This window comes from Pseudocitrobacter cyperus (genome assembly GCF_039889165.1).
Taxonomy (GTDB): domain Bacteria; phylum Pseudomonadota; class Gammaproteobacteria; order Enterobacterales; family Enterobacteriaceae; genus Pseudocitrobacter; species Pseudocitrobacter cyperus.
In genome coordinates, this window is sequence record NZ_JAYMYY010000010.1 from 1 (window position 1) to 57,671 (window position 57,671).

The following is a 57,671-nucleotide window of genomic DNA, read 5'->3' on the forward strand; positions in this document are numbered from 1 at the left end:
AATTGAGATCTCGCAAGCATAAAATACAAAAAACTTTTCGTTCGCTCATTTTCCAGGCAATGCGCTACATTCGCACGCTATTTGCGTGGTATTTGAGCGATTTCACGGGCAAATCGCGTCACCTGCTGCCAGTCCGTATAAACCACTTCTTTACTGGTATCCGTTTCGCCGCCAGTCATCTTCATAATCAGGCGGATCATAAAGCGGTCATACCAGCGATAACGTGGGTAACGCAGCGCCCCGGCAAAAACGGCGCAGGCATCCGGCTGCCACGGCGAGGCCAACAGAAACTTACGCGTGTAGCTGTTAGTTTGCGGTGAGCGTTTATCTGGCTTACGCGCCACCAGGTTCACGGAGAAGAATGCGCTCGGCAATGCCTGCATCTGCGCGGCATGCTTTTTCACAAAACGATCGACTGCAGAATGGAAATGTCCATAGCGAATCGACGCCCCCACCACGACGCGGTCATACTGTTCCCACGCAACGCCCTGTGTACGATTCAGATCCATTAGTTCCGAATCGATACCCAGTTCTTTGAGTTCTGACGAGAGGTACGCGGCAATTTCACGCGTCTGACCATCACGGGTAGAGAAGAGAATTAATGTTTTCAACGCAAGCTCCACTTATTCGCGCCAGAAGGTTGGGGTAAACAACACCAGCAGCGTAAAGACTTCCAGACGACCAAACAGCATATTCGCGATCAGGATCCACTTCGCCACCGGGTTCATACTGGCAAAGTTATCCGCCACCACGCCAAGCCCTGGCCCAAGGTTATTCAGCGTTGCCACTACCGAGGCAAAGGCGGAGAAGTCATCCACACCCGTCGCGATAATCGCCAACATACTGATAATGAACACCAGCGCATACGCAGAGAAGAATCCCCATACCGCTTCAAGAATACGTTCCGGCAGTGCACGGTTGCCCAGCTTGATGCTATACACCGCATTCGGATGCACCAGACGTTTTAGTTCGCGGTTCCCCTGCTTGAACAGCAGCAGGATACGAATCACCTTCAGCCCCCCGCCCGTCGACCCGGCGCAGCCGCCGATAAACGCGGAGCAGAGTAACAGCACCGGCAGGAAGAGCGGCCAGCGAGCGATGCTGTCCGTTGTAAAGCCTGCTGTCGTCGCCATTGACACCACCTGGAAGAAGGCCTGGTTTAGCGTCGTCAATGCCGAGCTGTATACATTATGGAAGTAAAGCACCAGTGTACAGACGAATACCAGCGTCAGTTGAACGCCAATAAACATCCGAAATTCCGGATCGCGCCAGTAAACCTTCAGGCTCCGCCCACTCAGTAACGAGAAGTGCAGACCGTAGTTACACCCGGAGATCAGTAAGAAGATAGCAATAATGGTGTTAATCGTTGGACTGTCGAAATAACCCACGCTGGCATCATGCGTCGAGAAGCCGCCAATCGCGATAGTCGCGAAGCTATGCCCGATAGCGTCGAACGCCGGCATCCCCGCAAACCACAGCGCCAGCGCACAGGCGACGGTCAGCAATACATAGATGAGCCACAGGGTTTTTGCCGTTTCCGCAATACGCGGGCGCATCTTGTTATCCTTCAGCGGCCCCGGCATTTCAGCACGATAGAGCTGCATCCCCCCGACGCCGAGGATAGGCAGAATCGCCACGGCTAACACAATGATCCCCATACCGCCGAACCATTGCAGCATCTGGCGATAAAAGAGAATCGCATGTGGTAGCGAATCGAGCCCGACAAGCGTGGTAGCGCCTGTTGTCGTTAGCCCGGAAAAGGATTCAAAAAAAGCATCGGTTATCGTGAGGTTTGGCTGCTCAGAGAAGATAAAGGGAAGCGCACCCACGCTGCCCAGTACGGTCCAGAACAGCACCACAATCAAAAACCCTTCGCGTGATTTCAGTTCGCCCTTCTCGCGGCGGTTCGGCCACCACAGTAACGAGCCAATCACCAGCGCGACAAAAAAGGTTTGGGTAAATGCCCGCCCGGCACCATCGCGGTAAATCAATGCCACCAGGCCGGGAAGGATCATGGTTCCCGAAAACAAGATGACCAGAAGTCCGACAATTCGGGTTATGGCACGAAAATGCATCTCTGGCGCTTCCTTTGGTATAAAAGTAAGGAGGGGGATTATTCTTCAATCGCTAACAATTGCAATGAACCACGACTAAAATCAGCCAGTTTTGCTGTAAAAGCATCCACTTTCGCTTGCGGAAGCGCCACGCGTAGCTGTACCGATGCCTGGTAGTCACTGGCCACAATCACGCCAGAGAATTGCCCTAACAGCGTTTCTATCCCCGACAACTGACCGTATTCACACAACAGAGTATATTCGGTTAATGGCGTTTTGATTTGGGTTGTGAGCTGATTTAGCGCCTGCTGGACACCGCCGCCATAAGCTTTCACCAGGCCACCTGTCCCCAACAGCACGCCGCCGTAGTAGCGAACCACCACGGCGGTAATTTCGCCGACGCCGCTTCCCATAAGCTGCGCCAGCATCGGCTTACCCGCCGTTCCCGCCGGTTCACCATCGTCTGAAAAGCCAAGCTGCTGTGAGTCATCTGGCCGCCCGGCAACCCAGGCGACACAGTGGTGACGGGCATCAGGATGTTCCGCCCTTACCGACTCAACAAACGCTTTCGCCGCCTCCACCCCGTCGGTATGCGCCAGCAGGGTGATGAAACGGCTCTTTTTAATCTCTTCAGTAAACGTGACCGGCGACGCCGGTATCGGCCAACTTTCCATTACGCCAGTTTCAGATCGCGCGTCATGTTCTCAACATTATTTTCGTGGATCACGACGTTATCTTCGATGCGAATCCCGCCGAACGGTTTCAGCGCTTCAATTTTCTGCCAGTTGAAGTGCTTACTGAACTGCCCTTCACGCCATGGCGCCAGCAGGGATTCAATAAAGTAAATGCCCGGCTCGATGGTCAACACCATGCGCGGTTGCAACACGCGGGTGCAGCGCAGGTACGGATATTTCGACGGCGCGGCCAGGTGTGTGCCGGTATCATCCTGCATAAAGCCCGCAACATCATGCACCTGTAAGCCCAGCGGATGGCCTATACCATGCGGCATAAACGGCCCGGTCAGGTCGTTTTCGACCATCGCTTCTTCGCTCATATCCGTGAGGATCTGGTGTTTACGCAGGATCTTCGCGATACGCTGATGGAACTGGACGTGATAATCAACATAGCTCACGCCCGCTTTCATCGTCGCGATCAGCGCCTGTTGTTCATCGTTCACGTCTTTAATTAAATGGGCGAAATCATTGTCGCTGCTGACAGCCCAGGTACGGGTGAGGTCGGCCGCATAGCCGTTATATTCCGCGCCAGCATCCAGCAGGAAGCTGCGCACTTCAGATGGCACACGGTGATCCAATTTGGTGTAGTGCAGCACAGAGGCGTGTTCATTGAGCGCGACGATGTTGCTGTAAGGCACGTCGGTATCGCGATGACCGGTCGCCGTCAGGTACGCCTGATTAATGTCGAACTCGCTCATCCCGGAACGGAAAGCTTCCTCCGCTGCGCGATGGCCGTTGACCGCCGTTTTCTGCGCTTCACGCATGCAGGCCAGTTCGTAATCGGTTTTATAAGAGCGATAGTAGTGCAGGTAATCAATCACTCCTTTCGGGTTGATCTTATCGGCTGCGATACCCAGCCCAAGCGCGCGCTCCGGAACCGGACCGATATAACCCATATTCCCGCGTGCGGCTGGTAACTGGCTGCCAATGCCGTCAGCTTTCGGCAGCGCAATCACCTCAACTTCCTCTGTCCAGAAGGAGGTCGGCAACGGCTCAACGTTGTGCCAGTAATCAACTGGCAGGTAGAACCACAGCTTCGGTTTGTTGACGCCATCCACCAGCAGCCAGCAGTTCGGCACCTGGGTTACCGGCACCCAGGCTTTGAACTGCGGGTTAACCTTGAACGGATACGGGTGGTCATCGAGGAACACATTCATCAGTTCGCCGGAGTGAATTAACAGCGCATCCAGCTTAAAGCGCTCCAGCGCATTACGCGCCCGCTCCTGCAAGGTAACAATATGATTTTTGTAGAGTGCAGCCAGTGATTCCATTTTTAGTCCTTGTACATTTTTGCCCTCAAGTTTTCGCATCTTAGCACACCTCGCCGAACCTGCGTGATCTCCACCAGTCGTGATCTCCCCAGCAAATATTTAAAGAGTAATTTGCATTTTGTTAACATAAAAACCACACTCAGCCTCATCTGGTACGACCAGATTACACTGCTGGATTCAGGAGACTGACATGCTCTACAAAGGCGATACCCTGTACCTCAACTGGCTGGAAGATGGCATTGCCGAACTGGTGTTCGATGCCCCCGGCTCGGTGAACAAATTAGATACGGCGACCGTAGCCAGCCTCGGTCACGCGCTCGATGTCCTCGAAAAACAAAAAGAGCTGAAAGGGCTGCTGCTGCGCTCTGAAAAAGCGGCGTTTATCGTCGGCGCTGATATTACCGAATTTCTCTCCCTCTTCCTGGTGCCGGAAGAGCAACTCAGCGAATGGCTGCATTTCGCCAACAGCGTCTTCAACCGTCTGGAAGATTTACCGGTTCCGACCATCGCCGCCGTGAACGGCTACGCGCTGGGCGGCGGCTGCGAATGTGTGCTGGCGACCGACTACCGATTAGCGACACCAGATCTGCGTATTGGCCTGCCGGAAACCAAACTGGGGATCATGCCTGGTTTTGGCGGTTCCGTGCGTATGCCGCGCCTGCTGGGTGCCGACAGCGCGCTGGAGATCATCGCCGCCGGGAAAGATGTCGGCGCTGAGCAGGCGCTGAAAATCGGCCTGGTGGATGGCGTTGTTAAACAAGAGAAACTGATCGACGGCGCGCTGGCCGTATTACGCCAGGCGATAAACGGCGATCTCGACTGGCGCGCGAAACGCCGCCCGAAACTGGAGCCACTGAAGCTCAGTAAAGTGGAAGCCGCCATGAGCTTCACCATCGCCAAAGGCATGGTGATGCAGACGGCGGGTAAACACTATCAAGCGCCAATTACAGCGGTGAAAACCATTGAAGCCGCTGCCCGCCTGGGGCGCGACGACGCGCTGAAGCTGGAAAACCAAAGCTTTGTCCCACTGGCGCATACTAACGAAGCCCGCGCGCTGGTTGGCATCTTCCTTAACGATCAGTACGTCAAAGGGCTGGCGAAAAAACTCACTAAAACCACCGATGCACCGAAACACGCGGCCGTTCTGGGCGCAGGCATTATGGGCGGCGGCATAGCCTATCAGTCGGCCTGGAAAGGCGTGCCGGTCATCATGAAAGATATCAACGAGAAATCGCTGACGCTTGGTATGACGGAAGCCAGTAAGCTGCTGAACAAACAACTGGAACGCGGCAAAATTGATGGTCTGAAGCTGGCGGGCGTCATTTCAACGATTCAACCGACGCTGGACTATGCTGGATTCGACCGTGTGGACGTGGTTGTGGAAGCCGTTGTTGAAAATCCGAAGGTGAAAAAAGCGGTACTGGCGGAAACCGAGCAAAAAGTTCGCCCGGACACCGTGCTGGCTTCCAACACCTCCACTATTCCTATCAGCGAACTGGCCGACGCGCTGGCGCGCCCGGAAAACTTCTGCGGCATGCACTTCTTTAACCCGGTGCACCGCATGCCGCTGGTTGAAATCATTCGCGGCAAAAAAACCAGCGAAGAGACCATCGCCAAAGTCGTCTCCTGGGCCAGCCAGATGGGCAAAACGCCTATCGTGGTCAATGACTGCCCCGGCTTCTTCGTCAACCGCGTACTCTTCCCCTACTTCGCCGGTTTCAGCCAGTTGCTGCGCGACGGCGCGGATTTCCGCAAAGTCGACAAAGTAATGGAGAAACAGTTCGGCTGGCCAATGGGCCCGGCTTACCTGCTGGATGTTGTCGGCATTGATACTGCGCATCACGCGCAGGCAGTGATGGCGGCGGGTTTCCCGCAGCGGATGCAGAAAGATTACCGCGATGCGATCGATGCGCTGTTCGACGCCAGCCGCTTCGGGCAGAAAAATGGCCTTGGCTTCTGGCGTTATAAAGAAGACAGCAAAGGCAAGCCGAAGAAAGAAGAAGATGCGACCGTCGATAGCCTGTTGGCAGAAGTAAGCCAGCCGAAGCGCGATTTCAGCGACGAAGAGATCATCGCCCGCATGATGATCCCGATGGTCAACGAAGTGGTGCGCTGCCTGGAAGCAGGCATCATTGCCAGCCCGGCAGAAGCCGATATGGCGCTGGTCTACGGTCTGGGCTTCCCTCCGTTCCACGGCGGCGCGTTCCGCTGGCTCGATACGCTCGGCAGCGCGAAATATCTCGATATGGCGCAGCAATATCAGCACCTCGGCCCGTTGTATGACGTGCCGGAAGGTCTGCGCAATAAAGCGCGTCATAACGAACCGTATTATCCCGCAGTGGAGCCCGCCCGTCCGGTTGGCGCACTGAAAACGGCTTAAGGAGTCACAATGGAACAGGTTGTCATTGTCGATGCAATTCGTACCCCGATGGGCCGTTCGAAAGGCGGCGCCTTCCGTCACGTGCGCGCAGAAGATCTTTCAGCGCACCTGATGCGTAGCCTGCTGGCGCGCAACCCGGCACTGGAAGCGGCTGCGCTGGACGACATTTACTGGGGTTGCGTGCAGCAAACGCTGGAGCAGGGTTTTAACATTGCGCGTAACGCCGCCCTGCTGGCGGAAGTGCCGCATTCGGTGCCCGCAAATACCGTTAACCGCCTCTGCGGATCATCCATGCAGGCGCTGCACGATGCCGCGCGCATGCTCATGACCGGCGATGCGCACGCCTGCCTTATCGGCGGTGTGGAGCATATGGGTCATGTGCCAATGAGCCACGGCGTCGATTTCCACCCGGGCTTAAGCCGTAACGTCGCCAAAGCGGCGGGCATGATGGGCTTAACCGCCGAAATGCTGGCGCGTATGCACGGCATCAGCCGTGAGATGCAGGACGCTTTTGCCGCCCGCTCTCACGCCCGCGCCTGGGCCGCAACCCAGTCCGGCGCGTTCAAAAATGAAATCGTCCCAACTGGCGGTCACGATGCCGACGGCGTTCTGAAGCAGTTTAACTACGATGAGGTGATTCGACCGGAAACCACCGTTGAAGCGCTCTCCACGCTGAAACCGGCGTTTGACCCGGTCACCGGTACGGTAACGGCAGGCTCCTCTTCCGCCCTTTCCGATGGCGCATCCGCCATGCTGGTGATGAGTGAAAGCCGCGCCCGCGAGTTAGGTTTCACGCCACGCGCGCGCATTCGCTCAATGGCGGTTGTCGGCTGCGACCCATCTATCATGGGTTATGGCCCGGTTCCGGCTTCTAAGCTGGCGCTGAAAAAAGCAGGCCTGTCGGTAAGCGATATCGACCTGTTCGAAATGAACGAAGCGTTTGCCGCACAGATCCTGCCATGCATTAAAGATCTGGGGCTGATGGAGCAGATCGACGAGAAGATCAACCTCAACGGCGGCGCGATCGCGCTGGGTCATCCGTTGGGATGTTCAGGTGCGCGTATCAGTACCACGCTGCTGAACCTGATGGAACGCAAAGACGCCCAGTTCGGCCTGGCGACAATGTGTATTGGGTTAGGTCAGGGAATTGCGACCGTATTTGAACGCGTATAAGTACAAGTCGGCCGGGTAAGCGCAGCGCCCCCGGCCGATAAATTAAAAGATTAGTTGCCGTTCTTCCCGCCTGTCAGGGGCGGGTTTTTTGTTTCTCGCGACACGTTAATCAGTAAACGCTTTTTGCAGGCTAAACGGCATGGCCTGATACCCTCGCGTACCGTGTAACTGCATCTCTACCGCAGGCTCTTTCTCACCCCATTTGAACTCTTCCAGATACGGATTCGGCAAACTGGTGAATGCCCCAACAGTCAGATCAAACTGGCCACCGGCCGTTGCGGAATAGACAAACACCGAGTTCTTATCCGTCTGATATTCGGTTATCGACGTCACCGGGCTAAACCATTCGTTCCCGCGCTCTTTGCCATACTCCCAAACCTGCTCTACGGTCTTTTTCTTCTGATCGATTTTGTAGATAACCGAACGGCTGTACTTCATGCTTTGCATTGCCGGTTGTTCAAGGCCGCGCCCATCGCCGTTATCAAAAGCCGAGAGGTAAAGAATGTCGCCTTTGCTCTTACTGTCAATTTTAAAGGCGGTATGTTGTGTCCACGTCCAGTCGAAATCACCTTCACAGGTGTTGTTCTCACAGACAATTTTTTTGCCTGTACTGTCCACGGGCGTCAGCACCACGGCATCAAACGGCGCTTTCCAGCCCGTTGGCGTACCCATAATCCATTTCACTTTTTTATCGCGGCCAATCTTGATGATCGCGCTTTGGTGGCGGGAACTGATAATGATGGAGTCGTCTTCACTGTCATAATCGACGCTATTAACATGCGCCCAGTTACGCCCCGGCCCGCTACCCACGATATCGCCGAATTTATCGGATGAGTCCAGCGCCGCCAGGTCTTCCGCGCTCAATGTATGCCCCGACTGGCTGGCATCGATATTCAGACATACCGCGCCCTGATCGAGCGTTTTCATTACCACATCACGGTACGGATCGAGAATATCAAACAGGCGCCATTCATCGACCACCACACCGTTCTGATCGACTTCGGCAATCACATCACGCACGGTGCGCACATTTTTCCCATCGGCGCGTTTGAGGTTTGAGCTCGCCACACGCAGGAAGTAATGCCCATTGGCTGCGTTATCCATTGAGTGTGAGAAGTCGTTGTAATTATCCGGCAGGCGGCGATTAAAGATTTCGCGCCCCATGATGTCATATTTCACATAGCGTTGGCCGTAGCCCCAGGTCAGCGCACCATCCTGATTCTGTTTGAAGCCCATCATCACGCCGGCCTTATAGATGGATTTCAAATCATAGATAGGACTGGCTTTCATAAACCAGCGAATATCGCCGGAGGAGTCAATCACCGCGTTGACTGGATAGAAGTTCCACTCCAGCGCTCCGCCAACCGGGTTATTCCAGACGGTACGCGTTCCATTACCTGATTTATCCTGCAAGTTATTCAATAAATACAAACGATCTTTAAATTCTGGCGCAACTTTTTTGACATCAACGGTAAAATACGCAGCGGTTTCTTCTTTTGATCCGGCGGCTTCGTTATAAGCTGGCGGCGCATACATTTTATAACTTTCTTTTATTTTTTCCGTCTTATTACCATAGATTCTCGTATATTCAACTTCGACGGTATTGACGTAATCAGGGTAAAGACCAAATACCGGGATCCCACCGTAGGTCAGCAGATATTTATTGTTAACTTTATACGCAATTTCCTGGCCATCCTTCTTCGGTACGATTCTGACCTGTGCATCGCGTAACTGATAGCCGCCATTACGGATCACCGCCGTCAGCGGTGCAATGTCATAGGGGTTCATTACCACTTCGCCGATCTTGCCCTGAACCTGGTAATCGATTTTTGCGCCACTGGCGCCGCCAATAGCGAATGCGGTGGAAGGTAATGTTGATAAAACGGCAACAGATAACGCCAGAGAAGTTAAAGCATATTTAAATTTCATAGTACTCTCCATATTATAATGAGAAAGAGCAACTCCGTTTATATTTCTGCAATAACGATAGACAATAATTATTTAATGAGACAGGTAATGCGTGAAGTAAAATATCATTTATTGAATCAATGATATAAAAATAACTTACCTGTGTTGAATAACACAGAGACGGGGACTTTACGATTAAGAAAAAATGAAAATAATATTCAGCAGGGCTAAATATGTATCAGGGCGCTGAATACGCCCTGATAGCTCCCTTTAAATAAAGGCAAACGCATCGCCAAACAGTCGGTCTTCGCGCGCCTGACGTTCGTTGCAGAACAGGTCGCGGGCAATTTTTGCCATCTCAAAGCGTCCGGCGATATAGATATCATGCTCCGCCAGCGTGCCGTAATCCTGCAATACCGCCGTCAGCACGGTACCAGTGCGGCCACGCCACTCTTCATCCGGCTGTTCAACAACCGGAACCACATTCAGCTTAGGATGATTCACCGTTAACGCTTCCAGCTCGGCCAGATCATAAAGGTGTTTCTCTTCACGTCCGCCCCAGTAGATGGTGATATCACGGTTCGGATTACGCTTCAGCGCGGTTAGCAGAATCGAACGCACATAGGAAAAACCGGTGCCGCCAGCAATCAGAATCAGCGGACGCTCTTCATCATCGCGCAGCCAGGCTTCGCCATGGGGAATATCAACAACAATCTCGCGATCCTTCAGAATGCGATCCATTACCGCCATCGCGTAAAGATTCAGCTCCGACGCGCCGATATGCAGCTCAATGTATTCCTGCTGATCTGGCGTGGAGGCCATGGAGAATGGGCGTTTATCACGCTCGTCCATCACCACCATCAGATACTGACCCGCCTGGAAAGAGAATGGGGCTTCGGATACTAAACGGACGCGATATACCGTGTCGGTAATGGCATCTACCGAGGTCACTTTACAGCTTAAGATTGTCATGCGCTCCCTCTGTCGGGTCTATACTCGTCATTTCCGGGGCGCAAAACCGCCCCGGTCGTCAGTGTCTGAACAGCTACGTTAGTCTCGTTTGCTGTCGCTAAAAATGGCCAGTTCATCCCAGATAGCGTCAATGCGCGCTGTAACCGCCGGGTCTTTTTTGATCGGGCGTCCCCATTCACGTTGGGTTTCTCCCGGCCATTTGTTGGTGGCGTCCAGCCCCATTTTTGACCCCAGACCGGAGACCGGCGAGGCAAAATCCAGATAATCAATCGGCGTGTTTTCCACCAGAACCGTATCCCGCGCGGGATCCATACGGGTGGTAATCGCCCAGATCACATCATTCCAGTCACGCGCATTGACATCGTCATCGCAGACGATAACAAACTTGGTGTACATAAACTGGCGTAAAAACGACCATACGCCCATCATGACTCGTTTAGCGTGTCCGGCGTACTGTTTTTTCATTGTGACAACCGCCAGGCGGTATGAACACCCTTCTGGTGGTAAATAGAAATCAACAATTTCCGGGAACTGCTTTTGCAGAATCGGCACGAAAACTTCGTTTAGCGCGACGCCCAGCACGGCCGGTTCATCTGGCGGACGGCCAGTATAAGTGGAGTGATAAATGGCATCATCACGCTGGGTAATATGCGTGACGGTAAACACCGGGAAGCTATCCACTTCGTTATAGTAACCAGTGTGGTCGCCATACGGCCCTTCCGGCGCCATCTCTCCGATTTCGATATAACCTTCAAGCACGATCTCCGCACTGGCAGGCACTTCCAGGTCGTTGGAAACGCACTTCACCACTTCGGTTTTAGTGCCACGCAGCAAACCGGCGAACGCGTATTCCGACAGCGTATCCGGCACCGGTGTTACCGCACCGAGAATCGTTGCAGGATCGGCGCCCAGTGCCACGGATACCGGGAATCGCTCGCCCGGATGCGCCGCGCACCACTCCTGAAAATCGAGCGCGCCGCCACGATGGGACAACCAGCGCATAATCAGTTTGTTTTTACCGATCACCTGCTGGCGATAAATACCGAGGTTCTGCCGCTCTTTATGCGGGCCGCGCGTCACCGTCAATCCCCAGGTGATCAGCGGGGCCGCATCTTCCGGCCAGCAGGTCATCACCGGAATGCGGGATAAATCCACATCATCACCGGAGATAATCTTTTGCTGGCAGGGCGCGCCACGCAGACGTTTAGTCGGCATGTTAAGAACTTGTTTGAAATGAGGGAGCTTATCAAAGAGATCGCGGAACCCTTTTGGCGGTTCAGGCTCTTTCAGGAAGGCCAGCAGTTTTCCCACTTCACGCAGCGCGCTGACATCCTCCTGCCCCATCCCCATCGCCACGCGCTTAGGCGTACCGAACAAATTGCACAGCACTGGCATGTCATAACCCGTGGGATTTTCGAATAACAGAGCCGGGCCGCCAGCACGCAGGGTGCGATCGGCAATTTCGGTGATTTCCAGATGAGGATCAACAGGCAGCGTTATGCGTTTCAGCTCGCCCTGTTGCTCCAGCAATGTCAGAAAGTCGCGTAGGTCGTGGTATTTCATGGGGAAAGTGATGGCCTCCTGGTCAGCGTATCATTATACGGCGAATGGCGTTGTGATGCTGTATTTTTGTTAAATTCGCGTAAACCAATACATCAAAGTTATCAATATCAGTTATCATCGCGATCGCATCACTCTTTTGATATGCTTGCACTCTACATTGTGAGAACGAGTCATTATGCAAGCCTGGTATTTACTGTACTGCAAACGCGGGCAACTTCAGCGCGCTCAGGAACATCTTGAACGGCAGGCAGTTAATTGCCTGACGCCGATGATCACCCTTGAGAAAATGGTACGTGGTAAGCGTACGTCAGTCAGTGAGCCGCTCTTCCCTAACTATCTGTTCGTCGAGTTCGACCCGGAAGTGATTCATACCACCACAATCAACGCGACCCGCGGCGTCAGCCACTTTGTACGCTTTGGTATGCATCCGGCCACCGTCCCTTCCAGCGTTATTCATCAGCTTTCAGTTTATAAACCGGAAGACATTACCGACCCCAGCACGCCCTTCCCCGGCGACAATGTGGTTATCACCGAAGGCGCATTTGAGGGTCTGCAGGCGATCTTCTCTGAGCCCGACGGACAAGCCCGCTCAATGTTACTGCTCAACTTGCTAAACAAGCAGGTTCTACAGAGCGTAAAAAACACCGATTTTCGCAAAACAGACACTGCCTAAAACGTAATATTAAACAGCGTTTTGACGTTGTTGTCAGTGACCGACCCGAGCCACGGCGCCTCTACGCTACGCCAGTGGGCGATTTGCGCCAAAATGTGGCCGACGAACGCAGGCTCATTCCTGCGCGATTTCGGTTTTGGCGTCATGTCTCGCGGCAGCAGATAAGGCGCGTCGGTCTCAATCATCAGGCGTTCCGCCGGAATATACGGCAGCAATTCACGTAATTCCAGCCCGCGACGTTCGTCGCAAACCCAACCGGTAATGCCAATATAGAGACCGCGGTCTACGCAGGCCTGCATCTCTTCACGCGTTCCGGTAAAGCAGTGCAGCACACCGCCAGGCAACTTATCAAGCCACGGGTCGAGCAGTTCCAGAAACCGCGAGTGAGCGTCACGGCAATGCATAAATACCGGCATCGACAGCTCTGCCGCCAGAGCCAGTTGGGCATTAAATGCCGCTTCCTGTTCCGCTGGCGTAGAGAAATTACGATTAAAGTCGAGCCCGCATTCACCAATCGCCACCACTTCCGGCTGCCGCGCCAGCTTGTGAATGCGCTCCTCCACGTCCTGACCCCAGCTACTGCTATCATGCGGATGAACACCCGCAGTCGACCAGCATCCTGTCAATCGCTGTGCTAACTGCCAGGCTTCTTCGCTTTCATGGCTGTTAGTGCCGGTCAACAACAGGCCATTGACGCCAGCCTCATGAGCCCTGGCGACGACCTCATCACGGTCTCGGGAAAACTGCGAACTTGTAAGATTCACGCCAATATCAAACATCTGCGCTCCATACGAAAACCGCCCTGACGGGCGGTTAAATTATTCTTCGTGTTTCTCAGCTTCGGCTTCTGCTTCTGCATCTTCATCGCGTGTCGCTCGCTTCCCGGTATAGAAGCGGGCGAAGAAGACGCCAACCTCAAACAGGCAGTACATCGGTATTGCCAGCAGCGTTTGCGAGAAGACATCCGGCGGCGTCAGCAACATGCCGATGACAAACGCGCCGACCAGCACATAAGGACGCTTTTTGCGCAGGTCTTCCGGCGTAGTCACGCCAACCCAGCAGAGCAGTACAATCGCGACGGGCACTTCGAAAGAGACCCCAAAGGCGATGAACAGCGACATCACAAAATCGAGATAGCTCTTAATATCGGTCGAGACCAGCACGCCCGCAGGAGCCGCATGCGTCAGGAATCCGAACGCCAGCGGGAACACCACAAAATAGGCGAAGGCCATACCGGTATAGAACAGCACCGTACTGGAAACCAGCAGCGGCACCACCAGTCGACGCTCATGCTTATAGAGCGCAGGCGCGACAAACGCCCAAACCTGATAGAGGATGACAGGAGCCGACAGGATAATCGACACCATAAAGGTCAGTTTGATCGGCGTAAAGAACGGTGATGCCACATCGGTAGCAATCATTGTCGCCCCTACCGGCATCTGCCTGATCAATGGTGCGGAGACCAACTGATAAATATCATTGGCGAAATAAACTAACGCCAGAAAAATAATGAGTACCGCCATGATGCTGTTCAGCAGACGCTTACGCAGCTCAATCAGATGCGAAACCAGCGGTTGAGTATCTTCTACGCCCATGTTTACGCTTTATCACTTGATGCAGGGGATGGTTCAGAAACGGTAGTGGCTTTCTTCTCTTGTTCAGAGTCGCTCGCCACCGCCGCTTCCGGCGCTTGGGTTTCAGCAGGAGATGGAACCTGTTCGTCGGTACTGGCCTGATGCTCTGCCGTCGACGGCGTCACTCCGGCGCGCTGCTCTTCGCTATCCTTAACTATCGGGTTATGGATAGTGTTCGCTTCATCACTTGCCTTCTCGGGGTCGTGAATAGAGTAAGAGCGCTTCATGGACTCCGCCGCTTCACGCAGCTCATTCATCGACTCTTTAAGCTCGGGCGTTAAGGTATCCAGGCTCGCTTTCTCCACTTTTTTCAGGCTGTCCTGAAATTCCTGAAGTTTAAGCTCCTGGGTAAGCTCGTTTTGTACCGTTGTTGCCAGCGATCGCAGCGCACGAATCCAGCCAACAACTGTTTTAACCGCTACTGGCAAACGTTTTGGCCCCAAAACAACGAGGCCAATAACGAACACCAGTAGCAGTTCACTGAAACCAATATCAAACACGAATTACACCTGCTCGTTGTCGTGGCGTTTCGCTTCGTCTTTCTTTGCGTCTTCCTGCTTGTCAGTAATTGATTTTGCAGTGAAATCCGCATCCTGGGTCGATTTGTCTTTCTTGTCGTCTTCATCACCCATGGCTTTTTTAAAACCTTTGATGGACGCGCCTAAATCTGACCCCAGCGAGCTCAGCTTTTTAGTCCCAAAAAGCAGAACCACGATAACGACGATAATCAGCAACTGCCAAATACTAATACCACCCATACATCTTCCTCTGTGATAGATGATGAAATAACCATTGGCGCATTATACGTTATGCGCCATCGTGATAGCGATGCAAAATTCAGCGCGTTTTACGCCAGCCAGCGAACCATACCACCAGCCCCGCGCCCATCAGCCATGCGGGCATGAAGCCCCAATCCGGGCGATTTATCAGCAACAGAGTACCGCTCAATAATAAAACGGCACCTATACCAAAGAGATACCGTGACTGCCCCTGACGGGTACGATGAACGGTAATGTCGCCCGCAAGCTTATCCAAACTGCTCTGTAAATGTTTGCTCTGGCGCAAACTGTCGTACACCAGTTCAGGTAATTCGGGCATTTTTTCGATCCAGAAGGGTGCTTTCTCTTTCAGCGCACGAACCAGCGCCGGAATACCCACCTGATCTTTGAGCCAGGATTCGAGGAACGGCTTAGCCGTTTGCCACAAATCGAGTTGAGGATAAAGCTGTCGCCCCACCCCCTCAACATAGAGCAGCGTTTTTTGCAGCAACACCAGTTGCGGCTGCACTTCCATGTTGAAACGGCGCGCCGTGTTAAATAAGTTTAGCAACACATGGCCAAAGGAGATTTCTGCCAGCGGTTTTTCAAAGATAGGCTCGCAAACGGTGCGAATGGCAAACTCAAAATCTTCGACGTTGGTATCCGGCGGTACCCAGCCAGAATCAACGTGCAGCTCCGCCACTTTGCGATAATCGCGGTTAAAGAAGGCGATGAAGTTCTCCGCCAGATAGCGCTTATCTTCTTTGTTCAGCGAGCCAACAATACCGCAGTCGATACCGATATATTGCGGATCTTCCGGGTGCTCGTAGCTGACAAAAATATTGCCGGGGTGCATGTCTGCATGGAAGAAACTGTCGCGGAATACCTGGGTGAAGAAGACCTGCACACCACGTTCCGCTAACAGTTTCATGTTGGTGTTTTGCTTCAGCAACGCTTCAGTATCCGACACGGGAATACCGTAAATACGCTCCATTACCATCATGTTTTCGCTGCAATAATCGGAGTAGACCTCTGGCACATATAGCATCGGGCTCTCTTCGAAGTTGCGGCGTAGCTGGATAGCATTCGCGGCTTCGCGCAGCAGATTCAGTTCGTCGATCAGCGTTTTTTCATAGTCGCGCACCACTTCAACCGGGCGCAGGCGACGACCATCTGGCAGCAGGCGAGGAACCCAACGCGCCAGGCGGTAGATAAGTTTCATATCCGCTTTGATAACCGGCAGGATATCCGGGCGAATAACCTTGATAACCACCTCTTTGCCGTTCTCTTTCAGACGCGCGGTATGCACCTGAGCAATAGACGCAGATGCCAACGGATGGATATCGAAATCATCAAACCAGCTTTCGATAGGGATATCCCCCATCGCCTTTTCCATCAGTTTTTGCGCCTGCACACCATCGAAAGGCGCAACGCGATCCTGCAACATGCTGAGCTGGTCGGCGATGTGCGGCGGGAAGAGGTCACGGCGCGTTGAAAGCATCTGCCCAAGTTTAATCCAGACCGGGCCGAGCTCCTGTAATGCCAGGCGCATGCGCTCGCCCAGCGGACGGTCTTTGTGGCGATTAGGCATCCAGAACAGCATCCGACGCCAGATCCGCAGCGGCAGGGTGATGCGCATTTTGGGAATGAGCTCATCAAGCCCGTAACTCAAAAAGGTATGGATGATAAAATACAGGCGCCGTAATTCTCCTGGCGTCATTTCCCCTCCAGTTTTTCCAGCCGCTTCGTCAGCGCATCAACGGCGCGTTCCACGGCCATTGTCTCTTCCGCAAACCAGGCCAGCTCCAGCGCGCCGGGCGCCAGGCGCCACTCTTCAGTGACTGCTTCCGCCACATAATGCTGCTGACGTTCCAGGCCATGCTTCAGGAATTTCGCCCCACCGCGCAGCATTTTACTGACTCCTTCTGCAGCGATATCGCCCGTATAGGGAGCCAGGAGTTCCGCCGCGTCAAATTCCGCAAGGTCGGCCAGGGCGACCACATTCTGCACAACCTGAATATCACCCTGCACTTCCAGATCGCCGGAGCGGATTAAGGCAGTCAATTGCTGACGATTACGCAGTTGCGGCAAAACACCGATTCGGGTGATGACTGTACAGTCAGCCTCGCCTTCCCAGGCCCCCAGAACATCGACCTGCCGTTCGCTAAATACCAGCACCAGCGGCGATGTGAACTCTTTAAGCTCTACGCGCAGCACTTTACCCACCAGACGCTGGCGGGCTGGTTTCAACGCCCGCTCACGCCACAGGAAAGCGTTGAGTACCGTTTCAATTCCGGCAGTCACTAAGGGTTTTACAGGCATCAGGCCCTCCTGTCAGAACTTATAACCGCGGTGCAGCGCGACAATTCCCGCCGTCAGGTTGAAGTACTCAACGCTCTCCATTCCGGCCTCTTGCATCATCGCCTTCAGGGTTTCCTGATCGGGGTGCATACGGATGGATTCCGCCAGATAGCGATAACTGTCAGCATCGTTAGCGACCATTTCGCCAATACGCGGCAAAATGTGGAAGGAGTAAGCATCGTAAGCTTTGCTCAGCGGTTCGATAATGGGTTTGGAGAACTCGAGCACCAGCAGACGGCCGCCCGGCTTCAGTACGCGATACATTGAACGCAGCGCTTTTTCTTTATCGGTGACGTTACGCAGCCCAAAAGAGATGGTGATGCAGTCGAAGGTGTTATCCGGGAACGGCAGCGCTTCCGCGTTTGCCTGCACATACTCCACATTACCGATAACGCCATGGTTGCGCAGCTTTTCGCGCCCCATTTTCAGCATAGAGTCGTTGATATCAGCCAGCACGACGCGACCGGTTTCCCCCACCATGCGGGAGAATTTTGCGGTCAAATCTCCCGTACCGCCCGCCAGATCGAGGACAGTTTGCCCACGACGAACGCCGCTACAATCGATGGTAAAACGCTTCCAGATACGATGAATGCCAAACGACATTAAATCGTTCATCACATCATATTTTGCGGCCACAGAGTGGAAAACGTGGGCGACCATGTCTTCCTTCTGGGATTTGGCGATTGTCTTAAAGCCAAAGTGCGTTGTGTCTTGTGATTCCTCAACCATCTCTATGCCTGCTTATAAAGAAAATGTTCATGGAGTGTAACAGATTGGGCGCAATTGCCCTACGATTCAACCCCGCTACACTCCCTCAAACAGGGTCAACCGTTTTCCACCGCTAAAGGATCATCATCGTTAGAATCCCCCCCTTGCCGCAGCCGAAACTCATCATCCTGCGCCGTGGCCTGCTCGACTAAATCCGGATTAATCTCGCGTTTTACCTCTACCCCCAGGTGGCGGAAGGCCTCTGTTTGCGCCAACAAATTCCCCCGTCCTGAGGAGAGTTTTTTCATCGCCTGACGATAGTTATCCTGCGCTTTATCGAGGCTCTGCCCAATGGCAGACATATCATCAATAAACAGGCGCATTTTGTCATACAGACGGCTCGCCCGTTCCGCGATTTGCTGTGCATTACGGCTCTGGTGTTCATAGCGCCAGAGGTTCGCAATGGTACGTAGCGCTACCAACAACGTAGTAGGACTTACCAGCATAATGTTATTTTTTAAAGCTTCATTGATCAGTTCGGGCTGTCTGTCTAATGCCAGTAAAAAGGCGGGTTCAACGGGGATAAACATCAGGACGTAATCCAGGCTTCGTAGCCCCGGAAGTTGTTGGTAGTCTTTGCGCCCCAGCAGACGGATATGGTTGCGAACTGCGGCGATGTGCTCCTGCAGTGCCAGCTCGCGGGTATAGTCATCTTCCGCGTTGAAGTAACGTTCATACGCCACCAGCGTCATTTTGGCATCGACAACGACATCTTTGCCCTGAGGCAGGCGAACAATGACGTCCGGCTGCATGCGGGCGCGAGTATCGGTTTCGATACTGACCTGAGTTTCGTATTCGTAACCTTCACGCAAGCCAGATGCTTCCAGCACGCGCGTCAGCACCACTTCTCCCCAGTTGCCCTGCGTTTTATTGTCGCCTTTTAACGCGCGCGTCAGGTTGACGGCTTCACGCGTCATCTGTTCATTCAGTTGTTGCAGGTTACGAATCTCATGGGCGAGCGTATGACGTTCTTTCGCTTCCTGGCCAAAACTGTCCTGCACCTGGCGACGAAAACCATCAAGCTGCTCGCGCAGCGGCGTCAGTAAACTATTCAGGCTCTGGCGGTTTTGTTCATCAACGCGACGATTGCTGTGTTCAAAGATACGGTTAGCCAGGTTTTCGAACTGCTCGCTCAGGCGCTGCTCGCTGTTGATCATCTGGCGAATTTTGTCTTCCGCGTGATGCTGCGTTGCTTCCAGCCGCGTTGTCACCTCGCGAAGGTCTGCTTCCAGCGAGGTGTTGATTTCACGCAGGCTGCGCAACTCGTTATTCAGCAAGTCGCACTCATCACGCCAGTGGGTGTTCTGTGCAAGCGCCTGCTTCGCAGCGCTCAGTTCGCCATAGATATCACGTTCCTCAGCAAACTGCTCCGCTCGCTGTTGTGCTACGCGATAGCTGGCGGCCAGCCAACCCAGCGCAATACCCGCCAGTGCGACCAATACATAAATAAGAATGGCGATATCCACAATGCCCCCTGCATGAACAACTTATGGCAAAAGTAGAATTGTGCTGTATAGATGTCCAGTTGGAAAGGCATTTCCTGCGAGGATGTACGCAAATATCTCAACAAATTCCCACATATCGGGATGCCATCTTATTTGTTGGGATTTTGTGCGCTGTATCACCGTCACCTCTAATGGCATGAAACAAAATCGCCACAAATCAAAGGGGTTAAACAGATGGTTAGCGCAATTAAACACTCGGCGGGAACCCAAACACTGCTCCGTGGACTGGCGGTCATTAATGCGGTCGAAGCAGGGTGCAAAGACCTTAAATCTATCAGTGAATTTACCGCCACACCGCGAAGCACAACGCACCGGCTGCTTTCCGCCCTGGTGGAATTACGTTATATGCGTTATGCACCCGGAGCGGGTTATAGCCTGGGCGCAAAACTCATCGAACTTGGCGCGAAGGCGCTTGATAGCATCTCGCTACCTGCACTGGCGCGTCCATGGCTGCATGAGTTAGCACAGGCGACCAAAGACACGGTTCATCTGGGCATTCGTGATGGCGATGAAGTGCTTTATCTGGAGAAAATAAACAGCCAGCGCGGGCTGGAAATGCGCTCGCGTCCAGGGCACAGAATGCCGCTGGCGCTGACGGGCATCGGTAAAGCATTACTGCTTAACGATGACCAGGAGACACTGCAAACACTATTTCTACGCCAGGGCGATGAGCAGTTTCTGGATCGCTTCCTTGCCAGCATGTATCGCTATGCGAAATCCGGCTATGCTTTTGATTTAGAAGAAAATGAACCCACTATTCGCTGCGTTGCAGCACCGGTATTTGATGCCAGTAACCGCCTGATTGCCGCCATCTCCGTTGCCAGCACGGCGACTTATATGTCCCGCGATCGCATGGATCAGCTCATTCCGCTGGTGCAGTCCTGTGCACGACAGATATCCGCAGAAGTCGGTTGGGCAGAGTAACGACACATCAGGGAGGAAAAAACATCACCTATGGACAAACAAACCCGTTTACTGGCGCTGGACTGGGGCACAACATCCCTTCGCGCCTATCGGCTCGGCGACCAGGCGCAACCGCTTGAATGCCGGGAGCTCCCCTGGGGCATTATGAAGTTGCCCACCGGCAACGGCGGGCGCGAGGAGGCATTCCGGCAAGCGTTTTTCGCCGCCTGCGAAGGCTGGCTGTCAACCACGACGCGCCATGAGATCATCGCCTGCGGCATGATCGGCAGCGCGCAGGGCTGGAAAGAAGCCGCCTATCTGCACTGCCCGACCAGCCTGACGGAGCTTGCCGGCCAGCTATGCCAGGTGGCGATTTCGCCCACGGTACGGCTGTCGATTATTCCCGGACTGGCGATTTATGGCAGCGATCCCGAAGTGATGCGCGGCGAAGAGACGCAGATTTTCGGCATCCTCAGCGAGGATCCAAACGCGACAGGCGAACACATTATCGGCATGCCGGGCACCCATTCCAAATGGGCGCTCACGCAGCGCGATAGCGTCAGCGAATTTCACACCTTTATGACCGGCGAAGTCTACGAGGCGCTGCGCAGCCACACCATTCTGGGCGTCACCATGCAACCCGCACAGGAGACTGACTGGCAGGCGTTTGACGACGGCGTGGCAACCGCAATGCGCCAGGCCGACACAGGGCTGCTCTCCACCCTGTTTTCCACCCGCACCCGGCTGCTGGCCGGGCAACTCTCCGCGCAGCAGCAGCCGGACTACCTCTCCGGCCTGCTCATCGGTCACGAATTTATCGGCCTGCGCCGGACGCTGCTGGCGAAACGGCAAACACCTATCACGCTGACAGGCAACCCCCTGCTGTGCGCGCGTTATCAACGCGCTTTTCAGCAGGTGGGGGGCACGCAGCCCATCAGCTACAGCGCTCAGGCGACCGTGACGGGGCTCTGGCAGATAGCCCTGCGCGCTGGCCTTCTCTAACGGAGAAAGTGTAATGGATTTAAACGCTTGCATTAAAGAACATGGACTTATCGCCATTCTGCGCGGGATACACCCCCGCGAGGCGGAGGAGATCGGCCTTACGCTCTATGAAGAGGGTTTTCGGATTATCGAAGTACCGCTTAACTCCCCCTCTCCCTGCGACAGCATCCGGGCGTTGCGCCAGGCGCTGCCGCAGGATTGCCTCATCGGCGCAGGCACAGTGCTCACGGCCCAGCAGGCCGCGGCAGTGAAACAGGCGGGCGGGCAGCTCATCGTGATGCCGCACAGCGATCCCGCCGTTATCGACGCCGCCAAAGCCGCCGGGCTCTTCTGCGCGCCCGGCGTCGCGACATTAACCGAGGCGTTTGCCGCCGTCGCTCGCGGTGCGGACGCGATAAAAATATTCCCTGCGGAACAGATTACCCCGGCGATCGTCAGGGCCTGGCGAGCCGTATTCCCACGACATATCCCGCTGCTTCCGGTCGGCGGGATAACTCCGGAAGGCATGGCGGATTACCTCGCCGTCGGCGCAAATGGCTTCGGCCTTGGCGGGGCGCTGTATAAACCCGGAAACAGTGCATCGGATGTTCGCCAGGCCGCCAGGCAGTTTATGCAGGCGTGGCGGCAGTGCCAACCTTAAGCGCACCACCACTTCTTACAACAAAAAAAGGGACGACCATGTTGAAGCATCTCTCTTACCCAGTAAAAATGTTATCCGCAACGCTGTTTGCCGGCGCGTTATTAACGACGCCGCCGGTAACGGCAGCAGCCTACCCCACTAAACAGATCGACCTCATCGTACCCTACGCCGCAGGCGGCGGGACTGACCTGGTCGCTCGCGCCTTCGCCGACGCAGCAAAACCGCATCTGCCGGTGAGCATTGGCGTCATTAATAAACCCGGCGGCGGGGGAGCCATTGGTTTTAGCGAAATCGCCACCGCCCGGCCAAATGGTTATAAAGTCGGGCTGGGAACCGTGGAGCTGACCACGCTGCCAAGCCTCGGGATGGTCAGCTTCAAAACCGATAGCTTTAAACCCATCGCCCGTCTTAACGCCGATCCTGCTGCCATTACCGTGCGGGCCGACGCGCCGTGGAACACCATCGACGAGTTCCTGCAATGGGCGAAAGAGAACCCCGGCAAAGTTCGTATCGGCAACTCCGGAACCGGCGCCATCTGGCATCTGGCGGCCGCGGCGCTGGAAGATAAAGCCAGCGTTAAGTTCAGTCATGTTCCTTACGACGGCGCCGCGCCAGCGGTGACTGGCCTGCTGGGCGGCCATATTGAAGCCGTCGCCGTCAGCCCTGGCGAGGTCATCAACCAGGTCAGCGCTGGCAAGCTGAAAACACTGGTGGTGATGGCGGATGAGCGGGTGAAAAGCATGCCGAGCGTGCCGACGCTGAAAGAGAAAGGTATCGACCTGTCGATTGGCACCTGGCGCGGTTTGATCGTGCCTAAAAATACGCCGCAGGATGTCGTCGATGTTCTGGCCGCCGCAGCGAAAGCGACCGCCGACGAGCCCGCGTTTCAGGATGCGCTGAACAAGCTGAATCTGAACTACGCCTGGCTCGATAGCGCAGCGTTCCAGCAGCAGATTAACGAACAGCAGCTCTATTTTGCCGAATTACTGACCAGACTCGGTCTGAAAAAATAACGGGCAGGTGCGGTTATGTCGACGAAAGCGGAAATCGTACCGCATCGCCGGGTCTCCCCTGCTGTGGCAAGCGTGGGCGTTCTGCTTTGCGTAATTGCGTGCGCGGTTATCGTTACCGCGCGCCAGTTCCCGGCAACGGCGATCGAAACGGATATTGGCGCGGGCGCCTTTCCCCGTTTTTATGCTGGCTTGCTGGTGGCGCTGGCTGCTGCGCTGGTCGCCAGCAACTATCTGACGAGCGGCATAACGCCCCACGCTCATGAGCCGCTGCGCTACGGACGCGTGGCGGCGGGGGTTGGGATCACCGCCGGATACATTGTGTTATTAAGCTTTGCGGGCTACCTCATCAGCACGCCCCTTTTCTTAATCGCGCTGATGGGCGTGATGAACCGTCAGCGCCTCTGGTTAAAGCCGGCGATCGCCCTCGTCATCACGTTCGCGTTATGGCTGCTTTTTTCCGTGGCGCTACAGGTTCCGTTGCCTGTGGGTTCCCTCTTCGAGTAAATGGAGCCGGATATGTTTAGTAGTGATTTGTTATTACAGGGTGTCGATCATTTACTCGCCAACCCAATGGCGCTCCTGCTGGCCTCTTTCGGCGTACTCCTGGGGATCATGATTGGCGCCCTGCCCGGCCTGACCGCAACCATGGGGGTGGCGATTTTGCTGCCCTTTACCTACGGGATGGATCCCATCTCCGGGCTGTTGATGATTTGCGGGGTATTTTTCGGCGGCGTCTATGGCGGCTCCATCACCGCCATCTTGTTAAAGATCCCCGGAACGCCCGCCGCCGCCGCGACGGCGATCGACGGCTACGAGCTAACGCTACAGGGGAAAGCCGGTATGGCGCTCAGCGCCGCCACCTTTTCCTCTTTTAGCGGCGGCATACTGAGCATCATCGTACTGATGTTTCTCGCCCCGGTGCTGGCCGGCTGGGCGCTGGAGTTCAGCGCCTCGGAGTCCTTTGCGCTGGCGATCTTCGGCCTGAGCATCATTGCCAGCATTTCCGGCGCATCGCTGATCAAGGGGCTGATTTCCGGCGTCGGCGGCCTGCTCATCGCCACCATCGGGCTGGATCCGATGGGCGGTTTTCCCCGCTTTACCGGCGGTTTCGTCGAACTGATGAATGTACCGTTTATTCCGGTGATGATCGGCCTGTTCGCCGCCTCGGAAGCGTTCAAATCGATGGAAAAGGATCATACGCTTGAGCAAAATATGAAGGCCGTTATCGGCAGTATCCTGCTGCCGTGGCATATCATCCGCCGCCTTTTGGTGACTATTCTCCGTTCTGCCGGGCTGGGTATGTTTATCGGCATGATCCCCGGCGCGGGTTCGGATATTGCGGCGTTCGTCGCCTATAACGAAACCAAACGCTTTAGCAAGACGCCGGAAAACTTCGGCAAAGGGGAAATCACCGCCGTTTCGTCCTGCGAGGCCGGAGCGAACGGCTGTACCGGCGGCGCATTACTGCCGATGCTGACGCTGGGCATTCCCGGCGATGCGGTGACCGCCATTATGCTCGGCGCGCTGACGCTTCAGGGCATGCAGCCCGGCCCGCTGATGTTTACCGAACACGGCGACATGGTGTACACGCTGTTTATCGGGATGATCTTTTGCTACTTCATGCTGCTGATTCTGGGGCTGTTATCGCTGAAAGTGGTGAGCAATGTGGTGAAAATTCCCGGCCATATTCTCACGCCGCTGATCCTCGCTCTGTGCGTCGTTGGCACCTATGCGCTTAATAACAGTGTGTTTGATGTGGGGATTATGCTGATTGCGGGTATTGTGGGTTATTTCATGCAGAAAGGTGGTTACCCTGCCTCGCCAGTCGTGCTGGCGTTGATTATGGGGCCGATGGCGGAAAGTAACCTGCGCCGGGCGCTGTCGCTCTCTGCCGGAAGCTGGGATTTTCTCTACACCCGCCCCATCACGCTGGCGCTGTTAAGCCTGGCGCTCGTTACGCTGGCTACGCCTATTGCGCGTGGGTTATGGAAATTTCGCCACGCATAAAAATCGCGCCCCCCAGGCACACAACCCGAGGGGCGTTTTTTTTACAGCAGGCGACGCGCCGCTTCCACCACGATTTTCACCGCGTGGCTTTCGGTCTGTTTCATCGTCTCAGCGTTCGGGATCTCCTGCTGAGTACGGTTCACAATCACGCCTGCAACCATCCCTGCGCGCAGCCCCTGGCTGGAACACATGGTCAGCAGCGTTGCCGATTCCATCTCATAGTTCATCACGCCCATCGACTGCCACTCTTCCATGGAACCTTTGAAGCGGCTGACCACGCGGCCGGAGAAGGTGTCGTAACGCTCCTGGCCTGGGTAAAAGGTGTCGGAAGAGGCGGTTACGCCAACGTGGGTGGTCGCGCCAATCTCTTTGGCCGCCGCCACCAGCGCGGTGGTGCACTCGAAATCAGCCACCGCCGGGTATTCCATCGGCGCAAAGTGCAGGCTCGCACCATCGAGGCGAACGGATGCAGTAGTCACCAGCACATCGCCAACGTTGATATTCGGTTGAATTGCGCCGGTGGTGCCAACGCGCAGGAATGTGCGAATGCCCAGTTGCGCCAGCTCTTCTACCGCGATAGACGTAGACGGGCCGCCGATACCGGTGGAGCACACAATCACCGGCTTGCCATCAAGCTCGGCACGCCAGGAGGTAAATTCTCGGTGGGATGCCAGTTTGACCGGCTTATCCATCAGCGCGGCGATCTTTTCCACACGCTCCGGGTCGCCAGGGACGATCGCGAGCGTAGCCCCTTGTAAATCGTTTTTGGTGAGGCCGAGATGAAAAACATCAGACTTAGACATAGAAAACTCCTCTGTGGATCGGGTTTGTCAGAAGAAGCAAAAAGCCACTTTACAGAAGACAATGACAACATTTCGTGACCTCCGTCACCAGGAATTAAAAATATTGCAGCAAATTCCATTCAAAAAGTGATTCACATCACATTAACAAGTTATATCTTCCGTTGTTGCACAAAAATCGCCCGTATTCAGGCACTGTGATTTGTCTATATTAAAGAAGCGCTAAAAGCTCATTTTAAGGTACGGAGAATGCCATGACCAACAACCAACCTGGGTTCGCACCTGCCGCATCGCCTCACGCCTCTACTACTGTTCACACATCAGACGAGGCGATTGTCGCGGGCGAAACATCCATTCCTTCTCAGGGCGACCTTCTGCCTGCTTACCATGCCCGCCCGAAACAGAGCGATGGCCCGCTTCCGGTGGTAATCGTAGTGCAGGAGATTTTTGGCGTCCATGAACACATCCGCGATATCTGTCGTCGCCTGGCGCTGGAAGGTTATCTGGCTGTTGCACCAGAGCTTTATTTTCGACAGGGCGATCCTAACGATTACGCCGACATCCCCACCCTTTTCAATAACCTGGTCAGCAAAGTCCCCGATGCGCAGGTACTGGCCGACCTCGATCACGTCGCTAACTGGGCTTCGCGCAATGGCGGCGATGCCAGCCGTTTGCTGATCACCGGCTTCTGCTGGGGCGGACGCATCGCGTGGCTGTACGCCGCGCATAACCCGCAATTAAAAGCCGCCGTGGCATGGTACGGCAAGCTGGTTGGCGATAAATCGCTGAACTCGCCAAAGCAACCGGTAGATATCGCCGTTGACCTCAATGCACCGGTGCTAGGTCTGTATGGCGGGCAGGACACGGGGATCCCGGTTGATAGCGTAGAGACAATGCGCCAGGCGCTGCGGGCGGCCAATGCCAGAGCCGAAATCATTGTCTACCCGGATGCCGGGCATGCGTTTAATGCTGATTATCGCCCGAGCTATCACGAAGAATCTGCAAAAGATGGCTGGCAGCGCATGCTGGAATGGTTTGCGCAGTATGGCGGGAAGAAATAAGCGTATTGCCCGGTAACGCTTTCGCTTACCGGGCCTGTTCATTTTACCCCTGGCGCAGGTTCTGCGCCGCCTGCACCATGTTCGCCAGCGCGGCGCGGGTTTCTGGCCAGCCGCGGGTTTTCAGACCGCAGTCCGGGTTGACCCACAAACGTTCGGCCGGAATACGTTGCGCGGCTTTCTTCAACAGGGCTTCAATCCACTCCACGCTCGGGACGTTTGGCGAGTGAATATCATACACACCCGGGCCGATTTCATTTGGATAATCAAACTCTTCGAACGACTCCAGCAGCTCCATGTCGGAACGTGAAGTTTCGATAGTAATAACATCCGCATCCAAAGCAGCAATCGAATCCATGATGTCGTTGAACTCGCAGTAACACATGTGAGTGTGGATTTGCGTGTCGTCCTTCGCCACAGCGGCGTTGATACGGAAAGCCTCCACGCCCCATGCCAGATAGGCGTCCCAATCACTACGGCGCAACGGTAAGCCTTCGCGCAGCGCCGGTTCGTCGATCTGAATAATGCCAATGCCCGCCGCTTCCAGATCCGCCACTTCATCGCGCAGCGCCAGAGCAATCTGTTTGGCGATGGTTTCGCGGCTAACATCTTCGCGCGGGAAAGACCAGCAGAGAATAGTGACCGGGCCAGTCAACATGCCTTTTACCGGTTTGTCGGTCAGAGACTGCGCATATTTCGCCCATTCTACGGTAATCGCTTCCGGGCGACTCACGTCACCAATCACCACAGGCGGTTTTACACAGCGCGAACCATAGCTCTGTACCCAGCCGTTCTGCGTGAAAACAAAGCCATCAAGATGCTCGCCAAAATATTCCACCATATCGTTACGTTCGGCTTCGCCGTGCACCAAAACATCCAGTCCTAAACGTTCCTGCTCCACAATCGCCTGCTTGATGTGCCCGGCGATACCGGTGCGGTAGTTGTTGGCATCAAGATTGCCCTTTTTGAAGTCCAGACGCAGGCCGCGGATTTCCGTAGTTTGCGGGAAAGAACCAATGGTCGTGGTCGGCCAGGCAGGCAGCTTAAAGCGGGCACGCTGCGCTTCGGCGCGCACTTCGTAAGCGTTTGTGCGCTGGCTATCGTGAGCGGTAATCGCTGCCAGACGTTTTTCCACCGCCGAATTATGTACGCGTGTTGAGTGGCGGCGTGCCTGAATCGGCGCACTCCACTCAATCAGTTTCGCGGTGTCGCCACTGTTCAGCGCATCGCGCAGCAACGCCAGTTCACCGCATTTTTGCAGGGCGAAGGCAAACCAGCTCTTCACTTCCGCGTCCAGCCGCGTTTCAACGCTGAGATCGATTGGACTGTGCAATAGCGAGCAGGACGACGCAACCCACAGATCACGTTTACCGACGATCCCCTTAATTTGCGCATATTTTTCGGTGAGATCGGCACGCCAGACGTTACGGCCGTTTACCAGACCCGCCGAGAGCAGCCAGTTGGACGGCAAACGGTTGTGCAACGCTTCTACATCATCTTTACCGTGAACCAGATCAACGTGCAGACCCTGCACCGGCAACGCGGTGATGGTTTCCAGATTCGGCGTAACGCCTTCAAAATAGGTGGTCAGCAGCAGCTTTACCGGGCTCTGAAGCGCATCGTAGGCAGGTTTGAAAGCATCCAGCCATGCCTGCGGGAGTTCCAGCACCAGGGCGGGTTCATCGATTTGCACCCATTCAATCCCGCGTTCCGCCAGCCCGGCCAGTACCTGCTGGTATACCGGCAGGATGTCGCTCAGCAGGCTCAGGCGATCAAACTGCTCGCCCTTCACTTTACCCAGCCACAGGTAAGTAACCGGCCCAAGCAGCACAGGTTTCACTTTGTGGCCGAGCGCCAGCGCTTCGTCCACTTCATCCAGCAACTGCGTCCAGGTCAGTTTGAACTGCTGACCCTTAACGAACTCCGGCACCATATAGTGGTAGTTGGTGTTAAACCATTTTGTCATTTCCGCCGCCGCCGCAGGTTCACCGGTTGGTGCGCGGCCACGGCCAATACGGAACAGCGTGTCGATGTCTACCGAGCCATCGTTATTCTGATGACGAGCCGGAACATTACCCAGCAGCAGGCTGGTGGTCAAAACATGGTCGTACCAGGCGAAATCCCCCACCGGCAGCAGGTCGATACCCGCCTGTTTCTGCTGCTCCCAGTGACGGGCGCGCAGTTCGCGCCCCACTGCCAGCAGTTCTTCACGGGAGGCATTACCCGCCCAGTAGCTCTCTTGTGCTTTTTTCAGCTCGCGACGCAGGCCAACGCGAGGGAAACCGAGGGTGTGATTAAGAATTGTCATGGTATGCCCCTTGTGGAATTTTTAGTATTTAGCCGTCCAGATGTTTACACATCCATAATCGACAGGTACTGTATATTCCTCAAGCGCAAATTGTTCATGCCGAAGTGAAGGACTTTCATGATCGAAGTAAAACATCTGAAAACGCTGCAAGCGTTGCGGAATTGCGGGTCGCTCGCCGCTGCGGCGGCTACGCTGCATCAGACCCAGTCCGCCCTTTCCCACCAGTTCAGCGATCTGGAACAGCGCCTTGGCTTTCGGCTATTTGTACGTAAGAGCCAGCCGCTGCGCTTTACGCCGCAGGGTGAAATTCTGCTCCAGTTGGCAAACCAGGTGCTGCCGCAAATCAGCCAGGCACTTCAGGCCTGTAACGAGCCGCAACAGGCACGTCTGCGTATCGCCATTGAGTGCCATAGCTGTATTCAGTGGCTGACGCCTGCACTGGAAAGCTTCCATAAAAACTGGCCGCAGGTTGAGATGGATTTTAAATCCGGCGTTACGTTTGACCCACAGCCGGCATTACAGCAGGGTGAGCTGGATCTGGTCATGACCTCCGATATTCTGCCTCGCAGCGGGCTGCACTATTCGCCAATGTTTGATTACGAAGTCCGCCTGGTGCTGGCGCCTGACCATCCGCTGGCCACGAAAACGCGTATCACGCCGGAAGATATGGCCAACGAAACGCTGCTGATCTACCCGGTACAGCGCACCCGTCTGGATATCTGGCGCCATTTCCTGCAACCGGCAGGCGTCAGCCCGTCGCTGAAAAGCGTCGATAACACATTATTGTTGATTCAGATGGTTGCCGCCCGAATGGGCATTGCCGCGCTGCCGCACTGGGTGGTGGAGAGTTTCGAGCGCCAGGGTCTGGTGGTGACAAAAACGCTGGGCGAGGGATTATGGAGCCGACTGTACGCCGCCGTGCGCGATGGCGAGCAGCATCAGCCGGTAACGGAAGCGTTTATTCGTTCAGCGCGGAATCACGCCTGCGATCATCTGCCTTTTGTGAAGAACGCGGAGCGACCCACTTTCGATGTACCCACAGCGAAGCCAGGATCACCAGCGCGCCTGTGATAAAGGTCGGCCAGTGCGGCTGTTTATGCCAGATAGCCAGGTTAACCAGCAGCCCGGCCGGTACGTGCATATTATTCATAATGCCGAGCGTTCCGGCGTCTACCTGGGTGGCGCCGTAGTTCCACATGAAGTAACCAATCCCTGATGCCACCACACCAAGAAACACCAGAATCCCCCATTGCAGCGTGGTCTCCGGCATCTTCTGCGCGTTGCCCAGCAGCGACCACGCAACAATAGCCACCAGAAACGCGCCAAGATAAAACCAGGCAAAAGCGTTGTGCTGCGGCATCGGGCGGATTTCCATCAGGCGTTTGTAGCCCACCATGCCAATCGCGAACGTGATATTGGAGAGCTGCACCAGCAGCAGGCCGATCCAGAAGTGATTGGTGACTTGATCATAGCGAATGATCCCGGCGCCAATTACCGCCAGCAGCGCACTAAACGCGTAACCCCAACGCAAGCGACGCCTGCTCATCAGGTCATAAATCAGGGTGATATAGAGCGGCGTCAGCACGGTAAAGAGCAACAGTTCGGAAACGGTCAGATAGAGATAGGCGCGGAAACTGAGCATATACATAATGCCAAGCTGCATCGCCCCCACCAGCATGTATAAACCGACCGTTTTAACGCTATTACCACGAGTACGCAGAAACGGCAGAAATACCAGCGCCGCCAGGCCAACGCGCATCAGCACGGCAAAATAGCTGTCGACGTGTCCGGCCAGATATTCGCCGTAAAAGCTAAAAGAGAAAGCCCACAGAATAGTGGTGATAATGAGTAGCGCCACAATGAATGTCTCTCAGGAAGATGAACACGCATTGTAGCGAAGAGATGGGTTGACGACTGAGCAATAAATACTCAATCGTCATTTTTTAAGCAAGATACAGTTTACGCAGGTAGTGCGGCACAGCATCATCCGCGTTAGAACCAATCACTTCCAGCTCCGGGTGCAGATCCTTCAGACGCTGATGCGCTCCGGCCATAATGCAGCCTTTTCCCGCCATTGACAGCATCTCGGCATCGTTCATGCCATCGCCAAAGGCGATGCAGTCTTTCAGGCTATAACCCAGTTTTTTCGCCACCGCTTCCAGCGCATGGCCTTTGGAGACACCGCCCGCCATCACTTCCAGGCAGGTGAGCGTTGAGAAGCTGACGTTCACACGGTCGCCCCAGCGCGCATTAATCGCCTGCTCCAGCGGCAATAAGACTTCGTGATTATCGCTGGTGAAAAAGACCTTGCTCACACCTTCCGGCTCCAGCAGACCCGGTTCGAAGAGCTGGTAGTTAAACACCGCTTCTTTGAAGAAACGCATCTCTTCCGGGCGATGGCGGTTCATAAACCATTCATCATTGCGATAAACATTGGTGATGATATCGGGGCTGGTGTGCATCACCCCAAAAAGGTCGGCCGCGATATCGCGATCGAGGTTATGCGCAAACAGCAAATTACCATCGGTGTCGTGTACACGTGCACCATTGGAGGTGATCATGTAGGCCTCAATCCCGAGATTATCGCGGATCTGCCCCACATCGATGTGGTGGCGACCAGTCGCAAACACGAAATGAAGCCCTTTTTCGGTCAGCAATTTCAGCGTCTCTTTCGCATAGGGCGTAAGGCGATGATCGGGAGAGAGGAGCGTGCCATCTAAATCAGATGCAACAACCTGGTACATAAGAAAGTTCTACCTTTAAGCCTGGCGGCATAAATGCCGGTTTAAGTGTGTCGATAGAAAAAATCGACGATAGCTTTGAGTGCGACCGAGCGCATGGCGTCCTTTTCGAAAAGGATCTCATGGTACGCGCCCTGGATGACCAGCGGTTTACCCCCTTCACAGGGATGCCCCGCCTCGGAGCGAAGTTCACAATAACGGTGGTGCATGCGGTTATCCACCACACGTTCTTCTTCTGCCTGAATGATGAGCGTCGGCAGCGTATCGTCTGGCGCGCCAGCGATAATCTGCTCGCCCGCAATAATGCCCTCGCGAACCCAGTGATAGGTGGGCCCGCCCACGCGCAGACGCGGCTCATCGGCATAAAAACGCAGATTACGCCGATAACGCTGGCGGCTGTGCGTCAGGACATTGAGGCTAAACGGCAGCGCACGCCAGCGCCCGGTGCCAATAGCATACCCTTCCCGAAGACGCTGATGGCCCTCAGCCCAATCGAGAATATGGCGGATCATCCATTCCGGCAGACGCATGATAATACCGAACATCGGCGCACAAAGCGCGAGTGCATCACACTGATGCGGATAGCGTTGTAAAAACAGCGTAGCAATCGCACCGCCCATCGAGTGCGCAAGGATAAACCGTTTACGCCAATGACCGGGCGCGACTTCCTGTTCCCAGAATGCCGCCAGATCGTCCACATAATCGCTGAATTTTACCACATGGCCACGGTGCGTGTCCGATAGCATACGACCTGAACGACCTTGCCCCCGGTGGTCGATTATCAAAACATCGAACCCACTATGGAAGAGATCGTAAGCCAGTTCGGCATACTTAACGTAGCTTTCGATACGACCGGGACAAATAACAACAACGCGATCGTGATGCTCGGAGCAAAAGCGAACGAAGCGTACCGCAACGTTATCCACGCCACGAAACTCAGCCTCTTCACGCTGACGCCAGAAATCTGTCAGCGGCCCCATCGCAAACGCCGCAAACGCGTTTTCTCTTGTATCCCAGTCCTTTTGCTGCTGAAACATCGGGCTTCCACCCCTGCTAACCGCTGAAAATCGTTTTTTTGTGGGGCCTGACACAACACCCATACAATAGCGTATTGTGGCATAAAAACAGATACCCAGGGAGATTCTCATGACCTTTGAGTGGTGGTTCGCCTACCTGCTAACCTCGATTATTCTCAGCCTGTCGCCGGGCTCCGGCGCGATCAACACCATGACCACATCCATTAGCCACGGCTATCGCGGCGCGGTCGCGTCGATCGCGGGGTTGCAGACTGGATTGGGTATTCACATCGTTCTGGTCGGTGTGGGGTTAGGCACGTTGTTCTCTCGTTCCGTGCTCGCCTTTGAAGTACTGAAATGGGCGGGGGCAGCCTATCTTATCTGGCTCGGCATCCAACAGTGGCGGGCAGCGGGCGCTATCGACCTGAATACGCTGGCGCAATCTCAGTCACGCTCGCGTCTTTACAGGCGCGCCGTGTTCGTCAACCTGACCAACCCCAAAAGCATCGTCTTCCTGGCGGCGCTGTTCCCACAGTTTATCGTGCCCCATCAGCCACAGGTAATGCAGTATGTGGTGCTCGGCATCACCACCATTGTGGTCGATATTATTGTGATGATTGGCTATGCCACCCTCGCACAACGAATCGCGAGCTGGATTAAAGGCCCACGCCAGATGAAGGCGCTAAACAAAGTATTTGGCTCGTTGTTTATGCTGGTTGGCGCGCTGCTGGCGTCGGCCAGACATGCGTGAAAGGAAGACGGGAAGGGCGTAAAGAAGGTAAACAACTCGCCCTTCTCGACGTCGCAAAAGCCATGCTGCAGCGCGGGTTTGATTTTCAGACCATCATGGAAATGACCGGCCTTTCGCAGGACGACCTTAAACAGCTTCAGCACTAAGCCAATAACCCACCCCGATGCCGCCAGGGTGGGTCAAACACTCAGCGCGAAATAATTAAATGAATGCCGAAGCCCGCGAACAGCGTACCAGCAAAGCCGTCAATCCACTTCGCCGCTTTCTGGTATCCGCGACGCATCGCCGGCAGTGCGAACAGGCTCGCTACTACGGTAAACCATGCCAGCGTTTCGAGGATGATCATCAGGAATATGCCCCAGCGCGCATCCGCGCCGACGCTGTCACCGACGAACAGTGAGAACACCGAGCCGAAGTAAATAATTGCTTTCGGGTTTGCCAGGTTGGTCAGCAGCCCTTTCATAAAGCTACGGCCGCTCTTTGCCAGTTCTACCTGCGGTTCTTGTGCGTTGTGAGTCTCTTTTTTCAACGCGCTGCGCAGCATCTGATACCCCATCCAGCACAGATACAGGCCACCACCCACCATAATAATGGTGTGCAGCCACGCCATTTTCTCGATGATCAGGTTCAAACCAAGCAACGCCACGCCAGCCCACACCATCACACCACAGGTAATGCCAAGCACACCCATCATCGCTTCTTTACGGGAGCGACTGATCGCGGTCTGCGACACGAAAAAGAAGTCCGGGCCCGGGCTCATCAAGGCAATGATGTGTACCAGCGCCACGGTCAGAAACAGAGTTAACATAACGTACTCGCGGGGAATAATTCAGTGAGCATCCATATTGGCACTTTTTATGCCCGATGACTACTCATCATCATCGCCATCGACGTGCGCGCGGATCAGCGCCATAAACTCTTTGCCAAAGCGCTCCAGCTTACGCATCCCCACACCGTTAACACTGAGCATTTCGCTGGCGGATACGGGCATCTGCTCTGCCATTTCAATCAGTGTCGCATCGTTGAAGACCACGTATGGCGGAATGTTTTCTTCATCGGCAATGGCTTTACGCAGCTTGCGCAGTTTGGCGAACAGTTTTCGGTCATAGTTACCGACTGCGGCTTTCTGCATCACACGTGGCTTGAGAGCAACAATACGCGGCACCGCCAGCATCAACGGAATTTCGCCTCGCACGACAGGACGCGCCGCATCCGTCAGTTGTAAAGCCGAGTGCTGAGCAATGTTCTGCATCGCAAAGCCCAAATGAATCAACTGGCGAATCACGCTCACCCAGTGCTCATGGCTCTTCTCGCGCCCCATGCCATACACTTTCAGTTTGTCGTGACCAAATTCGCGGATACGCTGGTTATTGGCGCCGCGAATAACCTCGACCACGTAGCCCATACCAAAGCGTTGATTCACCCGATAGATAGTGGAAAGTGCGATTTGCGCGTCCTGTAAGCCATCGTACTGCTTCGGGGGATCGAGGCAGATATCGCAGTTACCGCATGGCTCCTGACGCCCTTCGCCAAAGTAGTTCAGCAGCACCAGACGACGGCAGGTTTGCGCTTCGGCAAAGGCGCCCATCGCGTTGAGCTTATGCCGTTCGATATCCTGTAGCGGCCCGGCGGGTTTCTCTTCCAGGCAACGGCGCAACCACGCCATATCTGCCGGATCGTAAAACAGCATCGCTTCTGCGGGCAGGCCATCACGTCCGGCGCGCCCCGTTTCCTGGTAGTAGGATTCGATGTTGCGCGGAATGTCGAAATGCACAACAAAACGCACGTTGGGCTTGTTGATCCCCATACCGAATGCCACGGTGGCAACGACGATTTGCAAATCATCGCGCTGAAATTTCTCCTGCACATCGGCACGTACCGTATTTTCCAGCCCGGCATGATACGCCGCCGCGCTGATTCCCCGGCTTTGCAGACGCGCTGCGGTGTCTTCCACTTTTGAACGGCTGTTACAGTAGATGATGCCCGATTTCCCGCGCTGCTCCTGCACATAGCGCATGAGCTGATCGAGCGGCTTAAACTTTTCCATCAACATGTAGCGAATATTCGGGCGGTCGAAGCTGCTCACCTGAATTAACGGATCGTTCAGCCCCAGCAGGCGAACAATATCGCGGCGGGTAGTGTCATCCGCCGTCGCGGTAAGCGCCATAAACGGCAGCGCAGGAAAACGCTGGCGAAGCTGGCCTAATGCGGCATATTCCGGGCGGAAATCATGCCCCCACTGAGAAATACAGTGCGCCTCATCCACCGCCAGCATCACCGGGTTCCAGTGGGCGAGATGTTCGAGGAAGTTATCCAGCATCAGGCGTTCCGGCGCGATATAGAGCAAACGAATCTGCCCGGTACGACAACCCGCCATCACTTCCTGCTGCTGCTCGCGGCTCTGCGTTGAGTTAATGCAGGCCGCCGCCACGCCATTGGCGATCAACTGATCGACCTGGTCTTTCATCAGCGAGATCAATGGCGAGACCACCACCGTCAGGCCGTTAAGTACCAGCGCGGGAATTTGATAGCAGAGCGACTTACCGCCGCCGGTGGGCATCACGACCAGACAATCGCGCCCTTCAAGCACGGTATCAATGATGTTTTCCTGGCCCGGGCGGAACTGCTGGTAGCCAAAGGTTTCCTGCAAAACCTGTTTAGCCAGCGATTCCTGATTTAATACTTCCGCCTGTGCCACATTGACTCCGTTTACCGAAAAATAAAAACAGGCGCTATTTTCAGCGCCTGCGTTCTAAACTGCAACGTTTTAGACAAATTCCTTCGGCCATGCTCGCAACAACGAAGGAAAGCCTGCGTTAAAACAGATCGTTAAGCATCACACCCACGCCTACGCGCGTCTGATTGAAATTGTAGTCAATCAACGATTCGCCATAGCCGCTATAAACCTGCGTATAAAGGCGAACATGTTTGCTGACAGGATAGCTCACGCCCACTTCCGCGCCGCCGTAGCCGGTGTTCCAGTTGTACTGGCCCTGCGCGCTTAGCACAGCATCCCCCAACTGATAACCGACTTTCAGGCGATAGTAGCCCATATATTTGGTGATATCCGGGTTATCGCTGGAGTTGCCCAGCACGTACCAGGGTTTTACCTCCACCAGCCAGTTGCCGTTCTGCGCCATTAAACGCGTATAGAGGCGGTTCCAGCTACGGGAAGTAGGTTCGGAACGACCGTTTGAATCATGGTTAAAACCAAATTCCACATCGCGTAATGTCCAGCCCGCCCACGAGTAATCAGTGGCAAAGCCGAGGAACAACTGCGGTTCGTAATTGGTTTCACGGAACGGCGCGGACTCATCACTGTTAGACAACTGCCACCAGGAGCGCTGGGTATAAGAGGCGCCCAGCACAGAGTTATCGCCCAGGATACCGCGCCACAGCGGGAAGGCGAGGCTCAACTGGAATTTTACTTCGTCTTTGCGTGCGTGTTCAGCCCAGTCATAAGAACTGATGGCCTCTTTATTAACATCGCTGGTCCAGGTGTAAAGCAGATAGTTGCTTTCATACGGGTAAAGCGTGAAGGGATTATCATGCTCCTGTAACAGGTTGGCGATAATACTCCCTTTGACGGCTGGGGTGTCGTGAACCGATTTAATTGTCGCTTCCTGCGCGAACGCTGAAACAGGCAGCACTGCCGCCAATAACCAACTCCGGGTGAGCTGCATCAGTCATGTTCTCCTGAACAATAAATATATATTTCGAATGTTTGCATGGCACTCATTCTACATACTTACCTATTTGTTGTTCAGTAATCCATTCCTAATCTGGAAAACAACATTTCACAGGCATAAAATCAACATTTCGTTAACTATTGTAAGGGTTGTTATGTCTGCTGAACTCACCGCCGATGCCGCGCTTAAGCTGGTCGGAGAAATCTTTGTTTATCACATGCCGTTCAACCGGGCGCTTGGCCTGGAGCTGGAGCGCTATGAAAAAGAGTTCGCCAAACTCAACTTTAACAACCAGCCGATGATGGTCGGTAACTGGGCGCAGAGTATTCTGCACGGCGGCGTAATCGCGTCTGCGCTGGATGTCGCAGCAGGCCTGGTGTGTGTGGGCAGCACGCTAACCCGCCACGACACGATCAACGAAGAGGAGTTACGCCAGCGCCTCTCCCGTATGGGCACCATCGATTTGCGCGTCGACTATTTACGCCCAGGCCGCGGCAATCGCTTCACTGCCACCAGCACTCTGCTGCGCGCAGGTAACAAAGTTGCCGTCGCGCGCGTTGAGTTGCACAACGAAGAGCAGGTACACATTGCCAGCGCAACTGCCACATATATGGTGGGTTAAACAGTAAAATCGGGTAAAATCAGTTTACTTTTTTGTAACGGATGATTCCGATGGATGCCAAACAGACGCGGCAGGGCGTACTTCTCGCTCTCGCCGCTTATTTTATTTGGGGTATTGCTCCGGCGTACTTCAAGCTTATCTATTACGTACCCGCGGATGAGATCCTGACTCACCGTGTGATCTGGTCTTTCTTCTTCATGGTGGCGCTGATTAGCATTAGCCGTCAGTGGCCGATGGTAAAAACGCTGCTGCAAACGCCGAAGAAAATTTTCATGCTGGCGCTTTCCGCCGTGCTGATTGGCGGCAACTGGCTACTGTTTATCTGGGCGGTAAATAATCACCATATGCTGGAAGCGAGCCTGGGGTACTTTATCAACCCGCTGGTGAATATCCTGCTGGGGATGATTTTTCTTGGCGAGCGCTTCCGCCGGATGCAGTGGCTGGCGGTCGTCCTCGCCGCCTGCGGCGTGCTGGTGCAGCTCTGGACGTTTGGTTCATTGCCGATTATCGCCCTGGGGCTGGCGTTCAGCTTCGCGTTTTACGGCCTGGTGCGCAAAAAAATTGCCGTCGATGCGCAAACCGGCATGCTGTTTGAAACCCTGTGGCTACTGCCGGTGGCAGCCATCTATCTGTTTGGTATCGCCGATAGCGCCACCAGTCACATGGGCAGTAACAGTTTGTCGTTGAACCTGTTGCTGGTTGCCGCGGGCGTGGTGACGACGATTCCGTTGCTCTGTTTCACCGGTGCAGCAACCCGTTTACGCTTATCGACGCTGGGCTTCTTCCAGTATATCGGCCCAACCCTGATGTTTATCCTGGCGGTGACCTTCTACGGTGAAACGCCAGGTGCCGATAAAATGGTGACATTTGCCTTTATCTGGGTGGCACTGGCGATCTTTATTATGGATGCGGTGTATACGCAGCGGCGGGGACGCCGGGGATAACCGTTTGCCGGATGGCGCAACGCCATCCGGCAACATCCTTACAACCAGTTCTTCCGCTTAAAGTACAGATACGGCGCCAGGCCCGCGAGCATCATAAAGATAATCGCGCCAGGGTAGCCGAAGCTCCACTTCAGCTCCGGCATGAACTCGAAGTTCATCCCGTAGCTGGAGGCCACAAGCGTCGGCGGCAGGAAGACCACGGATACCACCGAGAAGATCTTGATGATGCGGTTCTGCTCAATGTTGATAAAACCCATCGCCGCCTGCATCAGGAAGTTGACCTTCTGGAACAGTGATTCGTTGTGCGGCAGCAGGGATTCGATATCTCGCAGGATCTCGCGCGCCTGCTCCAGTTGCACCGCCGGTAAGCGCGCCTTGCGCACCAGGAAGTTCAGCGCGCGCTGCGTATCCATCAGACACAAACGTACCTTCCAGCCAATATCTTCCAGTTCTGCCAGCGTCGAGAGCGCCTCGTCATATTCATCACCTTGATGACCTTCCATGATGACGCGGCTCAGTTTTTCCAGATCGCTGTAGATGTTTTCGATTTCATCCGCAAGTTGCTCAATCTTGGTTTCGAACAGATCGAGCAGCAGTTCGTAGGCGTTACCGTCAACCATTGACTGGTTACGGGCGCGCATACGGTAAAGACGAAACGCGGGCAGTTCACGTTCGCGCAGGGTGAAAAGCCGCCCTTCGCGGATGGTGAATGCGACGGTAGAGTTACCTGCGTGATCGTCCGCGTCTTCATAAAAGAAGAAGGAGTGGATATGCAGGCCGTCTTCATCTTCAAAGAAACGCGCGGATGCTTCGATGTCTTCCAGTTCGGGGCGCGTGGCCAGGTTCTGACCCAATTCCTTTTGCACACGGTTTCGTTCTTCATCGTCAGGTTCGACTAAATCAACCCACACCGAACTGGCGAGATGATTGATTTCATCCGCCTCAAGACGTGTTAAACGATTTTTTTCCAGTTGAAATGCGCTCAGCATGACCGGGACTCCCAATGCAAAAAATTATCGGACAGCCGGTGGGCACACAGAAACAAATTGGGTTTCAGACCATTAAACAGCCTGACTCATTGCGACGGGGAAATGACACGAGTCGCCGACAACCGCTAAGGCTATCAGCATAAGAGGATAGCCTTAGGAGTTGTTCCTGAATGACAGGAGAGTGAGCCAGCATCTACTGGGTGTGTCCAAGGCATTTGTCCTCTTAGCGTAATCGTGCGCGCATGTTACGCCAGCAAAAAAACCGCGTCAACACGCAACGGAATGCTAAATGGTAAGATTTACCTCATTCACTGTAAGGCTAGCAGACCCTCAAAAAATAACGATATTTTTCGGATAGTTAGACCGTTTCCAGCTTCGCGTATGCCGCGACCAGCCATTTGATGCCTTGCCCCTGGAATGCCACCTGTAAGCGACTGTGTTCGCCACTGCCCTCCAGGTTAACGATCGTGCCCTCACCAAACTTAGCGTGGCGCACGCGCTGACCGAGTTTGTAACCCGTATCGTTCTCCGCTATCGGCGTCCCCATGCGTTGATGACTCACCGGGCGGCTGACGGTCGCGCGCAGGCGCACCTCTTCCACGCAGTTTTCCGGTAATTCCCCGATGAAACGAGACGGACGGTGATACACCTCTTTACCGTACAAGCGGCGAGTTTCGGCGTAGGTTAAGGTCAGTTTTTGCATCGCGCGCGTCACGCCAACGTAGGCCAGACGGCGCTCCTCTTCCAGACGTCCGCCCTCTTCCAGCGACATCTGGCTCGGGAACATGCCTTCTTCCATACCGACGATAAACACCTGTGGGAACTCCAGCCCTTTCGCTGAGTGCAGCGTCATCAGTTGCACCGCATCCTGCCAGGTATCCGCCTGCCCTTCCCCCGCTTCCAGCGCGGCATGAGAGAGGAATGCCTGCAGCGGCATTAAATCTTCGTCTTCTTCGTTGTACGCAAACTGGCGCGTTGCCGTCACCAGTTCATCTAAGTTTTCGATTCGCGTCTGGCCCTTTTCGCCTTTTTCCTGCTCGTACATCATGCGCAGGCCGGAGTCTTTCACTACGCGGTCTGTCTGCACGTGCAGCGGCATATCTGCCGTTTCCTGCGCCAGGGCATCAATCAGTTCCATAAAGCGCTGTAATGCGCTTGCAGCGCGCCCTGCCAGCGCTTTTTCCTGCAACAGCTCGCGGCAAGACTGCCACAGCGTGAGCTGGCGATCGCGGGAGGTCTGGCGCACCACATCAAGGGTGCGGTCGCCGATACCACGCGTCGGGGTGTTGACCACGCGTTCAAACGCCGCGTCATCATTGCGGTTGGCGATCAGGCGCAGATAAGAGAGCGCATCTTTGATTTCCTGGCGTTCGAAGAATCGCATACCGCCGTAAATGCGATACGGCATGCTCGCCTGAAGTAACGCCTCTTCCAGCACGCGCGACTGGGCGTTGCTGCGATATAGAATGGCACACTGATCCAGCGCGCCGCCGTTGTCCTGCCAGGTTTTGATGCGATTGACCACGAAGCGCGCTTCGTCGAGCTCGTTGAAGGCGCAATAGAGCGAAATCGGCTCGCCATCCGCACCGTCAGTCCACAGTTTTTTACCGAGACGCCCGTTGTTGTTTTCAATCAGGGCGTTGGCCGCGCTCAGAATGTTGCTGGTAGAACGGTAGTTCTGCTCCAGACGGATAGTTTCAGCACCGGGGAAATCGTTCAGGAAGCGCTGGATGTTTTCCACCTGCGCACCACGCCAGCCGTAGATTGACTGGTCATCATCGCCGACGATCATCACTTTGCCGGTATCGCCCGCCAGCAGACGGATCCATGCGTACTGAATATTGTTGGTATCCTGAAATTCGTCGACCAGGATATTGGTGAAGCGTTCACGGTAGTGTTGAAGGATGTGCGGCTTGTTGAGCCACAGTTCGTGGGCTCGCAGCAGCAGCTCGGCAAAATCCACCAGGCCTGCGCGATCGCAGGCTTCCTGATAGGCCTGATAAACCTTCTGCCAGGTTTGTTCGACCGGATTGCCGTAGCTCTGAATGTGGTGCGGGCGCAGCCCTTCGTCTTTCTGGCTGTTGATGTACCACATCGCCTGACGCGGCGGCCACTGCTTCTCGTCGAGGTTCATCGCTTTGATCAGACGCTTCAGCAGGCGCAGTTGGTCTTCACTATCAAGGATTTGAAAATCCTGCGGCAGATTGGCGTCCAGGTGGTGCGCGCGCAATAAGCGGTGCGCCAGCCCGTGGAAGGTGCCAACCCACATGCCGCCCTGCGTGGTGCCCATCAGTTGCCCGATACGGTGGCGCATCTCCGCCGCCGCTTTGTTGGTAAACGTCACTGCCATGATGGAATACGGCGAGCAGTTTTCCACGGTCATCAGCCAGGCGATACGGTGCACCAGCACACGCGTCTTACCACTGCCCGCCCCAGCCAGCACCAGCATGTTAGTGCGCGAGGCGGCGACGGCTTCGCGCTGTTTGTCATTAAGGCTGTCGAGCAGGTAAGAAACGTCCATTGATGGCACCGTGTGTAGAGCGGACGACACATGTCCCCCGCAAAAACCCTGTTGATTTATACAATACTGCGGCGATTATATCAGCGAGGTCAGCGATGCCAACCGGGAAATTTCGATATGTGGAAGTAAACGGCTATCCGTTACCTGCATCAGGTCGGCACCTTTCGGTTTGATCCAGCATGCCTGCATGCCACTGCGAATGGCTCCCGCGACGTCCGTCGTCAGATCATCACCCACATGTAGAATGGCGTTAAGCGGCACATCCAGCTTTTCAGCGGCCAAATGATACATATCGGCAAACGGCTTCGAGCGGCCATCCGGCCCGGCGCGCAGTACAAACTTAAAATAGTCGTTCAGGCCGAAAAGCTCCGGCTGGGCATTGCCATTGGTGATCGCCACCAGCGGCCATTTTTCCGCAAGCGTTGCCAGCGTATCGTGTGTTTCCTGCGGAACATCAATTCGGCTGCGCCATTGCGCGAAATTGGCCATCGCTGCATTTGCGCCAATGGTCGCTTCCTGGGCGGTTAAGCCCGCGTTGAGCATGCCCAGTTCCAGGGCCCGGCGACGCCATTCGGTGACATCGTGATAAATTTCCGGCTCCGCTTTGCGCAGCGCGTCGCGCAGTTGCTGTAAATCGCGGTTTTCGAAATGGCGCAACGCCGGATGATAGCTGCGCACAAACGCCAGCGACTCCTGCTGGGTGCGATCGATCACCGGATGGTTGTCGTAAAGAGTGTCGTCCAGGTCAAACGTCAATGCGGCGATATGGCCCAGTGGTCGGTAAAAACGCATTATTTCCCCCGTTTAGCGCGTGGATGCGCGGCATCGTACACCGAGGCGAGGTGTTGAAAATCAAGATGGGTATAAATTTGGGTGGTTGAGAGATTGGCATGCCCTAACAGCTCCTGCACACCGCGCAGATCGCCGCTCGACTCCAGCATATGGGTGGCAAAAGAGTGACGCAATTTATGTGGGTGGACGTGGCTATTCAGCCCCTGCTTGATTCCCCACTCGGCGAACCGTTTCTGTACGTTACGCGCCGAAATACGCTTTCCCAGTTTTGACAGGAACAGCGCATCATCATCAGAGCCAAACAGCCCGCGTAAATCAAGCCAGTGCTCAATCCACGCCACCGCATTGCGGCCAATAGGCAGGCGGCGTTCTTTGCTGCCTTTACCCATCACCCACACTTCCCCGGTGTCGAGGTCAAGATGTTTGATATCCAGGTTCACCAGTTCAGAAAGACGCAGACCAGCGCCGTACATCACTTCCAGCATCGCGCGGTCACGCACCGCCAGCGGATCGTTAATATCGATATCCAGCAGGCGATTGACGTCATCGACGTCGATATTTTTCGGCAGATGGCGCGGGGCTTTTGGCGCGGAGATCCCTTTTGCCGGATTCGCGGGCAGGTCGCCCTGGCTCACCATCCAGTCAAAAAAGCTGCGTAAAGCCGACAAGCGTAACGCCAGGCTTGCCGCTCCCAGCCCTTTTCGGCGGCTGCGGGTCGCAAAGCTACGCACCATGGCAGCATCACATTGTTGCCAGCGCTTCAGGCCCATCTGCTGGGCCAGGTCAATGATGGCATCAAGCTGACGCTGATAATTGAGCAGCGTAATCGGACTAAGCTGACGTTCGACACCCAGATAGCGCAGAAAACGCGTTACCGCGTCAGAGAGAAATTCGTCATTCATGCGCGCTCAACCCAGCGCGCCAGCAGCCCTGGCAGCATCAGCGCCACTTCCTGCAGAAGCTGCGTACCCTGCCCGGCTTCATAGTGGTGCACATCGCGGCTGGTGAACAGGATCACGCCCAGGTCACCATCGCTGCCCATCATCGACATCGCGACTGAACCCACAGCTTTCGCTTCCGGCAGCACCACCAGCAATTCAGGGCCGTTCAACGTGCCCAGATAGTGGCGCTCCTGACCGAGACGCTGAATACGCAGCGGTTCAAAGGCCTGGCGCGATAGCACCAGTTGGGTGTATTTCGACGGTGCGCCCAGACGCCAGCGATCGGCAAAGAGACGAATCGACGCGCCTGCAAGGCCCAGATCGCGCGCCCAGCGATGAAAACGCAGCAGCAAATCGTCCAGACTTTCCGCGCTCGCCAGGTGATTTTGCAAATGCAGCAGGCGGTAAAACAGCCCTTCGTTGGCTGTCGCCTGCTCCATCAGCAGCGCCATGTTCTCTTCAAGCGCATGAATATGATTACGCGCACGCGCCATATGCCACTCAACCAGCGACACCGTGCCGCGCACCGGATGCGGAACCCGCATCTGTTCCACAACCGCTGCGTTACGTATAAAAAATTCAGGATGTAGCAACAGATAATCCACGACGGCGCGATCGTCGAGCGCGCTTAATGCTTCCTGCTGTTCTTCCCCGACTTGTTTCATAAGTGAATAAATCCGTCATAGACGTGTGCCGCCGGGCCAGTCATATACAACGGTTGACCCGGGCCTCTCCAGGCGATATCCAGACGCCCGCCTGGCAACTCCACGCGAACCTCGTCGTCCAGTAGCCCCTGCTGGATACCCACAGCAACCGCCGCACATGCGCCGCTGCCGCAGGCCTGCGTTTCACCCGCGCCGCGCTCATAGACGCGCAAACGGATGTGATCGCGTTTGACCACCTGCATAAAACCGATATTGGCGCGTTCCGGGAAGCGTTCGTGGCTTTCCATCACCGGGCCCAGCGACTCAACCGCCGCCGTTTCGACATCATCAACCTGAATGACGCAGTGTGGATTCCCCATCGATACCACGCCACATAATACTGTCTGCTCAGATGCCCGCATAATATAGGTCTTTTCCGCTTTGTTAGCGCGAAACGGCACCTGGGACGGTTCGAAATTCGGCTCGCCCATGTTGACGCGCACGAGGTCATCATCCGTTACGCTTAATACCATACGCCCGTTAGCGGTGCTGACGCGGATATCACGTTTATTGGTCAGGCCTTTCAGACGCACGAAGCGCGCAAAGCAGCGCGCCCCGTTACCGCACTGCGACACTTCACTGCCGTCGGCATTGAAGATGCGGTAGTGGAAATCCAGGTCAGGATCGTAGGGCGGCTCGACGACCAGCAGTTGGTCGAAGCCGACACCAAGATGCCTGTCCGCCAGACGGCGAATCAGCTCTGGCGAGAAAAACACATTCTGCGTCACCGCGTCGACGACCATAAAATCGTTGCCAAGGCCATGCATTTTAGAGAACTGCATTATCTACTCCCGTTACGCGGAACAGAACGGTGATATCAATAGTTAACTTGCGTCGGGCCGCCATCGTCGCCGCGATCGTTACGATCCGGTGAATCCGTTTGGATCTGGCTATCCGCGGGTTTCGTCGGCGGTGGCGCCGTTTTATCTGCCGGCGGGAAGTAGAGCGGGCCTTTAAGGCCGCAACCGGTAAGGCTAAGCAGAACAGCCAGCACGGCCAGCGGTCGGAAAATGTTCTTCATTCCAGGGTACCTGTAGTTCAAGACTTTCTGCTTTCTATCATCGCAGGAGAAGGCGTAAAAGCAAGCGTTTAGCATCTCTTTATGGAATCCGAAAAGCAGCGGATTGCCATGATTGTAACGTATTCAGGTTAGGCAATAGGGTTTACTTGGGGTTTTGTGAGTCATGTGCCCCGCCTGGATGGCTGTATGCGATACCGCAATGTGGTTTGTTTGTTGTCTTTTTCCCTTTTACTGCCGCCGGCGTGGGGATGCCGGCTTGATGAACCCGATCATCTCGCTTATCAAAAACAAGGGCGTGGCGTTGCTTATGTCTTTAATAATACAGAATCAACACGCACTCTCTCCCGACTGCCAGATGTCAACTTTAAGCAGCTTCGGCGACTGGCAGATCTGTCAAAAACGCCGGATAAAGATCCCTACTGGAAGTACCAGCAACCACTTACCCATCTCGCCACTGACTATTACGCCGAGGGTGTAAACGCCACCCTGCTTCGTGCGTCTTATCACTCAGATGGTCGCTATATCCTGTGGGCGGGCGAAGTTATTCGTAATCCGGCAGGCGTACCGCCAGTGGATGTCGCGTCCTTTCGCGTTTTTGGTCGCTTCGCCGTAGATAAAAACAGCCTTTATTTTGACGGCGTGCGTACTGAGCCAAACGAGGGTGTCGATATCTCTACGATGGATGCTGTACGTATCAACAAGCCATGGGCCGGATACTATGATCCAGCGTTCGCGGAAGTTTTACGCGACAAAAATTATCTTTATCTGCGTGGTCATCGGGCTGATGCTCCGGATAGTTTTACCATTCAGGCACAAAAATCGTGGGATCAGCGCGGGAGGTTTTATCCCATCCACCCTTGTGTTGCCAGGCCGATTGGCCCCTGGGATACTCTGGCGCGGACGGCAACACAAGTTATTATCAATGGCCATGCGCTGGATGCCGATCCCGATACATTCGCCATTGTCCGTTGGCTCCCAGGTACGCAATTCATTTATCGCGATAAAAATGGCGTCAAACGCACCAGTCTCGCGGAAAAAAATGCCGAACCGCCCAGTCATGCATTAAGCAGAAAAGATTGTTCCGCCAATTTCAACATGCTGGAAGATAAGGTGACATGGCTGAAAGACTGGAACCGGGGCACCTGTGAAATGAAAACGATCCCCGGACTCGATCCTGAACAGTTCCATCCTCTCAACGACAGTGTCGCGCAGTATCAGGATCGCCTCTACAGCATCAAGATTTCGGAATTTGGCGAAAGATCGCTGGCCGTCATCACGCTTGATGACCCGCACCTCATCATCAACCGCCGTTTTACCGCCGGTAAGCGCCATGGATATTTGTTGACGACCGACGGAAATGTGGCGGTTTTTGCCTCCAGTGGCCCTCTGGTGCTGCTGGATAACCGTATTCCGAATGAGCGCGAAGCGCATACGATGGACGACCAATACCACCCTAACTGGTTTGCCCGTGACGATCGCTATGTCTATATCTTCACCGGTACACAACTCTATCGCTATGCCACCGCCTGGCCACAGTATGCCCATGTTGTAGGGCAAACATTAAGAAGTGGGTATGGCTCAGCCGAATCCTGGGCAGGCGGCGTCCTCGTCACGCTGGAAGGTAAGTATGCAGATGCGTATTTCACCCCCCGGAAAGTCAAATGAACGCAGGGGATATAATGCCAGCAAAACATCTCTTTATTCTGGTCTCACTGCTTACGGCGTTTACGTCCGCCCTGGCAGCAGACCCACGTAGTTACGATTCGCCATACGGTAGAGACGACGAGGTCGTTTACAGAAGCTTTTCCTATATTAATCACTCATATAAATGGGTCATTTATGCCACTTTCCCTGGCATAAAACGCGAAAATCTACGCGAAGCGGCTGATTTAAACGGTAAGCAAGAAGACTATTTTGACAGCGACAGATCGAGCCATGACGATGAGCATTTTCATTGGGTGACAGATGGTCATGTTATGCTATGGCGCGGCAACAAAGTCATTAATCCTCCAGGTGTTGCGGCTGTCGATTTCGCCAGCTTTCGCGCATACGATCGTTTTGCCATAGATAAATACAACATCTATTTTGACGGTAAACGCGTTGCCCATAATAACGGCGTCGATCTGGCTACGCTGAAAATGAATCAGGGAAGAAACTCCACCACCTTAACAGACAAGAAAAATTTGTATCTCAAAGGAATCCCACTGGGTTCCGCCAGCGATGTCACCCTATTGGGTGAAAAATCCTGGGATCAGCGTCCTGAATTTGAAAGCAATAAACGTAATAACTCCTCCGATATTATTATCCGCTTTGCCAACAAAATTTATCTTAATGGCGATCCGCTGAATGCTGATGCGGACAGTTTTCAGATTATCCGCTGGTATCCAGACTCGCTGCTCATTTATCGTGATAAGCACGGTCTGAAACGCCACTCTTTTGGCCGTATTGTCGGCCATCTTGCCGAGCCGGAGTGCGGGATATTCACGCTTAATGAAGATAACGTTCAGTGGCGCAAATCCCGTAGCGATGACTGTCAAAAAGATATATTACCCAATGTTGATCCGGAACAGTTTCATCTGTTGACCGACAGAGTTGCCCAGTATCAGGATAATCTTTACGTAGCCAAAATATCGTTCTTCGGCGAAGAAGAACTGGAAGTTATCAAGCTGGATACGCCGGATTTACAGATTAGTCATTCTCTCAGTGCCGGAGAAAAACACGGCTATTTTATTCGTTTATCCAAACCCGGAAGCGTTCTGGTGTTTGATACTATTGGCAAATTGCACATCGATAATGATTTGGCCTGGGACGATCGCTATGTTTACACCTGGTCTGCCGATCAGCTTCATCGACATAGTTGCGGTTGCCCGGCGCAAGCCTACTATAAAGAGACGGAGCAGAGGCAGGTGTTGATATTACCGGACAAATGTATCGCAGAGAATTAATGCGCAAACCACCAAAGAGGTCGACCTGAATACCTTTATAGGATCCGAAAAATAGTGGATTGCCATGATTGTAACGTATTCAGATAACGTATCGCCCAGTACAAAACCCCCTCTACGTCGTCAGGCGCTCGCCTTATGGAGGGGATCGGTTCGACGCGCTTGCGCTGAAGACGGAAGAAACGTGCCGTAAGGGCAAACTTTGAAGCGCTGACGCCATGTCGTTATACTGCCGCTATCACTTATAAAACGGGAAACTACAATGAACGACAGTGAATTTCATCGCCTTGCAGATAAGCTTTGGCTGACTATCGAAGAGCGTCTGGACGACTGGGATGGCGACAGCGATATCGACTGCGAAATTAACGGCGGCGTGCTGACCATCAGCTTTGAAAACGGCAGCAAAATCATTATCAACCGTCAGGAACCGCTGCATCAGGTGTGGCTGGCGACCAAACAGGGCGGCTACCATTTTGACCTGAAAGGCGACGAGTGGATTTGCGATCGCAGCGGCGAAACCTTCTGGGATCTGCTGGAGCAGGCGGCAACGCAGCAAGCGGGCGAAGCGGTCAGCTTCCGCTGAGGTTTATTGCCGGATGCGGCTACGCCTTATCCGGCCTACGGATCGCACTGGTAGGCTGGATAAGACGCGCTAGCGTCGCCATCCGGCGAATGCGCTCACGACAGCAACAACGATTCTGACCCACCCTACGGCAATAAAAAGCAGAATCGCGATACAATAAAGCCACCAACCTAATGTGTACAGAAAGTGGTAATTGTCGCAGGAGATTATCACATCTAAGCCGAGACATTCTTCCCCCCACCGTCCCCAGTAAGATGCGTCCCATATGCCAAAGCTCACCACACTGGCGCACAACAATAACAAAGGCCCACCCCATACAAAGCGGAAGCGTTTATCAAAGCATACGAGATAAAAGCAGATTATCGCGACGATAATCCCCAAAATGGCGCATAGCGCGTCACCGCCGAAACCGTTACGCATTTTGTTCTCTCCCTGGCCCGTTTCAAAAAGGGACATTAATGCGGCGAAATGAAGTCTGCGTGAAGTGCGTGGTGATAAATTGGTTATCCTCGTAATCGGAGGCAAGATTTGATCGTGGCAGCAATAAAGCATGTGAGCACAGCAAGAATAAAAAAGAATAACCCTGCCACCAAAAACCACCAGCCCAGTTCGCAATGAAGCGGGCTGCTCCCGTCAACAATAACCAAATCAGAACACTCATTGACCTGGCTATTCCAGAACAGATAGCGCCCAAAAAATGATTGTGGCCATATGAGAAAAATCACCAAACTCGCGCATAAAGAGAATAAACATCCTCCCCACAATATCCGAAACCGTCCGCCAGAGAATATATAAATAAGGCTGGCCAATACTTCCAGCATCCCCAGCCAAACGAAAAATAACTCGCTCCCCATGAAGCCCTCTCCGTGGTTCAATCACAGAGAGTAACTTTAGGGCGGCAAAATGAAGTCTGCGTGAAGTCAGTGACGGGGAAAGCGATAAGCATCGCTACCCGATATTACGAAAAATACTGCTGTAACATCGGGGTATCGTTGTCCTGGCTACTCGGCGGAACCGTGCCAATCTCCTGGCTGCGGTAAGGGATCACCTGCGCGCGGCCATCCACTTTCACAATCTGGTAGAACTGCGGCAGGTTGAAGTTGATAAAGCTTGAGCCGTAGGTAAAGCGATCGTGCGAGGAGGAGTAGAAACGGCTGACGTCGCGCACCAGCTCCTCTTTGCTGCCTTCACAGTGGTGATACACTTCTGCGCGGTTGGTTTCATCCAGAATATAGATGTTAAAGCCCTGCTCTTCGCCGGACTCTTCAAAGAAGAACTGAATAATCCCCTCGCTGGCAAATCCATCCACCACCTGCGGCAGTTTGACGTGGTTGGTTTCCACCTGCACCGACAAGCCATGCAATTTGTTGTGCGAGATAGCGCCATAAAATTCAATGGCATTTTCCAGCTTCTGCACCGAGACGTTCAGGCGTTCGAAGAACAGACCCCAGGTCTGGCCGGAGACGCGCAGCGCTTTGAATCGCCCGGTTTCCTGACGTGTACTGGAAAGACGCAGGTCGATACATTCCGAAACCAGTTGCTGGACGCGGGTACGAATCAAGCCGCGCAGATGTTGGCTGTAGCAGAACACTTCCACGCTATCCGGCGGGGCGGCGTCCTGGTGCATTTTGCCGAGAATGGTTTTCAGTGCTTCAATCATCGCCTGCTCGCCGTTGAAGTGCAGTGTACGCACCTCGTTCCACGAGTTGCGGTACAGCAGATCGACGCTGCCGACCAGGCAGTTTTGTTCTTCGCCAAAACTGAAGACATCGAGCTTACGGAAGTCGAAATGCACCACCTGATTGCGGAAGGCCGCGGTCGGGTCATATTCGAGGTTGACGATAATGGCCAGATGGCGAATTTCGCACGGGCTGTAGAGCGCTTTTGGCGTCGGCGCAGGCAGGCGCAGCGGGAAGTGATGGGAAACATCCGCCACCATCTCCTGCAGTTTTGCCAGATCGACAATACCGTTGCCCTTAATAAACAGGCGGGTACGTGAAGTCAGCAGGCCGTTAAACCAGGCCCACGCCACCAGCTTATTAAGATAGCGGTTATATTCCAGCGGCTGATGGCTGACGATCGATTCCATATTCGGCGCGCGGTTGTAGAGATACCAACCGGTACGGTTGGCACGGCCCGGCGGCACGTGGATGAAGGTCAGGTTCGGCTCGGAAAGATCCGGTGAAATCTGCGGGTTAACCAGCGTCACTTTACCCGGCAGCGCTTCAAACGCCGCGTACAGTTTACGGGTCAGTACCCCGATATCCTGCGGGCTGGCGGAGACGCTCAGGTTGTTACGCCGTGCAAAGCGGATCAGGTTACGGTAGCTCTGCATCATCGCGTCGAGCAATTCGTTGTGCGCCTCGCGCACCTGATCGATTTTCCAGTTTGCCCGGTTATCCAGCATAGCGAGACGCGCTTCGTCCCATCCCCACTCTTTCACCAGTTGGCTGACCACTTCACGACGCCAGCCGACGCACGCGCGTTCACGGCTCAGCTTTTCGCACACTTTCAGGTAGAAGCAGCGACGTACCAGATCCAGACGCGTATCATCGTCAATCGCTTTAAGATACTCGGTGACGCGTTCCAGCATCATGCAGTAGGAGTCGAGACCAAATGAGACGATCTCGCCATCGTGCAGGCGCTGTTTGATATCTTTCGCCAGCAGGCGCGTATTGGGATATTCCCAGGAGTAGGCTTCCAGCAGCAGGGTTTTCAGCACTGCTTTATACGGCGAGTCGATACTCTTATACAACTGCCACAGGCTGGCGCCAAAGTACTCTTCCGCCGACAGCGAACTCAACCCACCAAGGTCGAGCCACTCGTTTGGCGTCAGCACACCCTGCGCGTAGAGCGTCATCACGTAATCATCGTAATGCTCTTCTTCTTCGCACGGCACCATATTCCACAGAATACGTTTCCCCGCAAGGCGCACGGCAGTGCGATAAAATTCATCCAGCAGCAAGATGTGCTGCGTGGAGCCGCAGTCTTCGCCACCCAGGCTGCCGCTTTCGTTATGACGGAAGCGGTTTTCGTCGATCAGGAAGAAGCTGACTTCCACGCCCAGCGAAGCGGCCCAGCTTTCCAGCAGGCTACATTTGCGTTGCAGAAGTTGACGTTCGTCGTTATCGAGCCAGGACTGGTGACAAACCCAGATATCGAGGTCAGAAGAGCAGCTTTGCCCAACGGACGAGGTACTGCCCATTGAGTAGACGCCGGTTATCGGCAACTCGCCTTTTGGCGAGGCCTGCGGCGGCATACCGCGATGCAGTTCAAGTTCGTCGAGGTAGTGGCGTTGGGTTTCATCAGGCGTGTAGAGGCAAATGCCTTTGGGAACGTTACCGTCAAGGTAACCCGGCATCAATGGATGATGATAATGTAATAATGTCGGCAGCAGACTGTAAACCTGCTGGAAAGCAGGCCCCATGGCAGCAAGCGCGCGATCCACACGCAGTTGATTGATGGCATCCAGTCTCTGTTTCAGTGTCTCAATATAGAGGTACAAGACATATCGCCTGATGTTCAAAACCTGGTGTAGCACCCGTGAAGGGAAGTACGAAGGTTTTTAGAATTTCAACAAGATTCGTCGCCTTTGTCGCCCGTCCTTATCATTATGGTAGTGCGGACGAACAAATGGTTTAAAACGTGATCAATTTAACACCTTGCCGGTTGACCGTAAAGAAAGTTGCACTACATACAAGTGTAGCACCGTTTGTTATCTGTAAATTCCCCAATACGATTAGGCCTATATTGGAAACATACGGAAATTACAGGCCCCCCAGACATTGTGCAAACACCGTGAAAACTAACATCATTAAGGCAACAATGTTAGGATGGGCCGTGGACGACAATGACGGTAACAAGCATGTTAGACAAAGTTTTGAGAATTGCCACACGCCAAAGTCCTCTTGCACTTTGGCAGGCACACTACGTTAAAGACCGCCTGATGGCCTGTCATCCGGGGTTGACGGTTGAACTCGTGCCGCTGGTGACACGCGGCGATGTGATCCTCGATACCCCACTGGCAAAAGTGGGCGGCAAAGGGCTCTTTGTGAAAGAGCTTGAGCTGGCATTACTGGAAAAACGAGCCGATATCGCCGTTCACTCAATGAAAGATGTTCCCGTCGATTTTCCTGAAGGCCTGGGGCTGATGACCATTTGCGAGCGCGAAGATCCACGCGATGCTTTCGTCTCCAATCACTATGCCTCGCTGGACGATTTACCGGCTGGCAGCATTGTCGGCACTTCCAGCCTGCGACGTCAGTGCCAGATTGCCGAACACCGCCCCGATTTAGAGATTCGTTCGCTGCGTGGCAACGTCGGTACGCGCCTGGGTAAACTGGATAACGGCGATTACGACGCGATTATTCTGGCCGTCGCCGGTCTGAAACGTCTGAAACTTGACGAACGCATTCGACAGGCGATGCCGCCTGAGCAATCATTACCGGCAGTCGGCCAGGGTGCCGTCGGCATCGAATGTCGCCTTGATGATGACGTTACGCGCACACTCCTCGCACCGCTTAATCATGCCGAGACCGCGACGCGTGTGCTGGCGGAACGCTCTATGAACACCCGCCTGGAAGGCGGCTGCCAGGTTCCGATTGGCAGCTATGCCGAACTGAACAACGGCGAGTTGTGGCTACGCGCGCTGGTTGGCGCGCCTGATGGCTCGCAGATGGTTCGCGGCGAACGACGCGGCAAGCCCGAAGACGCCGAGCGCATGGGCGTGGAGCTCGCCGAAGAGCTACTGAACAACGGCGCTCGCGCGATCCTCACCGCCGTCTACAACGGAGAGAAGCCCGAATGAGTATCCTGGTCACCCGCCCGTCTCCAAAAGGAGAAGAATTAGTGAGCCGTTTGCGCACACTGGGGCGAGTGGCCTGGAGCTTTCCGCTGATTGAAATCACCCCCGGCCGCGAACTGGCGGTACTCTCCCCCGCACTGGACGCTCTGCGCACCGGCGATCTACTCTTTGCATTATCACCACATGCCGTGTCATTCGCGCAGGCTCAATTACAACAGCAGGGGCGAATCTGGCCGTCGCAGCCGGGCTATTTCGCCATTGGCCGCAGTACGGCATTAGCGCTGCATCAGGTTAGCGGTATAAACGTGCGCTATCCTTTGGATCGGGAAATCAGTGAAGTCTTGCTACAATTACCTGAATTACAAAACATTGCAGGTAAAAAAGCGTTAATTTTACGCGGCAATGGCGGGCGGGAACTGTTAGGCGACGCGCTGGCAGAACGCGGCGCAAAGGTGACATTCTGTGAATGTTATCAACGCTGTGCAGTCCATTACGATGGCGCGGAAGAAGCGATGCGCTGGCAAAAACGCGGGGTGTCGACCCTTGTCGTCACCAGCGGGGAGATGTTACACCAACTTTGGGCACTCATTCCGCAATGGTATCGCGAGCACTGGTTGCTACGTTGCCGTGTGCTGGTTGTCAGTGAGCGTCTTGCACAACTGGCCCGGGAGCTGGGCTGGCAGGAAATTCAGGTTGCCGATAGCGCTGACAACGATGCGCTGCTGCGCGCACTACAATAACTTCAAAACTGGAAGCCATAATGACGGATCAAAAAGAAAACTCCGCCGTGGTTGAAGAGACCAGGGAGGCCGTGGAAACCACGCCACAGTCAGAAGCACAAAAACCCGATTCCGCAGAGAAAAAAGGCGGAGGCGCAAAAACCAGCCTGGTACTGAGCGCTGTGGCAATTGCGATTGCTCTGGCGGCAGGCGTTGGATTATATGGCTGGGGAAAACAGCAGGCCGTAAACCAGAGCACCGCTAACGACACCTTAGCCAATCAGTTAGTCACGCTGCAAAAAGCGCAGGAAAGCCAGAAAAGTGAATTTGACGCGCTGCTGAAACAGCAGGCTGCGCAGCTTGCCGAGGCGCAGAATCAGCGCGACACGCTGGCAAAACAACTGGATGAAGTGCAGCAAAAAGTGGCGGCGATTTCCGGCACCGATGCGAAAACCTGGCTGCTGGCTCAGTCCGACTTCCTCGTGAAGCTGGCCGGCCGCAAGCTGTGGAGCGATCAGGACGTCACCACCGCCGCCGCGCTGCTAAAAAGCGCCGATGCGAGCCTGGCTGACATGAACGACCCCAGCCTGATTAGCGCCCGCCGTGCGATCACCGAAGATATCGCAAGCCTCGGCGCGGTATCCCAGGTGGACTACGACGGCATCATTCTGAAAGTGAACCAACTGGCTAATCAGGTGGATAATCTGCGCCTGGCAGACAACAACACCGACGACTCTCCGATGGATTCCGATAGCGATGAGCTTTCCAGTTCAATTGGCGAGTGGCGCGTAAATCTGCAAAAAAGCTGGCAGAACTTTATGGACAGCTTTATTACCATCCGCCGCCGCGATGAAACCGCCGTACCACTGCTGGCACCGAATCAGGACGTCTACCTGCGCGAGAACATTCGCTCACGCCTGCTGGTCGCAGCACAGGCCGTACCGCGTCATCAGGAAGAGACTTACAAGCAGGCGCTGGATAACGTCTCAACATGGGTTCGCGCTTATTACGACACAGATGATGCTACAACCAAAAGCTTCCTTGAAGATGTCGATAAACTCAGCCAGCAGAGCATCACCATGAACGTACCGGAAACGCTGCAAAGCCAGCCGATTCTGGAAAAACTGATGCAGACGCGCGTGCGTAATTTGATGGCGCAACCTGCGGCTGCCGCTCCGGCCCCACAGGCTGAAGCCCCTGCGCCAGCCGCGCCTGAAGGAGAGTAATTATGTTAAAAGCCTTATTACTCTTCGCACTGCTGATCGCCGGGATCGTCGTCGGCCCAATGATCGCCGGACACCAGGGTTATGTGTTGATCCAGACGGATAACTATAATGTTGAAACCAGCGTCACCGGGTTAGTGATCATTATGATCCTCATCATGGTCGTGCTGTTTGCCCTTGAGTGGCTGCTGCGCCGCATCTTCCGTACTGGCGCGCATACCCGCGGCTGGTTTGTTGGCCGTAAACGCCGTCGTGCGCGCAAGCAAACAGAGCAGGCGTTACTCAAACTGGCCGAAGGTGATTACCAGCAGGTTGAGAAGCTGATGGCGAAAAATGCCGATCACGCAGAACAGCCGGTAGTGAACTATCTTTTAGCCGCCGAAGCTGCCCAACAGCGCGGCGATGAAGCCCGAGCCAATCAGCATTTGCAGCGCGCAGAAGAGAATGCGGGTAATGATTTGATCCCGGTGGAAATCACTCGCGTTCGTCTGCAACTGGCGCGTAATGAAGACCATGCCGCCCGCCACGGCGTTGATAAGCTACTGGAAATTACCCCGCGTCATCCGGAAGTGCTGCGTCTTGCCGAGCAGGCTTACATCCGCACCGGCGCGTGGAGTTCGCTGCTGGATATTATCCCATCAATGGCGAAAGCGAACGTCGGCGATGAAACCCATCGCGCCGCCCTGGAGCAACAGGCGTGGATTGGTTTAATGGATAAAGCGCGCGCAGATGAAGGTAGCGAAGGGCTACGCGACTGGTGGAAAAACCAGAGCCGCAAAACGCGCCATGAAGTGCCGTTGCAGGTGGCAATGGCAGAGCACCTGATTGAATGCGACGATCATGATATGGCGCAGCAGATCATCATCGACGGCCTGAAACGTCAGTATGACGATCGCCTGGTCATGCTAATCCCGCGTCTGCGTACAAATAATCCGGAACAACTGGAAAAAATATTACGTCAGCAGATCAAGAGCGTCGGCGACAGGCCGTTATTGTGGAGCACACTTGGGCAATCGCTGATGAAGCACGGCGAGTGGCAGGAGGCGAGCCTCGCCTTCCGCGCGGCCATCAAGCAGCGCCCGGATGCCTACGATTACGCCTGGCTCGCGGATACCCTTGACCGCCTGAAAAAACCGGAAGAGGCCGCGGCCATGCGCCGTGATGGGTTGATGCTTACGTTGCAG

At 54.6% G+C, this 57,671-nt stretch carries 55 protein-coding genes (1 of these 55 running past the window's edge); 22 read left to right on the top strand and 33 right to left on the bottom strand.

Features of this window, described 5'->3' with window-relative positions; all coding sequences use genetic code 11:
• Window positions 1-77: 77 nt before the first annotated feature.
• Genes hemG through pepQ form a run of 4 tightly spaced genes read right to left on the bottom strand, consistent with a single transcriptional unit; the run spans window position 78 to window position 4,059 of the window.
• Window positions 78-611, bottom strand: a complete 534-nt coding sequence (gene hemG, locus VSR74_RS21220; protein WP_347796538.1) for a menaquinone-dependent protoporphyrinogen IX dehydrogenase — start codon at window positions 609-611, stop codon at window positions 78-80.
• Window positions 612-623: 12 nt separating this feature from the next.
• Window positions 624-2,075 (bottom strand): Trk system potassium transporter TrkH, encoded by a 1,452-nt coding sequence (gene trkH, locus VSR74_RS21225; protein ID WP_347796539.1) that lies wholly within the window; start codon window positions 2,073-2,075, stop codon window positions 624-626.
• A gap of 38 nt (window positions 2,076-2,113) precedes the next feature.
• Window positions 2,114-2,728, bottom strand: coding sequence for an IMPACT family protein (locus VSR74_RS21230; protein ID WP_276223057.1), 615 nt, complete (start codon window positions 2,726-2,728; stop codon window positions 2,114-2,116).
• Entirely contained in the window at window positions 2,728-4,059 is a 1,332-nt protein-coding gene (gene pepQ, locus VSR74_RS21235) for a Xaa-Pro dipeptidase (RefSeq protein ID WP_347796540.1), read from the bottom strand. The genes VSR74_RS21230 and pepQ overlap by 1 nt, the downstream gene beginning before the upstream one ends.
• 190 nt (window positions 4,060-4,249) lie before the next feature.
• On the opposite strand from pepQ, the gene fadB reads away from it, so the two are divergent.
• The gene (fadB, locus tag VSR74_RS21240; RefSeq protein ID WP_347796541.1) at window positions 4,250-6,439 is read left to right on the top strand and encodes a fatty acid oxidation complex subunit alpha FadB; all 2,190 of its coding nucleotides are present in this window, start codon (window positions 4,250-4,252) and stop codon (window positions 6,437-6,439) included.
• A gap of 9 nt (window positions 6,440-6,448) precedes the next feature.
• A complete protein-coding gene (gene fadA / locus VSR74_RS21245) occupies window positions 6,449-7,612 on the top strand; it encodes an acetyl-CoA C-acyltransferase FadA (protein ID WP_347796542.1) in 1,164 nt (387 codons plus the stop codon).
• Between the two features lie 105 nt (window positions 7,613-7,717).
• Here fadA and VSR74_RS21250 read toward each other — a convergent pair whose 3' ends face one another.
• The 3 genes from VSR74_RS21250 to ubiD all read right to left on the bottom strand — a co-directional run bounded on the left by VSR74_RS21250 (window position 7,718) and on the right by ubiD (window position 12,055).
• Window positions 7,718-9,541, bottom strand: coding sequence for an aryl-sulfate sulfotransferase (locus VSR74_RS21250; protein ID WP_347796543.1), 1,824 nt, complete (start codon window positions 9,539-9,541; stop codon window positions 7,718-7,720).
• Window positions 9,542-9,790: 249 nt separating this feature from the next.
• Window positions 9,791-10,492 (bottom strand): NAD(P)H-flavin reductase, encoded by a 702-nt coding sequence (gene fre, locus VSR74_RS21255; protein ID WP_347796544.1) that lies wholly within the window; start codon window positions 10,490-10,492, stop codon window positions 9,791-9,793.
• Window positions 10,493-10,570: 78 nt separating this feature from the next.
• Window positions 10,571-12,055: a 4-hydroxy-3-polyprenylbenzoate decarboxylase gene (gene ubiD, locus VSR74_RS21260; RefSeq protein WP_347796545.1), complete on the bottom strand. Its 1,485-nt coding sequence runs from the start codon at window positions 12,053-12,055 to the stop codon at window positions 10,571-10,573.
• A gap of 175 nt (window positions 12,056-12,230) precedes the next feature.
• Between ubiD and rfaH the strand changes: the two genes are divergently transcribed.
• Complete coding sequence (gene rfaH, locus VSR74_RS21265) at window positions 12,231-12,728, top strand: transcription/translation regulatory transformer protein RfaH (protein WP_347796546.1); 498 nt, start codon at window positions 12,231-12,233, stop codon at window positions 12,726-12,728.
• Here the strand turns inward: rfaH and tatD are convergent.
• The 8 genes from tatD to rmuC form a co-directional block, all read right to left on the bottom strand.
• Entirely contained in the window at window positions 12,725-13,507 is a 783-nt protein-coding gene (tatD, locus tag VSR74_RS21270; protein ID WP_347796547.1) for a 3'-5' ssDNA/RNA exonuclease TatD, read from the bottom strand. The two genes, rfaH and tatD, sit on opposite strands and share 4 nt — an antisense overlap.
• Before the next feature lie 39 nt (window positions 13,508-13,546).
• Entirely contained in the window at window positions 13,547-14,323 is a 777-nt protein-coding gene (tatC, locus tag VSR74_RS21275) for a Sec-independent protein translocase subunit TatC (protein WP_347796548.1), read from the bottom strand.
• Between the two features lie 2 nt (window positions 14,324-14,325).
• On the bottom strand, window positions 14,326-14,862 hold the full coding sequence (tatB, locus tag VSR74_RS21280; RefSeq protein WP_347796549.1) for a Sec-independent protein translocase protein TatB: 537 nt from the start codon (window positions 14,860-14,862) through the stop codon (window positions 14,326-14,328).
• Between the two features lie 3 nt (window positions 14,863-14,865).
• The gene (tatA, locus tag VSR74_RS21285) at window positions 14,866-15,120 is read right to left on the bottom strand and encodes a Sec-independent protein translocase subunit TatA (RefSeq protein ID WP_015966408.1); all 255 of its coding nucleotides are present in this window, start codon (window positions 15,118-15,120) and stop codon (window positions 14,866-14,868) included.
• Window positions 15,121-15,199: 79 nt separating this feature from the next.
• Window positions 15,200-16,840 carry a ubiquinone biosynthesis regulatory protein kinase UbiB gene (ubiB, locus tag VSR74_RS21290; protein WP_347796550.1) on the bottom strand — a complete coding sequence of 547 codons (1,641 nt, stop codon included), beginning with the start codon at window positions 16,838-16,840 and terminating at the stop codon, window positions 15,200-15,202.
• Window positions 16,837-17,442 (bottom strand): ubiquinone biosynthesis protein UbiJ, encoded by a 606-nt coding sequence (ubiJ, locus tag VSR74_RS21295; RefSeq protein WP_347796551.1) that lies wholly within the window; start codon window positions 17,440-17,442, stop codon window positions 16,837-16,839. Before ubiJ ends, ubiB begins: the two co-directional genes overlap by 4 nt.
• Before the next feature lie 12 nt (window positions 17,443-17,454).
• Window positions 17,455-18,210 carry a bifunctional demethylmenaquinone methyltransferase/2-methoxy-6-polyprenyl-1,4-benzoquinol methylase UbiE gene (gene ubiE / locus VSR74_RS21300; protein ID WP_347796552.1) on the bottom strand — a complete coding sequence of 252 codons (756 nt, stop codon included), beginning with the start codon at window positions 18,208-18,210 and terminating at the stop codon, window positions 17,455-17,457.
• A 95-nt stretch (window positions 18,211-18,305) separates the two neighbouring features.
• On the bottom strand, window positions 18,306-19,715 hold the full coding sequence (rmuC, locus tag VSR74_RS21305; protein WP_347796553.1) for a DNA recombination protein RmuC: 1,410 nt from the start codon (window positions 19,713-19,715) through the stop codon (window positions 18,306-18,308).
• A gap of 213 nt (window positions 19,716-19,928) precedes the next feature.
• Here rmuC and VSR74_RS21310 point away from each other — a divergent pair, with 213 nt between their 5' ends.
• From VSR74_RS21310 to VSR74_RS21335, 6 genes are read left to right on the top strand one after another with little or no spacing between them, the layout of a single operon-like run.
• A complete protein-coding gene (locus tag VSR74_RS21310) occupies window positions 19,929-20,678 on the top strand; it encodes an IclR family transcriptional regulator (RefSeq protein ID WP_347796554.1) in 750 nt (249 codons plus the stop codon).
• 30 nt (window positions 20,679-20,708) lie between these two features.
• The gene (locus VSR74_RS21315; protein ID WP_347796555.1) at window positions 20,709-21,659 is read left to right on the top strand and encodes a 2-dehydro-3-deoxygalactonokinase; all 951 of its coding nucleotides are present in this window, start codon (window positions 20,709-20,711) and stop codon (window positions 21,657-21,659) included.
• 13 nt (window positions 21,660-21,672) lie between these two features.
• Window positions 21,673-22,299: a 2-dehydro-3-deoxy-6-phosphogalactonate aldolase gene (locus VSR74_RS21320; protein WP_347796556.1), complete on the top strand. Its 627-nt coding sequence runs from the start codon at window positions 21,673-21,675 to the stop codon at window positions 22,297-22,299.
• A 38-nt stretch (window positions 22,300-22,337) separates the two neighbouring features.
• The gene (locus VSR74_RS21325) at window positions 22,338-23,312 is read left to right on the top strand and encodes a Bug family tripartite tricarboxylate transporter substrate binding protein (protein WP_347796557.1); all 975 of its coding nucleotides are present in this window, start codon (window positions 22,338-22,340) and stop codon (window positions 23,310-23,312) included.
• 15 nt (window positions 23,313-23,327) lie between these two features.
• The gene (locus tag VSR74_RS21330) at window positions 23,328-23,816 is read left to right on the top strand and encodes a tripartite tricarboxylate transporter TctB family protein (RefSeq protein WP_347796558.1); all 489 of its coding nucleotides are present in this window, start codon (window positions 23,328-23,330) and stop codon (window positions 23,814-23,816) included.
• A 12-nt stretch (window positions 23,817-23,828) separates the two neighbouring features.
• Window positions 23,829-25,319: a tripartite tricarboxylate transporter permease gene (locus tag VSR74_RS21335; RefSeq protein ID WP_347796559.1), complete on the top strand. Its 1,491-nt coding sequence runs from the start codon at window positions 23,829-23,831 to the stop codon at window positions 25,317-25,319.
• A 41-nt stretch (window positions 25,320-25,360) separates the two neighbouring features.
• Here the strand turns inward: VSR74_RS21335 and udp are convergent, their stop codons facing one another.
• On the bottom strand, window positions 25,361-26,122 hold the full coding sequence (gene udp, locus VSR74_RS21340; RefSeq protein WP_347796560.1) for a uridine phosphorylase: 762 nt from the start codon (window positions 26,120-26,122) through the stop codon (window positions 25,361-25,363).
• Window positions 26,123-26,373: 251 nt separating this feature from the next.
• On the opposite strand from udp, the gene VSR74_RS21345 reads away from it, so the two are divergent.
• A complete protein-coding gene (locus VSR74_RS21345; RefSeq protein ID WP_347796561.1) occupies window positions 26,374-27,180 on the top strand; it encodes a dienelactone hydrolase family protein in 807 nt (268 codons plus the stop codon).
• 43 nt (window positions 27,181-27,223) lie between these two features.
• On the opposite strand, the gene metE is transcribed toward VSR74_RS21345, so the two are convergent.
• Window positions 27,224-29,485, bottom strand: coding sequence for a 5-methyltetrahydropteroyltriglutamate--homocysteine S-methyltransferase (gene metE / locus VSR74_RS21350; RefSeq protein WP_347796562.1), 2,262 nt, complete (start codon window positions 29,483-29,485; stop codon window positions 27,224-27,226).
• A gap of 117 nt (window positions 29,486-29,602) precedes the next feature.
• On the opposite strand from metE, the gene metR reads away from it, so the two are divergent.
• Window positions 29,603-30,556: an HTH-type transcriptional regulator MetR gene (gene metR, locus VSR74_RS21355; protein ID WP_347796563.1), complete on the top strand. Its 954-nt coding sequence runs from the start codon at window positions 29,603-29,605 to the stop codon at window positions 30,554-30,556.
• On the opposite strand, the gene bioP is transcribed toward metR, so the two are convergent.
• The 3 genes from bioP to pldB form a co-directional block, all read right to left on the bottom strand.
• The gene (gene bioP, locus VSR74_RS21360; protein WP_347796564.1) at window positions 30,444-31,343 is read right to left on the bottom strand and encodes a biotin transporter; all 900 of its coding nucleotides are present in this window, start codon (window positions 31,341-31,343) and stop codon (window positions 30,444-30,446) included. The two genes, metR and bioP, sit on opposite strands and share 113 nt — an antisense overlap.
• 85 nt (window positions 31,344-31,428) lie before the next feature.
• Window positions 31,429-32,229, bottom strand: coding sequence for a sugar/pyridoxal phosphate phosphatase YigL (gene yigL / locus VSR74_RS21365; protein ID WP_347796565.1), 801 nt, complete (start codon window positions 32,227-32,229; stop codon window positions 31,429-31,431).
• 41 nt (window positions 32,230-32,270) lie between these two features.
• A complete protein-coding gene (gene pldB, locus VSR74_RS21370; RefSeq protein WP_347796566.1) occupies window positions 32,271-33,263 on the bottom strand; it encodes a lysophospholipase L2 in 993 nt (330 codons plus the stop codon).
• A 109-nt stretch (window positions 33,264-33,372) separates the two neighbouring features.
• Between pldB and rhtB the strand changes: the two genes are divergently transcribed.
• Window positions 33,373-33,993 carry a homoserine/homoserine lactone efflux protein gene (rhtB, locus tag VSR74_RS21375; RefSeq protein ID WP_347796567.1) on the top strand — a complete coding sequence of 207 codons (621 nt, stop codon included), beginning with the start codon at window positions 33,373-33,375 and terminating at the stop codon, window positions 33,991-33,993.
• Window positions 33,990-34,139: a hypothetical protein gene (locus tag VSR74_RS21380; protein WP_411914277.1), complete on the top strand. Its 150-nt coding sequence runs from the start codon at window positions 33,990-33,992 to the stop codon at window positions 34,137-34,139. The genes rhtB and VSR74_RS21380 overlap by 4 nt, the downstream gene beginning before the upstream one ends.
• Window positions 34,140-34,180: 41 nt before the next feature.
• Here the strand turns inward: VSR74_RS21380 and rhtC are convergent, their stop codons facing one another.
• The 3 genes from rhtC to pldA all read right to left on the bottom strand — a co-directional run bounded on the left by rhtC (window position 34,181) and on the right by pldA (window position 37,676).
• A complete protein-coding gene (rhtC, locus tag VSR74_RS21385; RefSeq protein WP_347796568.1) occupies window positions 34,181-34,801 on the bottom strand; it encodes a threonine export protein RhtC in 621 nt (206 codons plus the stop codon).
• 60 nt (window positions 34,802-34,861) lie between these two features.
• Window positions 34,862-36,691 carry an ATP-dependent DNA helicase RecQ gene (gene recQ / locus VSR74_RS21390; RefSeq protein ID WP_347796569.1) on the bottom strand — a complete coding sequence of 610 codons (1,830 nt, stop codon included), beginning with the start codon at window positions 36,689-36,691 and terminating at the stop codon, window positions 34,862-34,864.
• A 118-nt stretch (window positions 36,692-36,809) separates the two neighbouring features.
• Window positions 36,810-37,676, bottom strand: coding sequence for a phospholipase A (gene pldA / locus VSR74_RS21395; RefSeq protein ID WP_347796570.1), 867 nt, complete (start codon window positions 37,674-37,676; stop codon window positions 36,810-36,812).
• Between the two features lie 160 nt (window positions 37,677-37,836).
• Here pldA and yigI point away from each other — a divergent pair, with 160 nt between their 5' ends.
• The gene (yigI, locus tag VSR74_RS21400; RefSeq protein WP_347796571.1) at window positions 37,837-38,304 is read left to right on the top strand and encodes an acyl-CoA thioesterase YigI; all 468 of its coding nucleotides are present in this window, start codon (window positions 37,837-37,839) and stop codon (window positions 38,302-38,304) included.
• 50 nt (window positions 38,305-38,354) lie between these two features.
• Window positions 38,355-39,248: an EamA family transporter RarD gene (gene rarD, locus VSR74_RS21405; RefSeq protein WP_347796572.1), complete on the top strand. Its 894-nt coding sequence runs from the start codon at window positions 38,355-38,357 to the stop codon at window positions 39,246-39,248.
• Window positions 39,249-39,286: 38 nt separating this feature from the next.
• Here the strand turns inward: rarD and corA are convergent, their stop codons facing one another.
• The 8 genes from corA to lptM all read right to left on the bottom strand — a co-directional run bounded on the left by corA (window position 39,287) and on the right by lptM (window position 46,216).
• Window positions 39,287-40,237, bottom strand: a complete 951-nt coding sequence (gene corA, locus VSR74_RS21410) for a magnesium/cobalt transporter CorA (RefSeq protein ID WP_347796573.1) — start codon at window positions 40,235-40,237, stop codon at window positions 39,287-39,289.
• Window positions 40,238-40,390: 153 nt separating this feature from the next.
• A complete protein-coding gene (gene ysgD / locus VSR74_RS23280; RefSeq protein WP_350435819.1) occupies window positions 40,391-40,447 on the bottom strand; it encodes a YsgD/CorL family protein in 57 nt (18 codons plus the stop codon).
• A gap of 148 nt (window positions 40,448-40,595) precedes the next feature.
• Complete coding sequence (gene uvrD, locus VSR74_RS21415) at window positions 40,596-42,758, bottom strand: DNA helicase II (RefSeq protein ID WP_347796574.1); 2,163 nt, start codon at window positions 42,756-42,758, stop codon at window positions 40,596-40,598.
• Between the two features lie 75 nt (window positions 42,759-42,833).
• A complete protein-coding gene (gene yigB / locus VSR74_RS21420) occupies window positions 42,834-43,550 on the bottom strand; it encodes a 5-amino-6-(5-phospho-D-ribitylamino)uracil phosphatase YigB (protein WP_347796575.1) in 717 nt (238 codons plus the stop codon).
• Window positions 43,550-44,452 (bottom strand): tyrosine recombinase XerC, encoded by a 903-nt coding sequence (gene xerC, locus VSR74_RS21425; RefSeq protein WP_347796576.1) that lies wholly within the window; start codon window positions 44,450-44,452, stop codon window positions 43,550-43,552. Before xerC ends, yigB begins: the two co-directional genes overlap by 1 nt.
• Complete coding sequence (locus VSR74_RS21430; protein ID WP_347796577.1) at window positions 44,449-45,156, bottom strand: DUF484 domain-containing protein; 708 nt, start codon at window positions 45,154-45,156, stop codon at window positions 44,449-44,451. Before VSR74_RS21430 ends, xerC begins: the two co-directional genes overlap by 4 nt.
• Complete coding sequence (gene dapF / locus VSR74_RS21435; RefSeq protein ID WP_347796578.1) at window positions 45,153-45,977, bottom strand: diaminopimelate epimerase; 825 nt, start codon at window positions 45,975-45,977, stop codon at window positions 45,153-45,155. The genes VSR74_RS21430 and dapF overlap by 4 nt, the downstream gene beginning before the upstream one ends.
• Window positions 45,978-46,012: 35 nt before the next feature.
• The gene (gene lptM, locus VSR74_RS21440; RefSeq protein WP_347796579.1) at window positions 46,013-46,216 is read right to left on the bottom strand and encodes an LPS translocon maturation chaperone LptM; all 204 of its coding nucleotides are present in this window, start codon (window positions 46,214-46,216) and stop codon (window positions 46,013-46,015) included.
• A gap of 186 nt (window positions 46,217-46,402) precedes the next feature.
• Between lptM and VSR74_RS21445 the strand changes: the two genes are divergently transcribed.
• The 3 genes from VSR74_RS21445 to cyaY all read left to right on the top strand — a co-directional run bounded on the left by VSR74_RS21445 (window position 46,403) and on the right by cyaY (window position 49,741).
• Window positions 46,403-47,881, top strand: coding sequence for a DKNYY family protein (locus tag VSR74_RS21445; RefSeq protein ID WP_347796580.1), 1,479 nt, complete (start codon window positions 46,403-46,405; stop codon window positions 47,879-47,881).
• Between the two features lie 14 nt (window positions 47,882-47,895).
• Window positions 47,896-49,161, top strand: a complete 1,266-nt coding sequence (locus VSR74_RS21450) for a DKNYY domain-containing protein (protein WP_347796581.1) — start codon at window positions 47,896-47,898, stop codon at window positions 49,159-49,161.
• A 259-nt stretch (window positions 49,162-49,420) separates the two neighbouring features.
• Window positions 49,421-49,741 carry an iron donor protein CyaY gene (gene cyaY / locus VSR74_RS21455; protein ID WP_347796582.1) on the top strand — a complete coding sequence of 107 codons (321 nt, stop codon included), beginning with the start codon at window positions 49,421-49,423 and terminating at the stop codon, window positions 49,739-49,741.
• Between the two features lie 503 nt (window positions 49,742-50,244).
• On the opposite strand, the gene VSR74_RS21460 is transcribed toward cyaY, so the two are convergent.
• Complete coding sequence (locus VSR74_RS21460; protein ID WP_347796583.1) at window positions 50,245-50,595, bottom strand: hypothetical protein; 351 nt, start codon at window positions 50,593-50,595, stop codon at window positions 50,245-50,247.
• 104 nt (window positions 50,596-50,699) lie between these two features.
• Window positions 50,700-53,246: a class I adenylate cyclase gene (gene cyaA, locus VSR74_RS21465; RefSeq protein WP_347796584.1), complete on the bottom strand. Its 2,547-nt coding sequence runs from the start codon at window positions 53,244-53,246 to the stop codon at window positions 50,700-50,702.
• 360 nt (window positions 53,247-53,606) lie between these two features.
• Here cyaA and hemC point away from each other — a divergent pair, with 360 nt between their 5' ends.
• The 4 genes in view from hemC to hemY are tightly spaced (at most 20 nt apart) and all read left to right on the top strand, a layout consistent with a single transcriptional unit that may run on beyond the window.
• Window positions 53,607-54,548, top strand: a complete 942-nt coding sequence (hemC, locus tag VSR74_RS21470) for a hydroxymethylbilane synthase (protein WP_347796585.1) — start codon at window positions 53,607-53,609, stop codon at window positions 54,546-54,548.
• Complete coding sequence (gene hemD / locus VSR74_RS21475) at window positions 54,545-55,285, top strand: uroporphyrinogen-III synthase (RefSeq protein ID WP_347796586.1); 741 nt, start codon at window positions 54,545-54,547, stop codon at window positions 55,283-55,285. Before hemC ends, hemD begins: the two co-directional genes overlap by 4 nt.
• Window positions 55,286-55,305: 20 nt before the next feature.
• Window positions 55,306-56,490, top strand: coding sequence for a uroporphyrinogen-III C-methyltransferase (gene hemX / locus VSR74_RS21480; RefSeq protein ID WP_347796587.1), 1,185 nt, complete (start codon window positions 55,306-55,308; stop codon window positions 56,488-56,490).
• A gap of 2 nt (window positions 56,491-56,492) precedes the next feature.
• On the top strand, window positions 56,493-57,671 hold the 5' portion of the coding sequence (hemY, locus tag VSR74_RS21485; protein ID WP_347796588.1) for a protoheme IX biogenesis protein HemY. It continues 18 nt past the right edge of the window; the window shows 1,179 of its 1,197 coding nt (coding positions 1-1,179); its start codon is at window positions 56,493-56,495; the stop codon falls past the right edge of the window.

Bases quoted from the DNA above. Each gene is read 5' to 3' on its own strand.
- trkH (WP_347796539.1), bottom strand. From the start codon at position 2,075: ATGCATTTTCGTGCCATAACCCGAATTGTCGGACTTCTGGTCATCTTG.
- VSR74_RS21230 (WP_276223057.1), bottom strand. From the start codon at position 2,728: ATGGAAAGTTGGCCGATACCGGCGTCGCCGGTCACGTTTACTGAAGAG.
- pepQ (WP_347796540.1), bottom strand. From the start codon at position 4,059: ATGGAATCACTGGCTGCACTCTACAAAAATCATATTGTTACCTTGCAG.
- fadB (WP_347796541.1), top strand. From the start codon at position 4,250: ATGCTCTACAAAGGCGATACCCTGTACCTCAACTGGCTGGAAGATGGC.
- fadA (WP_347796542.1), top strand. From the start codon at position 6,449: ATGGAACAGGTTGTCATTGTCGATGCAATTCGTACCCCGATGGGCCGT.
- VSR74_RS21250 (WP_347796543.1), bottom strand. From the start codon at position 9,541: ATGAAATTTAAATATGCTTTAACTTCTCTGGCGTTATCTGTTGCCGTT.
- fre (WP_347796544.1), bottom strand. From the start codon at position 10,492: ATGACAATCTTAAGCTGTAAAGTGACCTCGGTAGATGCCATTACCGAC.
- ubiD (WP_347796545.1), bottom strand. From the start codon at position 12,055: ATGAAATACCACGACCTACGCGACTTTCTGACATTGCTGGAGCAACAG.
- rfaH (WP_347796546.1), top strand. From the start codon at position 12,231: ATGCAAGCCTGGTATTTACTGTACTGCAAACGCGGGCAACTTCAGCGC.
- tatD (WP_347796547.1), bottom strand. From the start codon at position 13,507: ATGTTTGATATTGGCGTGAATCTTACAAGTTCGCAGTTTTCCCGAGAC.
- tatC (WP_347796548.1), bottom strand. From the start codon at position 14,323: ATGGGCGTAGAAGATACTCAACCGCTGGTTTCGCATCTGATTGAGCTG.
- tatA (WP_015966408.1), bottom strand. From the start codon at position 15,120: ATGGGTGGTATTAGTATTTGGCAGTTGCTGATTATCGTCGTTATCGTG.
- ubiB (WP_347796550.1), bottom strand. From the start codon at position 16,840: ATGACGCCAGGAGAATTACGGCGCCTGTATTTTATCATCCATACCTTT.
- ubiJ (WP_347796551.1), bottom strand. From the start codon at position 17,442: ATGCCTGTAAAACCCTTAGTGACTGCCGGAATTGAAACGGTACTCAAC.
- ubiE (WP_347796552.1), bottom strand. From the start codon at position 18,210: ATGGTTGAGGAATCACAAGACACAACGCACTTTGGCTTTAAGACAATC.
- VSR74_RS21310 (WP_347796554.1), top strand. From the start codon at position 19,929: ATGGTTAGCGCAATTAAACACTCGGCGGGAACCCAAACACTGCTCCGT.
- VSR74_RS21315 (WP_347796555.1), top strand. From the start codon at position 20,709: ATGGACAAACAAACCCGTTTACTGGCGCTGGACTGGGGCACAACATCC.
- VSR74_RS21320 (WP_347796556.1), top strand. From the start codon at position 21,673: ATGGATTTAAACGCTTGCATTAAAGAACATGGACTTATCGCCATTCTG.
- VSR74_RS21325 (WP_347796557.1), top strand. From the start codon at position 22,338: ATGTTGAAGCATCTCTCTTACCCAGTAAAAATGTTATCCGCAACGCTG.
- VSR74_RS21330 (WP_347796558.1), top strand. From the start codon at position 23,328: ATGTCGACGAAAGCGGAAATCGTACCGCATCGCCGGGTCTCCCCTGCT.
- VSR74_RS21335 (WP_347796559.1), top strand. From the start codon at position 23,829: ATGTTTAGTAGTGATTTGTTATTACAGGGTGTCGATCATTTACTCGCC.
- udp (WP_347796560.1), bottom strand. From the start codon at position 26,122: ATGTCTAAGTCTGATGTTTTTCATCTCGGCCTCACCAAAAACGATTTA.
- VSR74_RS21345 (WP_347796561.1), top strand. From the start codon at position 26,374: ATGACCAACAACCAACCTGGGTTCGCACCTGCCGCATCGCCTCACGCC.
- metE (WP_347796562.1), bottom strand. From the start codon at position 29,485: ATGACAATTCTTAATCACACCCTCGGTTTCCCTCGCGTTGGCCTGCGT.
- metR (WP_347796563.1), top strand. From the start codon at position 29,603: ATGATCGAAGTAAAACATCTGAAAACGCTGCAAGCGTTGCGGAATTGC.
- yigL (WP_347796565.1), bottom strand. From the start codon at position 32,229: ATGTACCAGGTTGTTGCATCTGATTTAGATGGCACGCTCCTCTCTCCC.
- pldB (WP_347796566.1), bottom strand. From the start codon at position 33,263: ATGTTTCAGCAGCAAAAGGACTGGGATACAAGAGAAAACGCGTTTGCG.
- rhtB (WP_347796567.1), top strand. From the start codon at position 33,373: ATGACCTTTGAGTGGTGGTTCGCCTACCTGCTAACCTCGATTATTCTC.
- rhtC (WP_347796568.1), bottom strand. From the start codon at position 34,801: ATGTTAACTCTGTTTCTGACCGTGGCGCTGGTACACATCATTGCCTTG.
- pldA (WP_347796570.1), bottom strand. From the start codon at position 37,676: ATGCAGCTCACCCGGAGTTGGTTATTGGCGGCAGTGCTGCCTGTTTCA.
- yigI (WP_347796571.1), top strand. From the start codon at position 37,837: ATGTCTGCTGAACTCACCGCCGATGCCGCGCTTAAGCTGGTCGGAGAA.
- rarD (WP_347796572.1), top strand. From the start codon at position 38,355: ATGGATGCCAAACAGACGCGGCAGGGCGTACTTCTCGCTCTCGCCGCT.
- corA (WP_347796573.1), bottom strand. From the start codon at position 40,237: ATGCTGAGCGCATTTCAACTGGAAAAAAATCGTTTAACACGTCTTGAG.
- uvrD (WP_347796574.1), bottom strand. From the start codon at position 42,758: ATGGACGTTTCTTACCTGCTCGACAGCCTTAATGACAAACAGCGCGAA.
- yigB (WP_347796575.1), bottom strand. From the start codon at position 43,550: ATGCGTTTTTACCGACCACTGGGCCATATCGCCGCATTGACGTTTGAC.
- xerC (WP_347796576.1), bottom strand. From the start codon at position 44,452: ATGAATGACGAATTTCTCTCTGACGCGGTAACGCGTTTTCTGCGCTAT.
- VSR74_RS21430 (WP_347796577.1), bottom strand. From the start codon at position 45,156: ATGAAACAAGTCGGGGAAGAACAGCAGGAAGCATTAAGCGCGCTCGAC.
- dapF (WP_347796578.1), bottom strand. From the start codon at position 45,977: ATGCAGTTCTCTAAAATGCATGGCCTTGGCAACGATTTTATGGTCGTC.
- lptM (WP_347796579.1), bottom strand. From the start codon at position 46,216: ATGAAGAACATTTTCCGACCGCTGGCCGTGCTGGCTGTTCTGCTTAGC.
- VSR74_RS21445 (WP_347796580.1), top strand. From the start codon at position 46,403: ATGCGATACCGCAATGTGGTTTGTTTGTTGTCTTTTTCCCTTTTACTG.
- VSR74_RS21450 (WP_347796581.1), top strand. From the start codon at position 47,896: ATGCCAGCAAAACATCTCTTTATTCTGGTCTCACTGCTTACGGCGTTT.
- cyaY (WP_347796582.1), top strand. From the start codon at position 49,421: ATGAACGACAGTGAATTTCATCGCCTTGCAGATAAGCTTTGGCTGACT.
- VSR74_RS21460 (WP_347796583.1), bottom strand. From the start codon at position 50,595: ATGGGGAGCGAGTTATTTTTCGTTTGGCTGGGGATGCTGGAAGTATTG.
- hemC (WP_347796585.1), top strand. From the start codon at position 53,607: ATGTTAGACAAAGTTTTGAGAATTGCCACACGCCAAAGTCCTCTTGCA.
- hemD (WP_347796586.1), top strand. From the start codon at position 54,545: ATGAGTATCCTGGTCACCCGCCCGTCTCCAAAAGGAGAAGAATTAGTG.
- hemX (WP_347796587.1), top strand. From the start codon at position 55,306: ATGACGGATCAAAAAGAAAACTCCGCCGTGGTTGAAGAGACCAGGGAG.